At 61.6% G+C, this 56,681-nt stretch carries 53 protein-coding genes and 3 pseudogenes (2 of these 56 running past the window's edge); 28 read left to right on the plus strand and 28 right to left on the minus strand.

The window, feature by feature from the left end; translation table 11 throughout:
- A pseudogene (locus tag ACYQ00_RS02955) lies at positions 1-570 on the plus strand (IS6 family transposase) (it extends 196 nt beyond the left edge of the window).
- A gap of 153 nt (positions 571-723) precedes the next feature.
- Here ACYQ00_RS02955 and ACYQ00_RS02960 read toward each other — a convergent pair.
- The 12 genes from ACYQ00_RS02960 to ACYQ00_RS03015 form a co-directional block, all read right to left on the minus strand.
- Positions 724-2,163 (minus strand): hypothetical protein, encoded by a 1,440-nt coding sequence (locus ACYQ00_RS02960; protein WP_460030691.1) that lies wholly within the window; start codon positions 2,161-2,163, stop codon positions 724-726.
- Between the two features lie 18 nt (positions 2,164-2,181).
- Positions 2,182-2,925, minus strand: a complete 744-nt coding sequence (locus tag ACYQ00_RS02965; RefSeq protein WP_460030692.1) for an outer membrane lipoprotein-sorting protein — start codon at positions 2,923-2,925, stop codon at positions 2,182-2,184.
- 19 nt (positions 2,926-2,944) lie between these two features.
- Complete coding sequence (locus tag ACYQ00_RS02970) at positions 2,945-4,198, minus strand: ABC transporter permease (RefSeq protein WP_460030693.1); 1,254 nt, start codon at positions 4,196-4,198, stop codon at positions 2,945-2,947.
- Entirely contained in the window at positions 4,191-4,901 is a 711-nt protein-coding gene (locus ACYQ00_RS02975) for an ABC transporter ATP-binding protein (RefSeq protein WP_460030694.1), read from the minus strand. The genes ACYQ00_RS02970 and ACYQ00_RS02975 overlap by 8 nt, the downstream gene beginning before the upstream one ends.
- Before the next feature lie 210 nt (positions 4,902-5,111).
- On the minus strand, positions 5,112-5,849 hold the full coding sequence (locus ACYQ00_RS02980) for an ABC transporter permease (protein WP_460030695.1): 738 nt from the start codon (positions 5,847-5,849) through the stop codon (positions 5,112-5,114).
- Entirely contained in the window at positions 5,846-6,820 is a 975-nt protein-coding gene (locus tag ACYQ00_RS02985) for an ABC transporter ATP-binding protein (RefSeq protein ID WP_460030696.1), read from the minus strand. Before ACYQ00_RS02985 ends, ACYQ00_RS02980 begins: the two co-directional genes overlap by 4 nt.
- Positions 6,821-6,888: 68 nt before the next feature.
- On the minus strand, positions 6,889-7,194 hold the full coding sequence (locus tag ACYQ00_RS02990; RefSeq protein ID WP_460030697.1) for an ArsR/SmtB family transcription factor: 306 nt from the start codon (positions 7,192-7,194) through the stop codon (positions 6,889-6,891).
- A gap of 201 nt (positions 7,195-7,395) precedes the next feature.
- Positions 7,396-8,130, minus strand: coding sequence for a 4Fe-4S dicluster domain-containing protein (locus ACYQ00_RS02995; protein ID WP_460030698.1), 735 nt, complete (start codon positions 8,128-8,130; stop codon positions 7,396-7,398).
- A 12-nt stretch (positions 8,131-8,142) separates the two neighbouring features.
- On the minus strand, positions 8,143-11,196 hold the full coding sequence (gene fdnG, locus ACYQ00_RS03000) for a formate dehydrogenase-N subunit alpha (RefSeq protein ID WP_460030699.1): 3,054 nt from the start codon (positions 11,194-11,196) through the stop codon (positions 8,143-8,145).
- 632 nt (positions 11,197-11,828) lie between these two features.
- Complete coding sequence (locus ACYQ00_RS03005; RefSeq protein WP_460030700.1) at positions 11,829-12,413, minus strand: manganese efflux pump MntP; 585 nt, start codon at positions 12,411-12,413, stop codon at positions 11,829-11,831.
- 80 nt (positions 12,414-12,493) lie between these two features.
- The gene (gene mgtE / locus ACYQ00_RS03010; protein ID WP_460030701.1) at positions 12,494-13,873 is read right to left on the minus strand and encodes a magnesium transporter; all 1,380 of its coding nucleotides are present in this window, start codon (positions 13,871-13,873) and stop codon (positions 12,494-12,496) included.
- 323 nt (positions 13,874-14,196) lie between these two features.
- A complete protein-coding gene (locus ACYQ00_RS03015; RefSeq protein WP_460030702.1) occupies positions 14,197-16,182 on the minus strand; it encodes a DUF190 domain-containing protein in 1,986 nt (661 codons plus the stop codon).
- A gap of 217 nt (positions 16,183-16,399) precedes the next feature.
- Between ACYQ00_RS03015 and ACYQ00_RS03020 the strand changes: the two genes are divergently transcribed.
- The 3 genes from ACYQ00_RS03020 to ACYQ00_RS03030 all read left to right on the plus strand — a co-directional run bounded on the left by ACYQ00_RS03020 (position 16,400) and on the right by ACYQ00_RS03030 (position 20,641).
- The gene (locus ACYQ00_RS03020; RefSeq protein WP_460030703.1) at positions 16,400-17,953 is read left to right on the plus strand and encodes an ATP-binding protein; all 1,554 of its coding nucleotides are present in this window, start codon (positions 16,400-16,402) and stop codon (positions 17,951-17,953) included.
- Positions 17,950-19,215 (plus strand): phosphopyruvate hydratase, encoded by a 1,266-nt coding sequence (gene eno / locus ACYQ00_RS03025; protein WP_460030704.1) that lies wholly within the window; start codon positions 17,950-17,952, stop codon positions 19,213-19,215. The genes ACYQ00_RS03020 and eno overlap by 4 nt, the downstream gene beginning before the upstream one ends.
- A gap of 178 nt (positions 19,216-19,393) precedes the next feature.
- Positions 19,394-20,641 carry an MFS transporter gene (locus ACYQ00_RS03030; RefSeq protein WP_460030705.1) on the plus strand — a complete coding sequence of 416 codons (1,248 nt, stop codon included), beginning with the start codon at positions 19,394-19,396 and terminating at the stop codon, positions 20,639-20,641.
- A gap of 57 nt (positions 20,642-20,698) precedes the next feature.
- On the opposite strand, the gene ACYQ00_RS03035 is transcribed toward ACYQ00_RS03030, so the two are convergent.
- The 3 genes from ACYQ00_RS03035 to ACYQ00_RS03045 are packed head-to-tail and all read right to left on the minus strand — an operon-like array spanning position 20,699 to position 21,316.
- Positions 20,699-20,860, minus strand: a complete 162-nt coding sequence (locus tag ACYQ00_RS03035; protein WP_460030706.1) for a bacterioferritin-associated ferredoxin — start codon at positions 20,858-20,860, stop codon at positions 20,699-20,701.
- 17 nt (positions 20,861-20,877) lie between these two features.
- Positions 20,878-21,033, minus strand: a complete 156-nt coding sequence (locus ACYQ00_RS03040) for a hypothetical protein (RefSeq protein WP_460030707.1) — start codon at positions 21,031-21,033, stop codon at positions 20,878-20,880.
- Positions 21,026-21,316 (minus strand): nucleotidyltransferase family protein, encoded by a 291-nt coding sequence (locus tag ACYQ00_RS03045; RefSeq protein ID WP_460030708.1) that lies wholly within the window; start codon positions 21,314-21,316, stop codon positions 21,026-21,028. Before ACYQ00_RS03045 ends, ACYQ00_RS03040 begins: the two co-directional genes overlap by 8 nt.
- Before the next feature lie 32 nt (positions 21,317-21,348).
- Between ACYQ00_RS03045 and ACYQ00_RS03050 the strand changes: the two genes are divergently transcribed.
- Positions 21,349-21,651, plus strand: coding sequence for a hypothetical protein (locus tag ACYQ00_RS03050; protein WP_460030709.1), 303 nt, complete (start codon positions 21,349-21,351; stop codon positions 21,649-21,651).
- 133 nt (positions 21,652-21,784) lie between these two features.
- Here ACYQ00_RS03050 and ACYQ00_RS03055 read toward each other — a convergent pair.
- The 4 genes and pseudogenes from ACYQ00_RS03055 to ACYQ00_RS03070 all read right to left on the minus strand — a co-directional run bounded on the left by ACYQ00_RS03055 (position 21,785) and on the right by ACYQ00_RS03070 (position 24,067).
- Positions 21,785-22,815, minus strand: a pseudogene (locus ACYQ00_RS03055) (PDDEXK nuclease domain-containing protein).
- A pseudogene (locus ACYQ00_RS03060) lies at positions 22,812-23,102 on the minus strand (integration host factor subunit alpha). The pseudogenes ACYQ00_RS03055 and ACYQ00_RS03060 overlap by 4 nt, the downstream one beginning before the upstream one ends.
- A gap of 111 nt (positions 23,103-23,213) precedes the next feature.
- Positions 23,214-23,735 carry a relaxase/mobilization nuclease domain-containing protein gene (locus ACYQ00_RS03065; RefSeq protein ID WP_460030710.1) on the minus strand — a complete coding sequence of 174 codons (522 nt, stop codon included), beginning with the start codon at positions 23,733-23,735 and terminating at the stop codon, positions 23,214-23,216.
- Positions 23,735-24,067 (minus strand): plasmid mobilization protein, encoded by a 333-nt coding sequence (locus ACYQ00_RS03070; protein WP_460030711.1) that lies wholly within the window; start codon positions 24,065-24,067, stop codon positions 23,735-23,737. The genes ACYQ00_RS03065 and ACYQ00_RS03070 overlap by 1 nt, the downstream gene beginning before the upstream one ends.
- 599 nt (positions 24,068-24,666) lie before the next feature.
- Here ACYQ00_RS03070 and ACYQ00_RS03075 point away from each other — a divergent pair.
- The 8 genes from ACYQ00_RS03075 to ACYQ00_RS03110 all read left to right on the plus strand — a co-directional run bounded on the left by ACYQ00_RS03075 (position 24,667) and on the right by ACYQ00_RS03110 (position 28,890).
- On the plus strand, positions 24,667-24,846 hold the full coding sequence (locus ACYQ00_RS03075) for a hypothetical protein (protein WP_460030712.1): 180 nt from the start codon (positions 24,667-24,669) through the stop codon (positions 24,844-24,846).
- Positions 24,846-25,166: a nucleotide-binding protein gene (locus ACYQ00_RS03080; protein WP_460030713.1), complete on the plus strand. Its 321-nt coding sequence runs from the start codon at positions 24,846-24,848 to the stop codon at positions 25,164-25,166. The genes ACYQ00_RS03075 and ACYQ00_RS03080 overlap by 1 nt, the downstream gene beginning before the upstream one ends.
- An 88-nt stretch (positions 25,167-25,254) precedes the next feature.
- A complete protein-coding gene (locus ACYQ00_RS03085) occupies positions 25,255-25,422 on the plus strand; it encodes a TrbC/VirB2 family protein (RefSeq protein ID WP_460030714.1) in 168 nt (55 codons plus the stop codon).
- Positions 25,422-25,706 carry a conjugal transfer protein TrbD gene (gene trbD, locus ACYQ00_RS03090; RefSeq protein ID WP_460030715.1) on the plus strand — a complete coding sequence of 95 codons (285 nt, stop codon included), beginning with the start codon at positions 25,422-25,424 and terminating at the stop codon, positions 25,704-25,706. The genes ACYQ00_RS03085 and trbD overlap by 1 nt, the downstream gene beginning before the upstream one ends.
- A 171-nt stretch (positions 25,707-25,877) precedes the next feature.
- Positions 25,878-26,615 (plus strand): hypothetical protein, encoded by a 738-nt coding sequence (locus tag ACYQ00_RS03095; protein WP_460030716.1) that lies wholly within the window; start codon positions 25,878-25,880, stop codon positions 26,613-26,615.
- Positions 26,608-27,015 carry a hypothetical protein gene (locus ACYQ00_RS03100; protein WP_460030717.1) on the plus strand — a complete coding sequence of 136 codons (408 nt, stop codon included), beginning with the start codon at positions 26,608-26,610 and terminating at the stop codon, positions 27,013-27,015. Before ACYQ00_RS03095 ends, ACYQ00_RS03100 begins: the two co-directional genes overlap by 8 nt.
- 210 nt (positions 27,016-27,225) lie before the next feature.
- Positions 27,226-28,278 (plus strand): IS5 family transposase, encoded by a 1,053-nt coding sequence (locus ACYQ00_RS03105; RefSeq protein WP_460030289.1) that lies wholly within the window; start codon positions 27,226-27,228, stop codon positions 28,276-28,278.
- Positions 28,279-28,500: 222 nt separating this feature from the next.
- Positions 28,501-28,890, plus strand: a complete 390-nt coding sequence (locus ACYQ00_RS03110; RefSeq protein WP_460030718.1) for an RHS repeat domain-containing protein — start codon at positions 28,501-28,503, stop codon at positions 28,888-28,890.
- Between the two features lie 75 nt (positions 28,891-28,965).
- Here ACYQ00_RS03110 and ACYQ00_RS03115 read toward each other — a convergent pair whose 3' ends face one another.
- Entirely contained in the window at positions 28,966-31,026 is a 2,061-nt protein-coding gene (locus ACYQ00_RS03115) for a diguanylate cyclase domain-containing protein (RefSeq protein WP_460030719.1), read from the minus strand.
- 220 nt (positions 31,027-31,246) lie between these two features.
- On the opposite strand from ACYQ00_RS03115, the gene ACYQ00_RS03120 reads away from it, so the two are divergent.
- The 5 genes from ACYQ00_RS03120 to ACYQ00_RS03140 all read left to right on the plus strand — a co-directional run bounded on the left by ACYQ00_RS03120 (position 31,247) and on the right by ACYQ00_RS03140 (position 36,293).
- Positions 31,247-31,873, plus strand: a complete 627-nt coding sequence (locus tag ACYQ00_RS03120) for a sugar O-acetyltransferase (protein WP_460030720.1) — start codon at positions 31,247-31,249, stop codon at positions 31,871-31,873.
- Positions 31,874-32,237: 364 nt separating this feature from the next.
- A complete protein-coding gene (locus ACYQ00_RS03125; RefSeq protein WP_460030721.1) occupies positions 32,238-33,785 on the plus strand; it encodes a methyl-accepting chemotaxis protein in 1,548 nt (515 codons plus the stop codon).
- A 55-nt stretch (positions 33,786-33,840) separates the two neighbouring features.
- Positions 33,841-34,581, plus strand: coding sequence for a glycosyltransferase (locus tag ACYQ00_RS03130; protein ID WP_460030722.1), 741 nt, complete (start codon positions 33,841-33,843; stop codon positions 34,579-34,581).
- A 97-nt stretch (positions 34,582-34,678) separates the two neighbouring features.
- Positions 34,679-35,191, plus strand: coding sequence for a hypothetical protein (locus ACYQ00_RS03135; protein ID WP_460030723.1), 513 nt, complete (start codon positions 34,679-34,681; stop codon positions 35,189-35,191).
- A gap of 217 nt (positions 35,192-35,408) precedes the next feature.
- The gene (locus tag ACYQ00_RS03140) at positions 35,409-36,293 is read left to right on the plus strand and encodes a DsbA family protein (protein ID WP_460030724.1); all 885 of its coding nucleotides are present in this window, start codon (positions 35,409-35,411) and stop codon (positions 36,291-36,293) included.
- 59 nt (positions 36,294-36,352) lie between these two features.
- On the opposite strand, the gene ACYQ00_RS03145 is transcribed toward ACYQ00_RS03140, so the two are convergent.
- The 3 genes from ACYQ00_RS03145 to ACYQ00_RS03155 all read right to left on the minus strand — a co-directional run bounded on the left by ACYQ00_RS03145 (position 36,353) and on the right by ACYQ00_RS03155 (position 37,742).
- Positions 36,353-36,670: a VanZ family protein gene (locus ACYQ00_RS03145; RefSeq protein WP_460030725.1), complete on the minus strand. Its 318-nt coding sequence runs from the start codon at positions 36,668-36,670 to the stop codon at positions 36,353-36,355.
- A gap of 176 nt (positions 36,671-36,846) precedes the next feature.
- Positions 36,847-37,053, minus strand: coding sequence for a hypothetical protein (locus ACYQ00_RS03150; RefSeq protein ID WP_460030726.1), 207 nt, complete (start codon positions 37,051-37,053; stop codon positions 36,847-36,849).
- A 203-nt stretch (positions 37,054-37,256) separates the two neighbouring features.
- Positions 37,257-37,742 carry a periplasmic heavy metal sensor gene (locus ACYQ00_RS03155; RefSeq protein ID WP_460030727.1) on the minus strand — a complete coding sequence of 162 codons (486 nt, stop codon included), beginning with the start codon at positions 37,740-37,742 and terminating at the stop codon, positions 37,257-37,259.
- Between the two features lie 234 nt (positions 37,743-37,976).
- Between ACYQ00_RS03155 and ACYQ00_RS03160 the strand changes: the two genes are divergently transcribed.
- The 8 genes from ACYQ00_RS03160 to phoU all read left to right on the plus strand — a co-directional run bounded on the left by ACYQ00_RS03160 (position 37,977) and on the right by phoU (position 47,826).
- A complete protein-coding gene (locus ACYQ00_RS03160) occupies positions 37,977-39,152 on the plus strand; it encodes a cache domain-containing protein (RefSeq protein ID WP_460030728.1) in 1,176 nt (391 codons plus the stop codon).
- Between the two features lie 52 nt (positions 39,153-39,204).
- Positions 39,205-40,317, plus strand: a complete 1,113-nt coding sequence (ald, locus tag ACYQ00_RS03165) for an alanine dehydrogenase (RefSeq protein ID WP_460030729.1) — start codon at positions 39,205-39,207, stop codon at positions 40,315-40,317.
- 168 nt (positions 40,318-40,485) lie between these two features.
- Positions 40,486-42,030 carry a choice-of-anchor I family protein gene (locus tag ACYQ00_RS03170; protein ID WP_460030730.1) on the plus strand — a complete coding sequence of 515 codons (1,545 nt, stop codon included), beginning with the start codon at positions 40,486-40,488 and terminating at the stop codon, positions 42,028-42,030.
- A gap of 303 nt (positions 42,031-42,333) precedes the next feature.
- Positions 42,334-43,725, plus strand: a complete 1,392-nt coding sequence (gene pstC / locus ACYQ00_RS03175) for a phosphate ABC transporter permease subunit PstC (RefSeq protein WP_460030731.1) — start codon at positions 42,334-42,336, stop codon at positions 43,723-43,725.
- A complete protein-coding gene (gene pstA / locus ACYQ00_RS03180; protein WP_460030732.1) occupies positions 43,718-44,998 on the plus strand; it encodes a phosphate ABC transporter permease PstA in 1,281 nt (426 codons plus the stop codon). The genes pstC and pstA overlap by 8 nt, the downstream gene beginning before the upstream one ends.
- Positions 44,999-45,095: 97 nt before the next feature.
- Positions 45,096-46,148: a PstS family phosphate ABC transporter substrate-binding protein gene (locus ACYQ00_RS03185; RefSeq protein WP_460030733.1), complete on the plus strand. Its 1,053-nt coding sequence runs from the start codon at positions 45,096-45,098 to the stop codon at positions 46,146-46,148.
- 233 nt (positions 46,149-46,381) lie between these two features.
- Positions 46,382-47,128 carry a phosphate ABC transporter ATP-binding protein PstB gene (pstB, locus tag ACYQ00_RS03190; protein ID WP_460031315.1) on the plus strand — a complete coding sequence of 249 codons (747 nt, stop codon included), beginning with the start codon at positions 46,382-46,384 and terminating at the stop codon, positions 47,126-47,128.
- 20 nt (positions 47,129-47,148) lie between these two features.
- The gene (gene phoU, locus ACYQ00_RS03195; RefSeq protein ID WP_460030734.1) at positions 47,149-47,826 is read left to right on the plus strand and encodes a phosphate signaling complex protein PhoU; all 678 of its coding nucleotides are present in this window, start codon (positions 47,149-47,151) and stop codon (positions 47,824-47,826) included.
- Between the two features lie 124 nt (positions 47,827-47,950).
- Here the strand turns inward: phoU and folE2 are convergent, their stop codons facing one another.
- Entirely contained in the window at positions 47,951-48,790 is an 840-nt protein-coding gene (gene folE2, locus ACYQ00_RS03200) for a GTP cyclohydrolase FolE2 (RefSeq protein WP_460030735.1), read from the minus strand.
- Positions 48,791-49,038: 248 nt separating this feature from the next.
- Here folE2 and ACYQ00_RS03205 point away from each other — a divergent pair, with 248 nt between their 5' ends.
- Together ACYQ00_RS03205 and ACYQ00_RS03210 are read left to right on the plus strand one after the other, a co-directional pair.
- Positions 49,039-49,728: a PilZ domain-containing protein gene (locus ACYQ00_RS03205; RefSeq protein ID WP_460030736.1), complete on the plus strand. Its 690-nt coding sequence runs from the start codon at positions 49,039-49,041 to the stop codon at positions 49,726-49,728.
- A gap of 223 nt (positions 49,729-49,951) precedes the next feature.
- On the plus strand, positions 49,952-51,991 hold the full coding sequence (locus ACYQ00_RS03210) for a methyl-accepting chemotaxis protein (RefSeq protein WP_460030737.1): 2,040 nt from the start codon (positions 49,952-49,954) through the stop codon (positions 51,989-51,991).
- 102 nt (positions 51,992-52,093) lie between these two features.
- On the opposite strand, the gene ACYQ00_RS03215 is transcribed toward ACYQ00_RS03210, so the two are convergent.
- From ACYQ00_RS03215 to ACYQ00_RS03230, 4 genes are all read right to left on the minus strand, one after another.
- Complete coding sequence (locus tag ACYQ00_RS03215; RefSeq protein WP_460030738.1) at positions 52,094-52,819, minus strand: N-acyl homoserine lactonase family protein; 726 nt, start codon at positions 52,817-52,819, stop codon at positions 52,094-52,096.
- Between the two features lie 76 nt (positions 52,820-52,895).
- The gene (locus ACYQ00_RS03220) at positions 52,896-53,261 is read right to left on the minus strand and encodes a DsrE family protein (RefSeq protein WP_460030739.1); all 366 of its coding nucleotides are present in this window, start codon (positions 53,259-53,261) and stop codon (positions 52,896-52,898) included.
- A gap of 193 nt (positions 53,262-53,454) precedes the next feature.
- The gene (locus tag ACYQ00_RS03225; RefSeq protein WP_460030740.1) at positions 53,455-55,788 is read right to left on the minus strand and encodes a two-component system sensor histidine kinase NtrB; all 2,334 of its coding nucleotides are present in this window, start codon (positions 55,786-55,788) and stop codon (positions 53,455-53,457) included.
- Positions 55,789-56,681 carry the end of a response regulator gene (locus tag ACYQ00_RS03230; protein ID WP_460030741.1) on the minus strand. The gene runs 1,072 nt beyond the window's last position, so only the last 893 of its 1,965 coding nucleotides appear in the window; its start codon lies beyond the right edge, outside the window; it ends in the stop codon at positions 55,789-55,791.

Consider the following 56,681-nt stretch of genomic DNA (forward strand, 5'->3'; position numbering starts at 1 on the left):
TGAAGGAAGAAAACACAGGCAGTTGGCGGGTGGACGAAACCAACGTCAAAGTGAAGGGCGAGTGGGCCTAGCTCTATCGGGCCGTCGGAAAAGATGGCGCGATCATCGATTTCTATCTCTCCCCAACCCGCAACACACCGGCCGCAAAGCGTTTTCTGGAAAAATCCCTGCGCGCGAGGAAGCCCTGGGGAATGCCGCAGGGCATCAACACCGATAAAAACGGCTGCTATCCAGCGGCCATCAAGGCGCTCAAGGAGGAAGGCGTTCTTGCGTCAGAAACCCTGCATCGGCAGGTCAAGTGCCTGAATAACATTGTTGAAGCCGATCATGGCAAGCTGAAACGGCTGATCAAGCCCACCCTGGGCTTCGAAAGCATGAAAACGGCAGACGCGACGATCAAAGGCTTCGAGGCCATGCGGGCCATAAAAAAAGCAGACCTCCACGTGGCAGTATCAGGACGGCGTCGTAGGAGAGGTGCGCCTTGTGGAGAGGATGTTTGGAGTGGGGAAGCCGGTGCTGGAGGAAATGACCGAACGGTTCAACCACGTGCTGGGGAGCGTGACGGCATAAGCAAAAAGCAATAAAACAAGCGGGGAATAGTCTGCAGAAAATTTTTGCAACAGAGCCCTCTGATCAAGGACTTGATGCGAGAGTACGGCCTCTCAAAGGCGACGAGTTCCAGATAGCTTTGGGAAATGGCAGGCCCCCGGAGATTCATCCAAATCAGAAACTGTACGTCAGCCGCACTTCCCCGCGCAGGGCGTTCATTTTTTCGCCGTATTCGCTTCCCGACGTGCCCACGGGGATGAATAACCGGGGGCGGAACTCCAGGTTTTCCGTGATCTTGTAGGAGAGTTCGGGGTTGATGGTGAAGCTGCCGTCGCCCAGGTTGGCGATGACGGTCAGGCTGGGCGTGAGGTAGAGGATGCCCAGGGGTTCCAGTTGGGACACCCGGCCGTAGAGGTACTCCTGCCCCGCGCCGGAGCCATTGTAGCGGCTCGACACGGCCGAGGCCTGCTTCAGCAGGCTGGTGCGGCTGGCGGACTGGCTCTGGGCGGTCGCGGATTTTTTGGCCTGCGTCGTGCCCTCGTTGTCTGCGGCCAGGGCCTCATACACGCCCTGGTTCACGAGGTGGAAATAGTCCTGCATCTCGCTGGGCGAGTAGCCCTCGCCGTTGTGGTAGTATTCAAGGATGAAGGTCGTGTCCGAGGAGGTCAGGTAGCGCAGGCCGAGCAGCGCGCTCCAGGCGTTGTACCGGGTGGTGCGGATGGCTCCGGATGCGTTGACAAGCGTTTTCTCATAGCCAATCCGCAGGGACGTCTCGCCATGAATGGCCAGATTCTCCAGGATGTTGGCGGCAAAGTCCGCGCCAAGCCGGGTATCGTAGCCATTGCCGGCCAGGGCCAGCAGGTCCACGTCCACATCATACAGCAGCATATAGATTTTTCCCCCGAAAAGCAGGGCGTCCGTGTCGGAAAGCGCCGCATTGATGTGCTCGCCCACCGGCAGCACCACGGGGGTGAAGGCCAGGGTGGCCAGGGGGCCGGGCCGGCTGAAAATGAGATCGGCCGTTGCCAGGACGTAGCCTTCCCGGCTCTGGTCCGGATCTTCCACGTCCTTGGGCCGGCTGGCGAAGCTGACCGGGTTCCAGGCGTATCCCTTGCCCCACTTCAGGACCTTTTTGCCGGCCTCCACCGTCACCGATTCCGTCGGGCGCCAGGTCAGAAACCCTTCTTCGAGCAGGATGGTCCCTTCCCAGTGGTCGTTGTCCTCGAACAGGGAGGCGGAGGGGTCATCGTAGGTCGAATCCGTGAGCGGCAGCTGACTCCAGGCCATATCCAGCCTGGGTCGGGCGTAGGCGCCGAGCTTCTCGAATTGCAGCGAGAATTCCGGCTTGATTCTGACGAGCAGTTCCCCGGCCGTGTCCTCCTGGGGATCTTTTGTAAACCGCTGTTTGTAGGCGGCAGAATCCTTGTCCAGCGACCGGCCGCTCATGCGCAACTCCACCTGCCCCCAGATCTCAAGGGGGCTTTTCTCCACCGCAGGAATCTCAAATTCCGTGTCATAGGGCTGCGCCTCCTGGGCCAGGCAGGGACGCGCGAGGACACCAGGCAGGGCCAGCAGGCACAACAACATGGCCAGGCGGAGAAGGCGGGAGGGCATGCGTGCTCCGGGGAGGGGTTATCGTCTCAGGAGGTCGACCCGCGGCAGGTTGTTCAAGGTGAAGACCTCGTCCGCGAATTCCCGGGCCTGGACTTTTGCGAAAATCATGATCGAGCGATAGCCCTTGTACAACGGGCTGTCGGTTTCGATCACGGCCGGACGCACGAGGCCTTCGCCAAAGTCCTTGGTATTCTTGAAGTACAATGTCTTGATAAGCATCCCCGAGGCCGCGATGCATTTGACTTCCTGCGGCGTCTGGAGTGCCTTGTCCACGCGCATCTCCAGCCGGTCATAGGCCACGGCGTCGGTTCTGGCCTTGAGCTTGAGCAGATACGCCTCGCCCTGTTCCTCCAGAGATTCCGCGCGGTATTCCGTGGCGTAGTCCAGCCGGAGGATGTCGGCATTGTTGAAAACCCCGCCCGTGACGGACTGCAGGCTGGTGATGCGCACCGGCTTGCCCACATTGGGAATGTGCAGCCACATGTTGTCCCCCAGCCGCAGCGTGGCGCGTCCCTTGTCGCTGGAAGGCTCCAGGAACACGGAGGCCACCATGTCTTCCCCTTTCTTGACCATATAAAGGGTGTATTCCCGCTTGCTGCCATCCGGCTCGACGTTGATGATTTTGCGGTAGGATTCATAGCTGACCGGGGTCAACTTGCGGTCGATCTGCTGCAGCAGCGTGTCAGGGTCCAGGGCGATGGCAGAGGCGCTCCAGCAAAGCAGCACCGCAAGGGCCAGGGATGCGGTTCGAATGACGATCATAGATCTTGCCTCCAGTGGATTACACATGGCCCAGTGCGTCCACCGGTTCCATGCGGCTGGCCTTCCAGGCCGGTTGCAGGGCGGCGAGGGCCGAAACCGCGAGCACAATGCCCGCCAGGAGCAGCAGTTCCGAGCCGTTGATTTCCGGACGCAAGAGCAGCCCCTCCATGTGCGAGAAGGAGAAGCGGATGTGCGCCGCCTTGATCCCCAGCAGGCCCGCCACGCCCAGGGCCAGTCCCGCCAGGGTGCCCAGCAGGCCCAGCAGCACGCCCTCGGCCACGAACAGGCCCAGAATGGTCGCGGGCGGGGTGCCCATGGCCGCAATGGTGCCGATCTCCCGCACCCGCTCGAAGACCGACATGAGCATGACGTTGAGCACGCTGATGAGCACGATGGCCATCATGACCAGTTTGACCATGATGAGCATCAGATCGATCATGTTGGCAATGTTCGCGAAGGGGGAAAGCTTGGCCCAGGGGTGCACTTCGAAGAGCGGCTTGCCCTGCGGGGTGGTCATCCCGCCCAGTCCGGCCTCAAGTCCCTTGGTCACCGCGGCCAGCTTGCCGAAGGAGGCGGCCCGGACCACTATTTCCGTGACCTCGCCCGGATTGGTGCGCAACAGCCGTCTGGCGTCCTCGATGTGCATGTAGGCATCCTTGCCGCTTGGCCCGGCGACGTCCTCCACCAGCCCGGCAATGAGAAACTCCATGCCATTGACCGAACCCTCCCGGTTGGTGGCCACCAGCACGATGGAATCCCCCTGCGTGAGGCCCAGGCTCTGGGCGATGCGCAACGGCACCAGCACCTGTCCCGGCGCGAGCAACGGCGCCCCTGGCCCGGGTGCGCCCGTGGTCACGCGGCTGGCCAGGCCCGTGCAGACCATCCCTTCCCGTACAGGGTCAATGGCCGTCACGCGCACATTGGTGCTTTCCATAAAGTTGCTCAGCAGGGCGCCGAACTTCAGGCGCGGGGAGAACGCCTCCACGCCCGGCGTCTGCTCCAGTGCGGCCGCCACCGTCTCATATTCACCCGCCTGCAGATTCAGATTCAAGGGCATGGTGTCGATGGAGGAGACGTAGCCCTTGCGATGGATCTGCAAATGGCCGAGGGTCGAATCCGTGATGATGCCGATCATCATGTTCTTGAAGGAGCCGGCCAGGCCGGAAAAGAGCACCACCATGCACACGCCCAGCACAATGAGCAGGGTGGTCAGCAGGGTTCGGCGCTTGTACCGCGTGAGATTGCGCAGGGCGATGCGGAAGATGCTAGGCATGGTTGCGGCCTCCTGCATGTGGCGTGGACTGTCCCGTCAGGCGACCATCTTCCAGCGTGTGGATCACGTCGGCATACTCCACGATGCGTGGATCGTGCGTGGAAAAGACAAAGGTGGTGCCGAAGCTGTCGCGCATCTGGCGCATCAGGGTAATGATTTTGTGCGCGGTCTGGTGATCCAGATTGGCAGTCGGTTCATCGGCCAGCACCACATCGGGATTGGTGATCAGCGCCCGCGCCACGGCCACGCGCTGCTTCTGCCCCCCGGAGATCTGGTCCGGCCGCTTGTCCTTGAATTCGGCCATGCCCACGGCTTCCAGCACCCGTTGCACCCGGGCGCGGCGTTCTGCGCCCGGGGTCTTGCAGATCATTTCCAGCGGGTAGCCAACATTCTCGGCCACGGTGAGCACGGGAATGAGGTTGAAGGCCTGGAAGATGAACCCCAGGTGCTTGCCGCGAAAGGCCGCCGCGGCTCCCCTGTCCAGGGTGTCCGTCCGCGTGCCGGCCACGTGCACCGTGCCCGAGGAGGGCTTGTCCATGCAGCCTATGATATTCAGCAGCGTGGTTTTCCCACTGCCCGAGGGGCCCACGAAGGTGACCAGGGTGCCCTGGGCTATGGACACCGTGACTTCTCGCAGGGCCGGCGACTCCACCTGTCCCTGTCGGTATGTTTTTGAAACCGCCTTCAGCGCAATGATAGGCATGCATGCACTCCTGTAATGGCCTGGGTGACGACAACAGGCAAAGCAAAAACCGGTCCGCGGGGCAATCTGCCCCCAAAGGCAAGGGAAATGGCCCACTGCGCCTTTCCGACCATGACGGTGGGTGTACAGTTGTCAAACACCTCCCGGCGATGCGGTGTATGGAAAATAGGCATCACCCCTGGCGGTGTACAGTTTGTTTACGGCTCCGCCTCAGAGAATCCATTTGCGCCGGATGTTCCAGAGGCTTGCCAGGAACAGGGCCAGGCAGAAGCCGGCCAGGATGGGCACATCCAGCAGATAGGGCAGCGTGTTTCCGCCATGCACCGCACCGTGCAGCACATCCGCACCATAGGTCAGGGGCAGCAGATACGAGACGGGCTTGAGGTAGAACGGCAGGTTTTCGAGGGGAAAGAACAGCCCGCACAGAAAGACCATGGGAAAGCGGAAGAAGTTGGAAAAGGTCTGGGCCTCGAAGACCTCGTTCACGGCCACGGCGATGAACAGCCCCATGAAGGTGGAGGCCATGGCGATGAGCAGCACCGTCAGGAGGAACAGGCCCCAGGCAATGTGCGAGACATCCGCCAGAAACATGGCCAGCACCACCGGCACAAAAGCGTTGGCCATGCCGAAGAGGATGGCCCCCGAGGTCTTGGCCAGCATCAGCAGCTCGAAGGGCAGCGGCGCCAGCAGCAGGCGCTCGAAGGAGCGGTTCTTCTTCTCGAAGGTCACCGTCACCGCCAGCATGGAGGTGGTGCCGAACAGAATGGAAAGCGCCACCACGCCGGGCAGCAGGGTCATGATATCCTTGGGGCTCTGGCCGGTCTTGATGAAGAACATGCCCGTCCAGGCCAGCGGGAAAATGAGTCCCCAGCTGATGTTGGGCGGCTTCATGTAGTAGGTGCGCATGTCCTTGCAGAGGATGTTCCAGAATGCGATCCAGCGGTTCATGCCTTGCCTCCTTTGGGCTCCTGCTCGCCGGCCAGGGCCCTGGCCTCCAGGCCGGTAATTCTGACGAACACCTCTTCCAGCGACGGCAGCTGCCGGCGCGCCTCCAGCACCTCGATGTGGTGCTCTTCGAGAAAGCGGACCAGCGGCGCCACGGCAATGGGCATGGCCGCCTCCAGCCGCAACTGCCCGACATCCTGCAGGGTGCAGTCAAGGGCCGGAAAGGCCGCACCCAGCGCCGGCAGGAGTTCCGGCGGGAATGTGGCGCAGGCGATGCGCAGCACGTGCCGGTCCTGCACCGGCCGCAGCAGGGCGGCCAGGGTGTCGATGCGCACCACGCGCCCGGCCACAAGGAAGGCGATGCGGTCGCACAGGCGCTCCGCCTCTTCGATGTAGTGCGTGGTCAGGAAGATGGTGGCGCCCCCCTGGCGCATCGTGGCGATAAGCTGGCGGATGTGGCGGGCGCTGGCCACGTCGATGCCGGTGGAGGGCTCGTCCAGAAACAGGATTCGCGGCTCGTGCATGATGGCCGCGGCCAGGGTCAGCTTGCGCTTCATCCCCTTGGAATAGCCCCCGAACTTTCTCCAGGCGGCTTTTTCCAGGCCGAAAGCGGCAAGCAGCTCGCGGGCCCTTGCCTCGCGGCGGATCTTGCGCATGCCGTACAAGGCCCCGCAAAAACAGAGGTTTTCAAATCCGGTCAGCTCCGGATACAGATTGCTTTCGTCCGGGGCCACGCCGATACGCGCCTGCGCGCCCCGGGGGTTGCGGATGCAGTCCACACCATCCAGACGGATGCTTCCGGCGTCCGGGCGGGCCAGGCCGGTAAGCATGTTGATGGTGGTCGTCTTGCCGGCGCCGTTGGGTCCCAGAAAGCCGAAAATCTCGCCCTGCCGGACGGCAAAGGAGACCCCCGCCACGGCCTGGACGTCTCCGAATCGTTTGTGCAAGCCTTCCACAACAATGACCTCGGTCATGCGCGCCTCCCGGAATGGTCTGAAATTAAGTACCTGCGCGAACGCTTAAATATTACCGCCAAAAAAAATCAGCGCCCGCCCTCCAGCAGCGCGCGCGCCGTGTCTGCCCACTGCCGCAGAGTGGCCTCGTTGACCCGGTAATGCACGTGCAACCCGCTCTTGGTGGGCGTCACCACGCCGGCATCCCGCAGCACGCGCAGGTGCTGCGAGACCGCGGCCGGCGTGATGCCCAGGGCCCCGGCCAGGGCGTTGACGCAATACATGCGCTGCCGGAGCAGGGCGATAATGCGCACCCGCGCCCCCACGGACAGCACCTTAAATATGCGGGCCTGCCGCTCCGCCGCGGCGGTTGCCGAATAACTCTCTAAGTCCATGCGCAGATACTTAGCCAGACAGCCGGCGGTTGTCCAGCCTTTTGGGAACGCTCCCGGCAGCATTTTTCTTATGAAAAAGGACATTGCGAGAGGGGAAACCTTTTGCAGAAGGTTTTCCCCCGAGCACTCCTGTAAAAACCACCAGACAAGCCGTGCTGCCGGCATGCCGGCAGCACGTGTTGAGGCGTCACAAACCTTCAGCTACCCGAACAGCCGGCCCAGGGGCGTGCCCACCTTGGCAAAGAGCCCGCGGCGGGAGAGGCCCGGTCGGACGGTATCCGCATCGGCCACGGCCTTGGCGTGGTAGGTTTTGGGATCGTATTCGTACAGGAAGATCACGTTTACGTCGTCGGGGTCGCCCAGGGTGGCTTCAGGGCGACGTTTCTTCACTTCCTCCAGGCGTTTTTTGGCCAGGGCCAGCATTTCTTCCCGCTCGCCGAAGTTCATGGTCCCCGTGGGGCAGGAGAGTACGCAGGCCGGCTTGAGGCCGTTGGAAATGCGATCGAAACACATGTCGCACTTGCCGAACTTGCCGCTTTTCTCGTCCTTGCGGGGGATGTCGTAGGGGCAGGATTCGCGCACGTCCTTCCAGTCCTTGAGGGCGCTGGCCTTTTCCGGATCAAAGACCACGGCGCCCGTGGCCTCGTCCTGAGTGATGGCCCCGGTTTCCTCCATGTCCGCGGTGAACATGCAGGGTGGGGTGACGCAGTGGCGGCACTGGTCCGGCATGAAGAGCCAGCGCGGGCCCCCGCCAGGGGTTTCGGCCTCGGTCATGCGCACGAGCTTGTAGGTCACGGCGGAGAGATCCGCCGGGTTCTGGTGCGAGCCGAGGTTGCGCGTGGGCTCCACAGGATGATTCTTCCATTGCTTGCAGGCCACCTGACAGCCGCGGCAGGCCGTGCACTTGCTGGTATCGATAAACAGGGCTTTTGGCATGATCTCTTCCCCTTAGGCCTTCTTGACGTTGACCATGAAGGCCTTGGTTTCCGGAATGCCGGTGTTGGCGTCGCCCACGGACGGCGTCAGCAGGTTGGCGGACTCGCCGCCGTCCTTGGGCCAGACCCAGCCGTAATGCCAGGGAATGGCCACCAGATGCATTTCCGTGCCCATGATCTTCATGGGTTTGATGCGGTTGGTAACGATGGCGATGGCCCACAGGCTGCCGCGCAGGTTTTCCAGAATGACCTTGTCCCCGTTGTTGATGCCGCGGAGTTTGGCGAATTCGTGGCTCATTTCGCAGAAGATCTGCGGTTCGGCTTCCAGGAGCCAGGGCGTCCAGCGGGTCATGAGACCGGTTTGCCAGTGCTCGGTGACGCGGATGGACGTGCAGATCACGGGATAGCGCGGGTCGCAGACGCTGCGCTTTTTCTCCTCGCCGGCAAAGATGAGGGCGGCGGGGTTGTTCAGGCGCTTGGAGAGCGGATGCGAGGCCACGGGGCATTCCATGGGCTCGTAGTGCTCGGGGAAGGGACCGTCGTTGAGGCCGGGGCCAAACAGCGCGCCCAGGCCGTCCTTCTGCATGATGAAGGGATGCTTGGCGCCAGGGTCGCCGCCGCCGTCCACCACGTCAATGAGCCACTTCTTGTTCTCGGCGTCCCAGGCCAGCACAGGCTTTTCCGGCTGCCAGGGCCTGCCCTGGGCGTCCACCGAGGCGCGGTTGTAGATGACGCGGCGGTTGAGGGGCCAGGCCCAGGTCCAGTTGGGGAACAGGCCCACCTTGGCCTGCTCGGGGGTCTGCTCCTTGGAGCGCCGCGCGGCCTTGTTGCCCTTGGTCTTGTCCGAATCGGTGTAGGAGCCGCAATAGACCCAGGTGCCGGAGCAGGTGGAGCCGTCGTCCTTGAGGTTGGCGAAGGAGGCCACCTGGGTGCCGGCCTTGTAGACCACCTCGGAGCCGTCAGCCGCCTTGCCGGTGACGTCCTTGAGGTAGTAGCCGTTGATGAGCCGGGCGACCTTGTGGGCATCGAAGGCGTGGCCGTCGCCCCAGTCGTCCACATTGGCTTCCAGGATGGGAGCAGGGAACGCGCCCTTGTCCTTCTTGTACAGTTCGCGGATTTTCAGGAACAGTTCATAGATGATGTCGCCGTCTGGCTTGCAGTCGCCCAGGGGCCTGGGACCGCCGTAGCGCCACTGCATCCAACGGCCGGAGTTGGTGATGGAGCCTTCCTTCTCCACGGACACGGCGGCCGGCAGGAAGAAGACCTCGGTCTTGATCTTCTTGGGATCCATGCCCGGACCCTTCCAGAAGGAGCCGGTTTCGTTGTCGAAGAGGTTGACGTTGACCATCCAGTCCAGCTTGGAGAGGGCCTCGCGCGTTTTGTTGGAGTTTGCGCCGCTGGCGGCGGGGTTCATGCCCCAGGCGAAGAAGCCCTTGAACTGGCCCTTGAGCATCTGGTCAAAGAGCACCAGCCAGGAGGCGTCCTGTCCGTCGTCCAGCTTGGGCAACCAGTCGTAGGCCGTGGCCACCTCGGCGTTCTTGTACATGGCCTTGATCAGGCTGGCCATGTATTTTGGCTGGTGTTGCTTCCAGTTGACGCTTTTTGGGTCGTTGCTCTTGGGGGTGATCAGGGCCTTGTACTCATCCCATGTCTTGTTGGAAGCACGAGGGGTGGGCAGATAGCCGGGCAGAATGTGGTACAACAGCCCCTGGTCCGTGGAACCCTGGACGTTGGATTCGCCGCGCAGGGCGTTCACGCCGCCGCCGGCCACGCCCATGTTGCCCAGCAACAGCTGAATCATGCACATGGTGCGGATGTTCTGCACGCCCACGGTGTGTTGGGTCCAACCCATGGCGTACAGGATGGTGCCGGATTTCTCCCTGGCCCCGGTCTTGGTGAACTCCTTGTACACGGCCTCCAGCTTGTCCACGGGGGTGCCGGTGACGTCGGAGACGGTCTTCAGGTCGTAGCGACCATAATGTTTCTTGAGCAGCTGGAAGACGCACCGGGGATTCTGCAGCGTCATGTCCCGCCTGGGCACGCCGTTTTCGTCCAGCTCAAAGGCCCACTTGGACTTGTCATACTTGCGGGCGGCCTCGTCAAAGCCGGAGAACAGGCCGTCCTTGAAGTCAAAGTCCTTGGCCACCACAAATGAAGCGTTGGTGTATTCAAGCACGTATTCCTGGAAATGCAGTTTGTTTTCCAGGATATACTTGATCATGCCACCCAGGAAGGCGATGTCCGTGCCTGAGCGCAGGGGGGCGTAGATGTCCGCCTTGGTAGAGGTACGGGTGAAGCGGGGGTCCACATGGATAAGGGAGGCCCCGTTGTCCATGGCCCTGGTGACCCACTTGAAGCACACGGGATGCGTCTCGGCGGAGTTGCCGCCCATGATCAGCACGCAGTCGCTGTTCTTGATGTCAATGTAATGGTTGGTCATGGCCCCGCGGCCGAAGGACTCGGCCAGGGCCGGCACCGTGGAGCTGTGGCAGATGCGGGCCTGATGCTCAATGAAGGTCAGGCCCAGGCTGCGCAGGAAGGCCTGGTAGACCCAGCATTCCTCGTTGTCCAGGGCGGCGGACCCCACGGAAGCCAGGCCCTCGCAGCGGTTGACCACCTGGCCCTTGGCGTTCTTCTCCTTGAAGGAGGCATCCCGCACGGCCTTGACGCGCTTGGCGATTTCCGTGATGGCCCAGTCCCAGGATTTTTCCTGCCACTGGTCGCTGTTGGGGGCGCGGTAGAGTACCTTTTGCATGCGGCGGTCGTTTTCCGCCAGCTGGAAGAGGCTCGCGCCCTTGGCGCACAGGGCGCCTTCATTGATGGGGTGGTCGGGATCGCCTTCGATGTTCACGGCGCGACCGGTCTTTTCGTCCGTGGACACGATGAGTCCGCAGCCCACGGAACAGTAGCAGCACACGGACGTGCTCTGCTTGCGGTCGGCAGTCTTGAGGGCGATTTTCTGGCCCTGGGCCATGACCGGCTTCAGGTCGAAGCCGAGTCCGCCGAATGCGCTCACCGCGCCCGTGGCGGCGGCAAGGCGCAGGAAGTCTCGTCTGAGGATGGTCATCCGCGTCTCCTTGGTCCAGATGCAGGCCCACGCCCGCAGCTGCCAGGGAAACGCCCGGCGCACGCGCCGGCCTCAGTCAGCGTCGCGGCGGTCGGAGGGTGATGTGTGTCCCGACCGGTACCACGCGGCGCGCAACTGCCATCCCGGACGCGCACTGCCCAGGCTCCCGGTGGTGGCGGAGCGTGAACCACTGAGGTGCAGCACGCAAAGCGTCATGCCGATACACGGCATGCAACGACTCCGATCAAAGCATCGGCGTCAAACGGCGGATGGGGCGTCAGGTGCGCTTGGTCATGCGATTCCCTCCCTTTGATGTGTTTTGAATAACATCTCATGCCCGATGGCGAAGAAATGGCAAGGCAACAGCGGGACGCTCCAACATGGTGTGGCACTGGGAGAGATCAATCCCGCCGCGTGGCCACGGTGCGGCCCGCGGGATCGTTGATCGAGAAAACAAATGGATTACATAGAGGAACGGAATGCATCCTGCGCCAGACTGCAACTATGCTGAATAAAGCATAAATTGATCACGGAACTGCAGCGGGGCTGGCGCGGAGAAAAGCGGGCCGGAAGATGCGCCCCCTGTCGCAAGGTTTGGCACCATCCCAGGGCTGCACGGGCGCATCGCGTTATTACAACAAAGAAATGGCCCCATGATCCTGCAGGATCTTGATCCCTATGCCGATGAGCACCAGTCCGCCGGCCAGCTCGGCATAGTTTCCAACCAGTTGGAAGCGCTTGAAGGAATGCCCCAGATGCACGCCGAACGCCGTCAACGCCAGGCAGACAAGGCCAATGACCACGGCAGGGAAGGCGATAGGCTCGCCCAGCAATGAAAAGGAAAGGCCCACGGCCATGGCGTCCAGGCTCGTGGCAATGGCCAGCAGCAGCAATTGCATGCCCCGGGTGGGGTCTTTGGGATCGCACGCGCCTTCCTCGTCCCCGCCAAAGAAGCATTCATAGATCATCTTGCCGCCCACAAAGGCCAGCATGGCGAATGCCACCCAGTGGTCAAACGCCTCGATATATTCCTTGAACGACAAGCCCAGCAGCCAGCCCAGGACCGGCATGAGGGCCTGGAACACCCCGAAAGCGACCGCCATGCGCGCGGTCTGGGCCAGGGAAGGCCGGTCAAGGCATGCGCCCGTGGCCAGGGCCACGGCAAAGGCATCCATGGCCAACGCCAAAGCGATGGAAACAATAGCGAGGAATTCCAAAAGGTTCTCCTTTCTGCTCGGAGCCGATATGGCGCGCCCCGGTAATCGTGTCGCCGGGACGCGCCATGTGCAGATTGCCGTCAAATGCCAAGCAGCAGCTTGGCCGTGGTGAAGTACAGCAGCAGGCCGGTGATGTCGACAACGGTGGTCAGGGCCGGGCTGGCCACCACGGCGGGGTCCATCTTCAGTTTGGACGCACCCAACGGCAACACGGCGCCAATGAGGGTGGCCGTGACCACCTGCAAAGCCAGGGCGATGGCGATGGCTGCGCCAACGGTTCCCAGGGCATAGCCCGGCGGCAGTTCCGTGCCTTGGGACAAAAACAGCACCTTGCCCCAGGACAACAGCCCCAGAATCAGGGCCAGCAGCACGGAAATCTGCAATTCCTTGAAGAGCACCCGCCAGGCGTCCCGCGGGGTAATTTCACCCAAGGCCAAGGCCCGGACCACCACCGTGGCGGACTGGCTGCCGGTGTTGCCGCCTGTATCTGCCACCATGGGCATGTACAGGGCCAGAATGAGCAGCTGCATGAGGGAATCTTCAAAACTGTGGATGATCATGCCCGAGACAAGCCCCAGCGCCGCCAGGCCCACAATCCAGGTTGCCCGGTTTTTGAAATGCACCCAGGAAGAAGTCTTCAGGTAGGCCCCGGCCTGGTGCGAGCCGCGAATGGCCATCAGTTTTTCCACATCTTCCTGATGCTCCTGGGTGATGACGTCCAGGGCATCGTCGTGGGTGATGATGCCCACCAGGGCGTCGCCGCCGTTGACTACGGGCAGGGCGATGAGGTCGTATTTCTGGATGATGCGGGCTGCGGCCTCCTGGTCATCCTCCACACGAGCAAAGAGCACCTCACGGTGCATGAACTGCTCAATGGAGGCTTCCGGCCGGGCCAGGATCAAATCTTTGAGGGAGACGAACCCAATGAGCCGACGCGCGTCGTCCAGTACGTAGGCATAGTAGATGATTTCCTTTTTGGGAGCCTCCAGACGAAGCTGGGCCAGGGCCTGGCCGGCGGTCATGTTGGCGCGCAAGGCCACGTAGTCCGAGGTCATCACCGCGCCGGCGCTGCCCTTGGGGTAGGCGGTCAGGCGGCGGATGTCTTCCCGTTCAGCCAGGGCCAGCGCAGGGAAGACGGCCTGGCGCTGTTCTTCCGTCAGGTTGCGGAACAGGGCGGCCCGGTCGTCGGGGGACATGGCTGTGAGCAGGGTGGCGGTGTCCTGCCGGGTCAGGCTCATGATGAAGGCGGCCTGGACCTCCTCGGGCAGGTGGCTGGCGATTTCCGCCTGCAAGGCTGGGGGGGCGTGCCGGATGACCTGCCAAATCTCCGCGGGGGACAATGCAGCAAGGCACTCAGCCACTGCGCCGGGATGTTCGGCGCGGCAGACTCCCCGCAATGCTTCAACGTCATTGCGGGCGATCAGATCTTGAATGTTGGAAATGAGGATGGATTCTTTCATGTCGTTCGCCTCCCATGGGGGCCTGCGGCAACGCCGACAGGCCGGAAGCGAACGACGCCGGCACGCATCAACGCATGCGGACGCTCGTCACGACAACCCGCCGGTCGACCACGAACAGGCCAGCCCAGGCTTGTGGAGTAGAGATGCAAAATCCCCGACACAATCGGGGTCGACTACTGCCGTCGCAACTGCCCACAACGTCTCCTTGGTTGATGGTATGCCGTGTTCGTGCAAACTCTCGGTTCGTCGCACGAAACGCCTGCTCCCCTATGCCTCTTTGTCCTGGCCTGCAACCACCAGGGCGAGGCCATTCGCAAAAAATCTCACGCCTTCTCGTCGGAATCCTGCAGCGCCTCGGGCGTGGCGTCCAGCACCTGCAGGTGCTGCTGCGTGCCGAGGTCCCAATGCTCCATATGTTTGTAGACAATGACTTTTCCCTGCAACAATTCCCCGTGCATGCGGCAGAAGCGTTCCAGCTGGTCCCGGTGGGCGATGAGTTCCACGCACAGGTTCAGGCGCTCGTTGGGCACCTCCGAGGCGTCGGACTGGATGAGGCCGTTGCCGCTGTAGCCGTAGCGGGTGTGATGGGCCACGGCGTTGAGGATGCCATCGGCCTTGGCGGCGTCGATGAGCTCCTGATACAGCGGCTTGGAGAACAGGCGCTTGAACGGATGCGCCTCGCGCCTGTCCGAGGGCGTCAGGAAGATGCGCAGCTGGCCGATCTCCCGGCCCGAGACGTTGTAACACCGGGGGATGGCGGCCTCCTCGCGGCTGGAGGGCAGACCGCGACGCTGCTTGCGCTGGGCGGTCGTCTGCCCGGCAAAGGCCTTGCCCGTGGCCACCCGACTGCGTCGCCACAGTCTGCGCAATGCATGGCGCGGATTGCGCGGCGTTCCCACGATGGTAAACATGCGCGAGGCCCCCGCTCCCATGGAAGGGTGCATGCTGCGTGCCGTGCGCAGGGACGCTTCAGGCGGCAACTCCGGCCAGCTGCACTTTGGCGCGCCGATGCGTTGCGACAGGTAGATGCCCGAATGGCCGCTGATCAGATAGGAAAAAAAGCAGGCCACGGCCAGATAGACCACGAATCCCGAAGACAACAGTCCAGGCTGCCCCCCGAACAGTTCGATGCCCATGACGATGCAGGCCAGGGGCGTGTTGGTGGCCCCGGCGAACAGGGCCACAAAGCCCAGCCCCGCGAAGAGCCCCACCGGCGCGTCCAGCAGCACGCCCATGGTGTTGCCCAGGGCCGCGCCGATGAAGAACAGCGGCGTCACCTCCCCGCCCTTGAAGCCGCTGCTCAGGGTCACGGTGGTAAACAGCGTCTTCCACCACCAGCTCCACGGTTCCGCGCCGCCCTCCTTGAAGGTGGAAAGGATGGACACCTGCCCGGGATGATTCGGATCCGCCGTCACGCCCAGGCCCAGGTAGTCCGGGCCGATCCAGTACGCCAGGGCGATGACCAGCGCGCCCCCCACCGCCGGCCGGGCCAGACGCCAGGGAATCACCTTCTTGAAGATCGTCCCCAGCCCGTGGGCCAGCTCGGCAAAGACCACGCTGCCCAGACCAAAGGCCACGGCGGCCACGGCCACCTTGCCCAGCATCAGCCAGCTGAGCTGCGTCGTCCCGGCGGCAATGCCGGCCTGTCCCACGTTGCCGATGAAGTAGTGCGTATGGTGAATGCCCAGGGCCGTGGTGGTCCAGTCACCGGCCACGCTGGCAATGAGGCAGGGGATGATGGCCTGGAAGTTCACCAGCCCGATGGCCAGCACCTCCACGGCAAAAATGGCCCCGGTCAGGGGCGTGCCGAACACCGCGCCAAACCCCGCGGCAATGCCGGCCATGAGGATGATGCGCGTATCGTCCTGGCTCAGGTGGAGCAGGCGCCCCAGGCCGCTGGCTAGGCTCCCGCCCATCTGCACCGCCGTGCCCTCGCGGCCGGCCGAGCCGCCGAACAGGTGCGTGACCACGGTCCCCACCAGCACCAGCGGGGCCATGCGCCGCGGCACGCCGCCGCCGGGTTCGTGGATTTGGTCGATGATGAGATTGTTGCCGCCTTCCGACGTCTTGCCGATCCGGTCGTACATGGCGCAAATGCCCACGCCGGCCAGGGGCAGCAGAAACAGCAGCCAGGGAATGCCATCCTCCATGTCCGTGGCCCAGCGGGCGCTGGTGGCCAGGTCCAGGACCCACAGAAACAGGGCCACCGCAGCCCCCGCCGCAGCCCCCACGGGAATGGCCAGCGCCATCCATTTGAGGGCGTACCGACCCAGCAGGGCCTGCTCGCGTGGATTCCAACGAAATGGCATGTTCCCTCCTTGGCTGCACAACCCAACGTGATTGCCGCGCGGCAAAACGGGGGAACTCTACGCCCCATCCCCGGCCGGCACAAGGCCGCATGGGGCCTGCCGGCAACGCGTCTTGACGCCCTGGGGCCGCATTTTCCCCTTTCCCCAGGGGAGCAGGAGGCGTATCGAATGGAGGGAAATGCTCCATATCCCCAACAACAAAAGAGGGGAGCCGATCATGCCCGTCATGTCATCCCCGGAGGATACCCTGTTAGAGCTGGCCTTTGTCGTCGAGGCGAACGAAACAGCGGCCGCACAGGCCCTGCGGCACGCCCGCCTTCTTCCCGGGTTCACCCTGGAGGGGACGCGGTGCCGCGTGCTGCTGCCCCTGGTCGAGGCCGGCATCTATCGTGATGTCCTCCTCGACATCTGGGACGCGCTGGCCCGGCAGCCCGGCGCGTCCCTGCATCTTGGCCCGATTTCCCTGGACGCGTCGGGCCTGAGGCAGCTGTTCACCATCCTGGACTGCGCCGCTGCCTGCGACACGGCCGAGGACGAACGCGCCTACTGCGAAGCCGGCCATGTGGGCTGGAACTGGGGGTGTCGGTATCTGCGCCATGTGCCGCCGGTGGCCGCTGCGGAACCCGCGCCGGGGCCAGAACCGGCAGCCGGCCCGCCTCCCCAGGCCTTGCCCGACCCCTTGCCCGACCCCTTGCCCGAGCGGTTGCGCGAGGTCGCCACGGCGCGGCTGCTCCATCTGTGCCGGCATTTTCAGTGGCCACGCGTGGAGCGCCTAGCCCAGGACTACCGCGCCGCGGAACCGGCCCCGCATACGGCCCGCGTCCTGGACGCCTTCAGCCTGGCCCCCTTGCGCCCGGGTGAAAGGCATGGCGATGCCGCAGCCCCTGCGCAGCCGGAGCGCCTCATCCGCAAAACCACTTACGCCGAGGTGGGCGGTCTGGATGCGGTGGTGCGGGAACTCCGGGAAATCATCGAGCTGCCCCTGCGACATCCCGAGATCCTCACACGCCTGGGCATCCCGCATCATCGCGGCGTGTTGCTGCATGGCCCGCCAGGATGCGGCAAGACCCTGCTGGCCAGGGCCCTGGCCCATGAGTCCGGGGCGGCCTTTCTTCCCGTCAGCGGCCCGGAACTCATCACCAAATGGCACGGCGAGTCCGAGGAGCGCTTGCGCGCCCTGTTTGCCGAGGCGCAGGAACGGCAGCCAAGCATCGTCTTCTTTGACGAGATCGACGCCATCGCCCAATCCCGTTCCGCCAATGAGAACCTGCGCCTGGACGCCCGGTTTACGGCGCAGTTGCTGACCATCATGGACGGCGTGCACGAGCTGGGGCAGGTCTTTGTCCTGGCGGCCACCAACAGGGCCGATCTCCTGGACCCCGCCCTGCTGCGGCCTGGCCGGTTTGATCGCATCGTGGCCATCCCGCCGCCCGACGAGGCCGGCCGGCTCCAGATCCTGCGCATCCACGCCGCCCCGCTGCCCCTGCATCCGGAGGTGCAACTGGAGGGTATTGCCCGTCGCCTGGCAGGCCCAAATGGCATGCCCACCATGACTGGCGCAGACATCGCCTGCCTGGTGCGCGAGGCCGGCTACGCCGCTTTTCGGCGTACTTTTTCCCTGGAAGAGGTGCTGCGCGAGAAAACCGCCCTGTCTGAAGACGCATTGCAGACCCTGCAAGTCACTGTCGAGGATTTTGAAACGGCCTTGCGCAAGGTTCAAACCCGCGAATCATTGCAAGCGGATCTCGAAACAAAAGGAGAGACTCCATGAATCGGTCCATCCAACACATCCGCGCCATGGAAATACTGGATTCCAGAGGCAATCCCACGGTCCGGGTGTTCGTGGAACTGCAGAACGGCGCCGTGGCCCAGGCCTCCGTGCCCTCCGGGGCCTCCACCGGCGAGAACGAGGCCGTGGAGCTGCGCGACGGCGACCCCAAGCGCTATGGCGGCCTGGGCGTGCGCAAGGCCGTGGCCAACGTCGAAACGGTCATCGCCCCGGCCCTCGCGGGCAAGGACGTGACCCGCCAGAAGGAAATCGACCAGATCATGCTGGAGCTGGACGGCACCACCAACAAGTCGAACCTGGGAGCCAACGCCATCCTGGGCGTGTCCATGGCCTGCGCCCGCGCCGCGGCCGCCTCCACCGGCAGGCCCCTGTACGCCTATCTCGGCGGGACTGGCGCAGTCCGCGTGCCCGTGCCCATGATGAACGTCCTCAACGGTGGCAAACATGCTGACAACAGCGTGGACTTTCAGGAATTCATGATCGCCCCCATCGGCGCGCCCTGCTTTGCCGAAGCCCTGCGCTACGGTTCCGAGACCTTTCACGCCCTGAAAAAAATCCTCAAAAAAAAGGGCCTGACCACCTCCGTGGGCGACGAGGGCGGTTTTGCCCCGAATCTGGAGAGCAACGAGGCGGCCTGCGAAATCATCCTGGAAGCCATCGAGGCCGCGGGTTACGTGCCCGGAAAGGATGTGGCCCTGGCCCTGGACCCTGCGGCCACCTCCTTTGCCGAAAACGGGGCCTACAACCTGAGCAAATCCGGCCAGGGCGTGAAAACCAGCGCGGAAATGGTCGCCCTGTGGCGCGCCTGGGTGGAGAAATACCCCATCGTGCTCCTGGAGGACGGGCTGGAGGAAAATGACTGGGCCGGTTTCGCCGCCCTCACCGCCGCCCTGGGCGACCGCATCCAGATTGTCGGGGACGACATCTACGTGACCAATACACGCTTCATCCAGCGGGGCATCCAGGAAAAAGCCAGCAATGCCGTATTGATCAAACTCAACCAGATCGGCACCGTCACCGAAACCATGGAAGCGGTGCAGCTCTGCCGCAAGGCCGGGTGGAGCTTCCTCATGTCGCATCGGTCCGGGGAGACTGAAGATTCCTTCCTGGCAGATTTCGCCGTGGCCATGGACGGCGGGCAAATCAAGTCCGGCTCTGTCTGCCGGAGCGAGCGGCTTTGCAAGTACAACAGATTCCTGGAAATCGAAAAAGAGCTTGGCCGGGCGGCCCTGTTCGGTCGCTGAGTCGATTCGGCCAAGGTTTCACCAGACATGTTGCCGTCAGTGGAGAGGAGGGAAATTCCTTTCCGCTGATGGCATGTGATGCCCTGCTGGACACCTGCGCCCAGCGGGTGTTTGAGGCGCAAGCCGAAAACGTTAGATGAACCACGGCGCAACCCACTTCAAGAACGCGAGCATGGTAATGGAATCCGTTTCAGAATCAGGCTGTTGGCTCAACCGCACCGTCACGGGCGCGGGGATTACCAGTGCGTTGGGAGACTTCTGCTACGAGACCACCACGGTGATTCTGCCGGGCTTTCTGGCCGTGCTGGGCATCCCCGCCGTGGTGCTGGGGGTGGTCGAGGGCATTGCCGACGCCGTGGCCAGCTTCACCAAGATGGCCTCGGGGTTCATTGCGGACAGGCTCGGCCATCGCAAGCTGCTGGTGGTCCTGGGCTACGGGCTCACTCCCGTTGGTCAGGCCTGCATCGCCATGGCCGCCGGCTGGCCCCTGTTGCTGCTGGGGCGAGTGGTCTCCTGGTTCGGCAAAGGCCTGCGTGGGCCCCTGCGCGACGCCATCGTGGTGCAGGCCGTGACCCCTGAAACCCGCGGCCGGGCCTTCGGCTTCCATCGCGCGGCGGATACCATCGGCGCGGTGGCCGGGCCGCTCCTGGGCGTGGCCCTGCTGGGCTGGGCGCAGGGCTGGACGTGGGAAAACGCCGCGGGGCCGTTCCGCCTGGTGCTCTGGCTGTCCGTGATTCCGGGAGCCCTCGCCGTGCTGGCGTTTCTGTTACTGGTCAAGGATCCCGGGCATTCCCCCAATCCGGGCCTGCGATTCATGGACTGCCTGCGCTGCCTGCCCGTGCGGTTCAAGCGCTACCTCGGGGCGGTGGGCATTTTTGGCATGGGCGACTTCTCGCACAGCCTGCTGATCCTGGCGGCCACGGCGCTGCTCACGCCGTCCGTGGGCGTGGTGCAGGCCGCCCAGACGGCGGGGCTGCTCTACGTCTGGCGCAATGTCGTCCAGGTGGCGGCCTCGTACCCCGTGGGGCTGGCGGCGGATCGCCTGGGGCACCTGCCCGTGCTGCTGGCCGGCTACGTCCTCGGCGCGATCACGGCGGCCCTGGCCGCAGCGGCCTTCCTGTTCAACCTCCACAGCCTCTCGCTGCTTGGGCTGCTGTTCTGCATCGCCGGCCTGTACGTCGCCGTGCAGGAGGCGCTGGAATCAACGGTCACCGCCGAAATGGTCGATCCCGAGACCCTGGCCACGAGCTATGGAGCCCTGGGCACGGTGAACGGCGTGGCCAAGTTCGTCTCCAGCAGCGTGGTGGGCCTGATCTGGACGGCGCTTTCACCGGTCCTGGGCTTCGGCCTCGCCGCCCTGCTCATGGCCTGGGGCATCTGGCGGCTGTACCGTTTGGACGGGCTGGATAGGCTGGACGGGCAATGACCGCAAGGCGAGATGCAATCGCATGGCGTCAACCACCTGGCTGACCTCGGGCAGGCATCAGCGCCCCCTGGGATTGGTCTCGGCGCAGCGGCAACCGCCACGGCGCTTCTCGGCCACAATCCGCTCCATAATGGTGGACCGGCCGTACTGTTGCAGATCCTCTTCAATGTCCTGCCGGCGGTAGCCGAAGCAGTGACAGATCAATGCGTTCGTGTGCATGCACCCTCCGGCATGGCTTAATAATGATTGAAGCTCTGCAAAAACGAGGTGATGGACATCGTCCGCCGGTACAAAATTGCCAGGCGCGACGTCATTCGCAGAAAGGTCAATTTAGCGAGGCCGATCATGTCATCCAGGTAGAAGCGCCATTCGCGCTGGCTGGCATCAGACATGGGCCTGTTCCTGTTCTATATAGGGGCGAAGCTCCGGCCGCAGAGCCTTTTCTGTGACCAGATCGACCGGACAGCCAAACAGGTCCTCCAGGTAAAACTGCACGCCGAAATAGCGCGTGGAGGTGGCCGGGCCGTCAAAGGCGACCAGCACATCCACATCGCTGCCGCTGGTCGCCGTATCGCGGGCGGTGGAGCCGAACAAGGCCAGCCAAGTGACGCCGAAGCGGGCCTGCAGATCCGGCTTGCAGCGGCGCAGCAGGTCAAGAGCTCGTTGTTTATTCAATGTGCAACCTCCAAGGGCAGTGCATATTCTGTGTGAGAGCACTCCCGTACCTGCTGAGCGCACTGGGGCTGTTGCTGGCATTGGCCTGGCTGCGCCGGTGGGAAGAATTCTGCCTGGCGCTTCCGTTGCTGTTATTACCATTGTTCTCCGGTTCACTGCGGCATCCGCTCTGGTCCCTGCCGCGCTTTACGGTGGTCATCCTCCCCTTTTACGGCGTGCTCGGCTGGCTATGCGCCCGGCACGCGGCGTTTGGCGGCCTCCTCCTGGCCGGCATGGCGACCCTCAACGGCATGCTCATGGTCTGTTGGGTGACGGGCAGAAGGCTGATACTGTGATCCGACTCATGCGACGGGGCCAGGAAGATGCAGGGCCACTCCCCGATACCCCAAGGGGAGACGCCCCAGGGGCGCTCCAGAAAAGAGGGAGGCCCACATTCCCGTCACCAGAGTGCAGGCAGCCTGAGCAGGTTCATTCGATCCCCTCGAGCAGCCGGCCTATTTCCTGGGGGGAGGGCAGCTGGCCCTTGAGGTCGTCGGGCAGCTGCTTGAGTATGCGATACGTGGCCACACCAATGGGCTTGCGCGCGTCGCGCAGGGCATACTCCACCACGGTCCGGCTCTTTTCCTTGCAAAGGATGATGCCGATGGACGGGTTTCACCCTCCTCGCGGACCAGGTCGTCCAATGCGGCCAGATAAAACTGCATCTTCCCCACGAATTCCGGCTGGAACTCGCCGATCTTGAGTTCGATCGCCACCAGACAGCGCAGCCGCCGGTGAAAAAGCAGCAGGTCGATAAACTACCCCCTGCCATCTACCTCCAGGCGGAACTGGCTCCCCAGAAAGGCGAACATGCCGCCCATGGCCTGCAAAAATTCCTCGATGCGGGCGATCAAGGCCTTCTCCAATTCGCGTTCGCTGTGCGCTTCGCCAAGCTCCAGAAAGTCGAACATGTACTCGTCTTTCACAGCGAGGCTGGCCTGATCGCACAACTGGGCCGTCAACGTCTGGTCGAAGTTGGTCTGGCCCAGCAGGGACTTTTCGTAGCTCTGATTGGCGATCTGATGAATGAGAACGTTTTTTGACCAGCCAAACTTCCGGGTCATGCGGAGGTAGAACTCCCGTTCCAGCGAGTCCTTGCAGCGTTCGAGAATGACCAGGTTATGGCTCCAGCCGATTTCTCGCACCAGTGGCGCGAGTTTTTCCAGGCCGGCGTAGGCTTCGAACAACGCCTTCATCCGCCAGAGATTGGAGGCGGAAAAACCGCTCACACCGGGGAACTCGGCCTGCAGGTCCGCGGCCAGTTGCTCCACCACGGCCTTACCCCACCCTGCCGCATGCTGCCGCTCCACAATCACCCGGCCGATTTCCCAGTACAGGCTGACCAGCGCTGTATTGACCGCCCGAAGAGCCGTAAGCTGCGCGGCGCGGACGCGGGACTTCACCTCCGCCAGCAGCGGGGCGTACTCGTTGGAAAGCTGGAGGGGGAGGGGCTCGCTCACGGATTCAGCTCCCCCCGAAATTTCTTCGACAGCCTGAAAACAACTGCATGGCGTGGGAGTAACGTGATTGTCTCGCCGGTCTGGGGATTGCGCCCGGGGCGGGCCTCCTTGGCGTAGGCCTCGAACTTCCCGAAGCCGCTGATGAGCAGGACGTGGTCCTACTGGATGGCGCGTTTCATGAGCTCGATCATGGAATCAACAATGGTCTTGACCTCGGACCGCGGACGGTTGGTCTTCTCGTAGATGGCGTCGACGATGTCGGCCTTGGTCAACGTCTTGTCGCTCATAAACTTGCTCCTTGGCAGATCAGCGCTCGACGCCCTGCCCCTGCTCCTTAGCCTGGCTCTGGGCCTTTTTCCAACATTGCCCTTGAGCCATCTCCCGGAACGCCGCCCAGGTCAAGAAGGGCTTCTCTTTCCGGAACTGATCACGTTGCATGCTCGTCCGCTCGTAGAAGCGCTGTTTGACCTCGCGCTCGTTCTGCCTCGCCCGATGCAGCAAGGCCGTGCGGTCGCGGCGGGAGACGGGCATCTGGGCGATATCCTGGCGGGTCTTGCGCCAGTAGTCCGCGATGGCTGCGACCTCGGCCTGGGCGGCATGGCGCAATGACTCCAGCCCAGGGCGGCGGCGAAGGTCTGCTCGATTTCCTTGAAGATCTCCGGCGTCAGCTTGTCGTTGTCTTCCGGGCGGAAGCTGACGATGAGGTGGTAGGTTTTCTCCTTCTGCGACCGCAGGTTCATGTCCTGGGTGGCCACGATCTCGTGAATGCCCCACTCGTAATCGTCGCCGGCCCAGCAGCCTTCGGTCCAGCAGAACAGGACCTTGTCCTGCTCCGGATGCGGGCCGGCACCGGCGATGTAATTAGCAAGGCGGCGGTAATTGTCATTGCCCGGCTTGCACTGGATGCGACGGCTGATCATCAGGCGATCCTGCCCACGGCAGCGCGGAGTTCGCGCTGCCGGGCTTCGATTTCCCGCAGCAGGCGGCGGACCTGGGACGTCAGCTCAGGCGCCGGTCGGTTCTCGTTGCCCAGCCACAGCTTGAACAGCCCGCCCAGCCGGCCGAGATCGGCATTGATCCGCGACAGCTCCCGCACGACCTGCTGATGATCCCGGGCCGGCAGCGGCTGACCCAGGCAGACCCGGCGGGCAAAGGCCGAGACGGTCAGGCCATGGCGCTCGGCCTGGTCGATGACCTGCCGGTACTCCTCGGAGCTGAGATAGACCTTCATGGCCGGCTTCTTCGAGGGCATCCACTCGTTCCTTGCTGGCGTGTTTCCGCGTTGAGCCCGAAGGGCGAATAAGCCAGTTCGCATCGTGAAGGAGACCACCCCAAAGGTGGGCCTACTTCACCTGTCCTGCCTTTCGACGTTGCTGCACCATACGCAATCGTATTGAATTTTTCCATGCGCTTTTAGCATAATTGATCACTTTTTGTTATGATCTATCTTGCTTCAGCATAACTCCGCATGTTCTGCCATGATTCACTACGATTCAGTATAATTTGGTATAATTCAGTTCAAATTACGTCGTTATCACTCCCTTAACAGTCTGAATAAGAGTGATTTTACAGAAAAATTGCTTGCCCAAAAGATTTTCCTTCGACTATAGGCCCCGACAAGCACATAGCGTGCTCTGCCCATGGCCCGGTCCCGATCACTCTGCTGCGCCGTTTCGCCAGACGCTGGGAGGAGAGACGCCATGTCCGAACAGAAACGCATTGCCCGTTTCACTGGACGCATTGAATTCATCGCCTGCAAGGACGACATTCTGGAGTTGCACCTTCCCTGCATGGGGCGGCTTCGATAACAAGCGCATCCAGGCGACGCTCTTGGCAAAATGGCGAATCACCATGTCGTATGGCACCTTTTACAGCTACATGCGCCAGCTCATTGAAGACGGCCACGCCCAGGAACACGCCATCCGCGCCCACGACCGTGGCCGCCGCCCCACGCAGGGAACGCCAGGGGGCCGTTCCGATGCCGGCGGATTCTCCATCAATCCACGCCCGACCAAGGAAGAGTTGTTCTGATGCCCACCACCCACTTCATCCTCCAGGGCAAGGGCGGCGTGGGAAAATCCCTCGTGGCCTCGCTGTTGGCCCAGTACCTGCGCCACAAGGAGCAGGCCGTGCGCTGCTTTGACACGGATCCCATCAACGCCACGCTGGCCGGCTACGCCGACCTGCACGTTGACCCCATTGAGATCATGCAGGGCAGCGACATCGACCCGCGGCGATTTGACGGGCTCATGGACCGGCTGCTGCACCTCCCGAAGGGGCGCACAAGGACGCTATTTCTGGTGTTGTGCATGCTCGCCGTGCCTGCCGTGGCCTGGGTCCCCTGCTTCTGAGAGGGGCGGCATCGACGAATTCTCGGACCCGCTGGAAAAGGTGGTCAACACCGTGACCGGGCCGCCCGTTCCATGAACTGGCAAGTGGGTGAGCATCGTGGCCATGGGCCTGTGCGGCATCATGTACATCTTCAACAAGGACGACCTCACGGGCGGCTTCAAGCTGTTGCTGGGCGTAGTCTTCGGGATCTCCTTCATCGCCTTCGCCAGCAGCATCGTCAACTCGGTCTTCTCCTTCTCGGGCGCGGTGATCTGATGCAGACGCCGCGCACTCTCCCGGTGCACCAGTCCCTGCACCGCCACCAGCACGTCATGGGCGCGGAACGCGAACTGTTGCTCACCTCCGCCCTGGTCGCCATCCTGGTGGGCGTGGGCGGGTTGAGTCTGCTCTCGGGCGTCACGGCGGTGGTTTTCTGGCTGGTCGCCGTGGCTCTCCTGCGCCGCATGGCCAAGGCAGACCCGATCATGAGCAGGGTCTATCTCCGGCACGTCCGCCAGCAGGCATACTACCCGGCCCGTGCTGGGATCTGGAGACGCTGATGCTGCGGCTGCGCGACTACCGATCCCATGCCAAGGGCCTGCCGGACCTGCTGCCCTATGCGGCCCTTGTCGCGCCATAGTCGAGCCTATCCGGAATTCCTTCCCACTTGGAATAGCTCGCCATGTTTGGGAGTGTTTGCTGATCAGGAATCTTTCCTAAGGAGCACAGGCATGGCGGCGCAAGAGTTCGGCCCCCCAATGTTGACAGAGTATGAGCGAGAGTTCTATAAAAATAATCCGTTCGCAGTGTGGCAATGGAAGGCAAGCCTCGGCGCCTGCGTGGCCTGCACGGCGCGGGATGGCCGCAAGTATACCCTCGGGGACATCCCCGGCCGGCCGCACCCGAACTGCAAGTGCCAGCTGCGACTCGTCGCGGGTTCCGCCGAGAGTGCAACGCAGGCCACCGGGCCGACGCCATTGGAGGACTTGTGGTATCCGGAAGTAGATACCACCATTTTTGCGGATTGCACTATGGTGTCGGTGGGAGAGGTCGCCAATGCGGTGCAACTACGATGTAATATTGTAACGCATTGCATTCCACACACACGCCGCGATGCAGAGTCCTTCAATGGAGCTTTGCACAGAGGTGTTTATCAAGTATTTCTTTATGGCCCTGGACTATCAGCAAGCCCTGTGAGTGTGGTACGATTTCTTGCATCATTCGAGATTCAGGGTGATTACCGTAAATACAAAACACCATTGCACGCAATGGAGGGGTGGGCCAATGTGGCTTCTGCCGGATTTGCGCGAGGAGCGGGATTCAGCTTTAGCAGGTTGGAATTGGGAGACACAATGAGCATCTCACTTGACTATCAAGCCGGATATGACTTCAGCGTTGGTTGGTATGGTGGAGGGTATGGACGTATTGTCTCATATTCCTCATCGCAATGCGGAGTGTTCCGTGACTAAAAAACAGATTTATCATGGCATTGCGTGGTGCACATTCATTCCTTGGCCATTTGCAGTGATGTTTTCAACGCCATGGGGTTTTATTTTACTTGCAACATGTGCCATGTCGTTTGGCTTGTTGTTGGTGCACTCCGAACACTATGCGGATGCATCCGGGCTAGCGCGCTTATCCTATAAATGCACTTCCTTTTTCTCAACAGGTTTCTGGCAAACTCCGCACGTCGTCCATGGTTGGCTTGTGGTGGGCATTGGAATGTTCCTGCTCACTAGCGCGTGTATAGACCACTTCTTTCAGCGCTTCGGCTTTGATTTGCCCCTGGCCATCGCGGCGGTGGCGGCCATTGCCTGGGTGGGAGTGGTGTATCGATTGTTGGAGTGGGGCTTGACGCTGGAGAGTTGAGGTGCGCTTCGGATCTCATTCCGACCCTGACCTATCTCTTCCACAGTCCCAATATTTTAATTGCTACCCTAAGAGAAAGTCAGGCCGTGCCCTTTTTACCACCTCCGAAACGCGTCGGATGATTTCGAGACCTCTGCACGGCCACCGCATATTTTCTCTTCAAATCCAGCATGATATCTGCTATTCTTCCTTCACCCCAAGGAGGATAACATGGCAGAGCGCAGCCCCAAGGCCCCGTTGCTTGGCGATTACTTCATGGCCCGGCGCAAGACCAAGCGCACCTTCCTGGACGACATTGACGCCCTCATCGACTGGCGGCCTATCCGTTCGTTTTTGAACAAGAAACTTACCCGCAAGGCCGACGCCGTGGGCAACCCCGCCTACCCGGCCCTGGCCATGTTCAAGATTCTGCTCCTGCAACGGTGGTACAATCTCAGCGACCCGGCCACCGAGCAGGCCCTCTACGACCGCCTCTCCTTCATCCGCTTCGTTGGTCTGTCCTTCGAGGGTGACGTCCCCGACGAAACCACCATCTGCCGATTTCGCAACGGCCTGATCAAGTTGAATATTCTCGATAAGCTTCTGGATCGCCTCAACGAGCAGCTCGAAGCCAAGGGCCTGCTCGTGCGTGAGGGGACCGTGGTCGACGCCTCGGTGGTCGAATCTGCCCGCCGCCCGCGCAAAATCATCGACATCCTGCCCGAGGATCGCGCGGAGGAGGCCGAACAGCAACCTGCATCCCCTGCGAAATCAGACTGTTCGGTCAAGGTCAGCTTTTCAGACGATGCCGACGCGGCCTGGCTCAAGAAGGGGCGTCGCTGTCATTACGGCTACAAAATCCACGCCGCCACCGATGCTCGCGACGGCTTCTTCCTCGGCGGCCACGCCACCTCGGCCAACCGGTCAGACATGCGCGAGTTCGAAACGCTGCTCGATGAAATCCATGTTATTCCAGGGACCTATGTCTATGGCGACAAGGGGTATTCCAGCGGCGCCAACCGCGACGCGCTGCTGGCCCGCGGCCTCAAGGACGCCACCATGGACAAGGCCACCCGCCACGCGCCGCTCACGGCCTATGAACGATTGCGCAACCGGCTCATCAGCAGCGTGCGCTGCGGCGTGGAGCGGGTGTTCGGGACCTGGAAACGCGGCTACGGCCTGGCCCGGGCGCGCTATCTGGGCCTGAAAAAGGTCTGCGCCGAGCTGTATCTGGTGGGGATGGCCTTCAATTTGAAGAAAGCCGTGCGGTTGATGGGCACTTGAGGGGCTGGTGCGTCCAAAATTTGGAAGGAATGATGAAAATGAGGGAAAAATGATGAAAGCGATGACAGATTAGACCAAAATCAGAGGCCAAGAGGGCCATTTCCTCGGCGAAGAGTCGTTCGGGTGGTGTTGTGCAGAGGTCTCATTTCAACGATGCGCTCGGCATTGCTTGAATTTTCAATGAATAATCACATTAGAGTTGTTGCTCATTTATAAAAATATATGGTGCAGGCCGGCGAGCTGTTCTACTTCGTCTACGACCAAGTCGGCAGCCTCCGGGCGGTGACTGATACAAATGGGCATGTCATCAAGAACGTCCTGTATGACTCGTTCGGGCGGGTGATCAGCGACAGCAATCCTGAACTGAAGGTGCCGTTTGGTTTTGCCGGCGGACTGCAGGATAGCGATACGGGACTGGTGCGCTTTGGGTACCGGGACTATGATCCGAAAGTGGGGAGGTGGACAGCTAGGGACCCGATCGGGTTTAAGGGGGGGGAGGAGGACAACTACGCGGGCAACTCGCCAGTTACTTCTTTTCCGGGGAGTATGTCCTTGCATCATCTTGCACCCACACACCATTGCCGGCAACATGGAAAACGGGCTCGGGAGTAGCCAAGCAGATGCGCCTAAGTGGACGCGCGAAGCATACTTCCTGCGGCAGTTGCCTCGCCCTGACACTGTTCTGCATTATGCATCCTTGGCCACAAAATGATAGCAGGCTATATCATCCCGAAACATGTGCAGCATGACAAGATCATGTACTATATATTGCAACAAATCCACAGTCGGAATTGGCTGATTTGAGTGTTCATGAATCAGTGATTTGCATCGTTTCAGCAGGCGGTCATGTTCTGCAATATGCCCATCAAGATTTTGATAGCCGACTTCGTTGAGAATTACTTCTTCATTTTTGAAGTGCTGTTCAACATGCTGCAAGAGATTTTCGATGCGTTGTGTCAACACTGCAGGATCCTGATCTGAAAAAGCATGCTTCAAGATATCGTTGGTAAGAGCGAGCAAATACATATGCTGCTCGTCAATACACCTGTTTCCTGACGAGTACTTATCATTCCAGGATATTTGTAGTGATACCTTGTTGGCGTGTTCTTCCACGGCATATGGAAGATCTGTCATATCTCTGAATGCAATACGGTTGCGACCCTCATTCTTTGCACGGTACAACAATGCATCTGCGTATTTTACCACATCACTTGGCTTCGTCTCAGAGTCGCATGAAAGGGAAACAAGTCCTATACTCACGGAAACAAACTGAGAAACCGATGACTTATCATGCGTGATGGAAAGTCCCTCAATGGCCTTGCGTATGCTTTCGGCCACGCTCACCGCGCCAATCAAATCGGTTTCCGGCAGGAGGCAGACGAACTCCTCGCCACCATATCTTGCCGCAAGATCTGTGGGGCGCTTGAGGCACTGTGCCATGGCGAACGCCACGCGTTGCAGGCAGGCATCCCCGGCCACGTGTCCATATGCATCGTTGAAATTTTTAAAGTAATCGATGTCGAGCAGGATAAGCGAGAGCGTGGCGTGATTGCGCGCATGCCGGCTGCATTCATTTGCCAGCACCATATCGAAGTGGCGCCGGTTTGAAATCTTAGTCAGACCATCCTCATTGGTCATTGCCTCCAGTTTCTTGTTGGATTCCTCCAACGCAATTTCCATGAGCTTTCTTTCGGTAATGTCTTCATGGGCAACCACAACATGCTTTGGACCATCACCAGGAAACAGAGTGACCCTACCCACAAACCATCGCAGCGCACTTCTCGAGTGGCAAGCGTATTCCATGGAATACATCGGCTGTTTTCCTGACAATACCGTTTTAATGCCTTCTGCAAAATTGAATGCATCTTCGACGCATTCTACAGAGGAAGATCCATCACATACTGTCAAATAGTTGGTACCTTCAAAAGAGATACTTGCCGGCATGCCATTAGAGGCTGCAAAATCTCTCCAGGCTTTATTGACGAGGACAATATCTCCATGTTCATTTAACAGTGCGATATTTGCCGACAACCCATCCAGGGTAGATTCAAGAAAGAGCTTCGAAGTCTCCAGCTTTGTTGAAAGACTTTGGTTGACAAGAACAATGAGCCCAAAGGTCCAGAGGGTGCTGGTAATCATGAGCATCAGATAGGAAACAATCAAAGGCACCGGCTTGGCAAACAGATCGGCATGGAGACCGGACAAGGAATCTGAAAAGGAAAAAATCAGAAGCCATATCATGTTGAACCCGAACAGGAACCGCAAAAACTTCGAGGCCGTGTTGCAAACTCCAACGCGTGCCTGACAAAGCGCTCCGATGGACAACAGCGAGAGCACGGCAAGCGACAGGGAGATCACAATCCTCCTGCTTGATACAGCAGGATCGACTATTGTATAATACAGGATAAGACCAAGTGCCAGAATATTGAGGGCCGCGATGCTCCAACCACGCGGCTTCTTGTTCTCAAAGCGATAAATCCCAATGCAAATGAATGACGTTCCAACAACAAACGACATGTTGTATAACACAACAATACTACCCTGCAAAAACTCTATTTCACGCAGAAAGTTCAACAAAAAACCAACAGACATGCTGGCACTGCCAAGTGTCCACCACTGCAGGCCTTTTTCAGAACGATTTATTATGTATTGAATAAAAAACGCCACACACTGCAGGCAGCTGAGCAGCCCAAAACACAGCGCAAGTGTTTTGACGTCCAGGGCGTTCACGCTAAAAAAACCCATCATTTTGATCCTTGGGTGTGAACATGCACGACTGACAACTCATTGCCCTGCGCACTCAGAAAAGTCCTTGTTACCCTTGAACCACATTTCTGGAAGGTGCTCAACTGTTTCTTATTACAGTGCATAACTATATCACATGTCCTCATGTCCCCTTTCAGGTCAGCCCAGGCGAAGGGCATGGAGGGACGCAAGCCGTGGCTCCATAAAGACGCAGAAGCCACCGGTGGCCCTGCAAATGGTGCGTATTCGTTTGTCCTGGCCACGTCGGCCCTTCTCCGCTATTTTCCCTCCCATGCGCACCGAACATCAGAAGATGCTTGCCGGCGAAATGTACGACGCCATGGATCCCGAGCTGGTAACGGCACGGGAACGGGCGCGGGATTTGTGTTTGGCCCTCAACAGCTCGCGTGAGGGCGAGCAGGAGGTTCGACGGCGCATTCTGGTTGAATTGCTTGGGAAAGGCGGTGAGACGGTCCTTCTGCAGCCACCTTTTTTTTGCGACTACGGCGCCAACATCGAGCTGGGAGAGCGGGTATTCTTCAATTTCAACTGCGTGGTGCTGGACGTGTGCCCGGTGCGTATTGGGAGCTTCACACTATTTGGCCCAGCCGTACAGATTTACACGCCATTGCATCCCATGAACGCCCTGCAGCGACGCCAGAAGGAGTATGGCAAGCCCGTGGAGATCGGCTCAGACGTCTGGGTCGGCGGTGGCGCCATCATCCTGCCGGGCGTCCGGATTGGCGACCAGGCCGTGATCGGTGCGGGCAGCGTCGTCACACGGGATATTCCTGCAGGTGTTTTTGCCGCGGGCAATCCTTGCCGGGCAATCCGCGACATCGAAGCATAACCGCACGCGGCTATTTATCATCAAGGGCCTGCAGTATCCGCTTGTTGCCCACACGCGCCACTGCTCGCCGCTGACAGCACCCCATCAAGGCTTTGGCGAAGGAGTTTGCCTTCCGTAGGGCACCCTTGCCAATCTCAGGTCAAAGCCCCCCGATATATATACATTGTCCGCAACTCGCTGTATACTTTGGCTTCACGGAGGGCACGTTTCCAACGCCGCATCCCTGGCACGCTGCTGTGTTTGGGGAGAGGCGCAAGAGGATCATGTAGCGCTCTGCACCGGCATTCAAGTTTTAGCGCGTGGGGGAATCGCGATGCAGACATCAACTGTTCAGGGCAGACTACTCTCGGGAACTGTATTCATCTTGCTGGCACTTTGCGCAGTGGTGGCCGCCAGTTGCTACGGGATGATTGAGAACGCCACGCCAACGGCCGTTGCAGTCATCCTGGGGCTCCTGGTTGGCGGGGGCACCTGTCTGGTCCTGACGTACCTGCAGTGCCTGGCGCCGTTGCAAGGTGTCCTGACTCGGGTCCGGGCAATTGCGGATGGGAAAAACGCCCCTCCGCCGATTGAAGGCCCAGGCGCCCTGGCCGCACTGCATGAGGCGCTCACAACCATCGCCGCAATGAGCAACCATGACAAAGGGCTGAATCAGGGCATCCTGCACGGACTGCCCATGCCCTATCTCCTGGTGGACACGCAGGAACGGGCAACACATCTCAATCAGGCCTGTCTGGACATGTTGCAAATCGATGGCCCCATCGAGCGCTGCCTGGGCAAAACACTGGCCGAGGTGTTCTACAACGATCCGACCCGCAAAACTGCCGTGGGACAAAGCATCCGGGATGGCAAGGTCTTTCGCAATCTTGAGGTCACTATTCGCGGACACAAGGGCGGCGAGCGTCATGTATTGGCCAACGTCTTTCCTGTGTATGATCTGGCCAGGCAATGCATTGGAGGGCTCTGTATTTACATCGACATGACCGCCCTCAAAGAAGCGGAAGCGCTTTGCAAACGCAGCCACGACAATATCGCTGCAGCGGCAAAGAATCTTGAAGGCGTGGTGGATATCCTTTCCCCCACTTCAGATGCATTATCCTTGCAGATAAAGCAATCGAGCCATGGTGCGGAACACCAGTCGGAGCGTGTCAGCGAGACCGCCACGGCCATGGAAGAAATGAACGCCACCGTGCTGGAAGTGGCCCGCAACGCCTCCCAGGCCGCAGAAACCGCGGACAAGGCCAGGCACAAGGCCCAGGATGGCGCAGGGGTGGTCACCCGCGTGGTCCAAGGCATGGGCGAGGTGCAGCATGCAGCCCTGGCGCTCAAAACGGACATGACCGCACTGGGGAATCAGGCCGAGGGTATTGGCCAGGTATTGAATGTGATTTCAGATATTGCCGATCAGACCAACCTGCTGGCCCTGAATGCGGCCATTGAGGCCGCCCGGGCAGGCGATGCCGGGCGCGGCTTTGCCGTGGTGGCCGATGAAGTCCGCAAGCTTGCGGAAAAAACCATGTCCGCCACCAAGGAAGTGGGCGCTGCCATCCTGGGCATTCAGGATGGTGCGCGGCTGAACATCCAGCATGTGGACCAGGCCGTCTCCAAAATCGATATCGCGACCAACCTGGCCAACGAGTCCGGTGGCGCACTGCATGAGATCGTCTCTCTGGTGGAACTGACCACAGATCAGGTCCGCTCCATTGCCACCGCCAGCGAGGAGCAGTCTGCCGCCAGCGAAGAAATCAACAAGAGTATTGAGGAGATCAGCCGCATTTCCTCCGATACTTCGGGCGCCATGCACCACGCCAGCAAGGCGGTGGGCGAACTGGCGCACCAGGCGCATGTGCTCAAGAAACTTATCGATGACATGCAGAAACAGGACGAAGCCATTGGCAGTGCGCGTGGATAGCCCCGCAGCGTGCGAAGAACTGGCGCCTGTCTCGCCCTCACAGTCCAGGAATACCATGTTTTTCAAGCATATTATCATCACGCGCTTCAACGTGCACATCACGCCAACACCCTTTGCGCCACGCCTGGGCGACACCTGGCTCGCGGAACGGTTCCGCATGTTTCACGCCTTCTGCTGGCCCTCCATACGCGCCCAGACCAATCAGGATTTTGTCTGGCTGGTCCTTTTTGATGAACAGACCCCACCGCAATACAGGCGACTGATCAGCACCTTTTCCTCGTACCGGAATTTTACGCCGCTGTTCTGCGGGGAATACGCCTCCATTATGCCTCAGCTTCGTGCGCAGATTGCCCGCATACATCCTGAAACGGAATACATCCTGACGACCAGACTGGACAATGACGACGCGCTGGCAAACAACTTTGTGGCTGTACTTCATCGCATTGTTGACTCGTTGCTGACGCAGCAGCCCGCCCCGGATATCCCGCTGTACATCAATTTTCCTCATGGCATTCAGTACTGCAAGGGGAAGGTGTATTATTTCTCTGACGTAACCAATGCATTTGTCAGCTTGCTGGAACGCAACGACCCCTTGCGGACTGTCTTTTGGGTGGATCATCCCGCCATTTACGACAAGGCCCCCGTGGCGCAGGTCGAAACACCGCCCATTTTTCTACAACACGTACACGACATCAATGTTTACAATTACATACGCGGGCCGCAGGCGGACGACAACACCCTGCTGGCCAATTTCACCATCTCGCCGCCCCCCACAGAGCCCACTGTGCAGGGATGATGGCCGTGCCCGGCCGCATTGACCGCCGCTGCCTTGCCGTGCCACATTCCATGACCACTCTTTCCATTCACCGCTGCCGTCCCAAGGGAGTCCTCTTGTGAAACACCTGTTGCTGAGCATGGTCATTGTCCTCGCGTGCGTTGGTCTGGCCCAGGCAAAGAGTTTCAATTGCGATGATCCGCCATTCGGGGATGACATCCGGGAGTTCGACGCGGCAGATCGATTCATCAAGTACATGGAGAAGGAGGGCATCTCGTATTACAATTATGCTGGCACCTGCGCCATTGAGCAGCAACGCAGGGTGAACCCGGCCATTGCCTATGGCTTTGTAGACAACAAGCTGTACACCAGAATCATCACCATCTCCAACAACGCCGACGCCAATGCCACGCCAGAGCTCATCGCCCGGAATGTCACCACCCAGTTTGGTGTAACGCCCAAAGAATACACCGAAGGCGACTGGAAGATCCTCAGCTGGGACCTGCCCGAGAAAAAGCTCAAGTTCAAACTGAAATTCAACCTGAAAACCAACATGTCCAAATCTGCATATTATTTTACGCCGTTGAAGCCACTGCAGAATGAGGATGCCCTGGTGGAAGTGACCGAATAAGGCACCGTACTGCCCGCCGGCGGCGTGCTGCCCCTGAAGCCAGATCCCTTTACCGGGCGAGGTCCGGCGTGCATTAATTTTGTTTCATTTCCCCGTGAGGGGTGCAGCAAGACTTGTGTTGCCTCATCTGTAACTGTAGTGAATGCGGTGTCGCTGGGAAAAGAATCCCGTTTGCAACCATTCAGCCTGCCCGTGCCAGCCCGCCTGTGGAGATCGCATGCGCCGTCTGCTTCTGCTCGTTCTGACCTGTGTGTTGTTGTTGCCCACTGCCTGCGAATCGCCTTCCGGTCCGGGCAATGCTGCCTCCCAGGAAGATGCAGCCGCCAGGGATAGCTTCAAGCAGTGGCTCAGAACCGCTCTCAAGGAAGATCCCTCCCTCATCCTGGAGGTGCTTTCCGAGCATAATGAAGAACTGCTGCATATTGTCGAGGCCGGGTTGCGTGTGTCTCAGGAAAAGGCACTCAAGGCCCAGCGCCTCTCCCAGCTGAAGCAGGGCAACCTGCCGGTGATTGACGATGCCCGGCCCTCCTTTGGCCCGGCCAATGCCACCCTCACCGTGGTGGAATTCTCCGATTTTCAATGCCCCTATTGCAGTCAGGCTGCCAGGACGCTGGAGTTGCTGCAGAAAAAATATGCCGACTCCATGCGCGTATATTTCAAGCACATGCCGCTTTCCTCGCACCAGCATGCCCAGGCAGCGGCCGCCGTGTTTGAGGCTGCTTCCATGCAGGACGAGGCCAAGGCCTGGGAACTGTACCACCGGTTCTTCCAGGGGCAGGATCAGATCAAGGATGGAGGCGTGGATTGGCTGATGGCCCAGGCGCAGGAGGTGGGACTGGACCTGGACCGCCTCAAGCGTGACGCCGGCAGCACGCAGGTGCTTGGCCGCATCAAGGAAGATCTCCAGGAAGCCCAGCGGTTTGGGCTACAGGGCACGCCGTCTTTCGTCATCAACGGCGTCACTGCCAGTGGGGCCATGAGCCTGGAAGAATTCATCGAGATTGTGGAATTCGTCCGGACCAACGATCCCCGCCTGAATCCTGAGGCCGCAAATGCCACGGCCACCGGCATTGCCTCGGGCACAAACGCCACAGCCCAGTAAGACACTGCACCCGTACACGCCAAACGCGCCCGGATGGAGGTTCCATCCGGGCGCGTTTTTTATCCGTCCTGTTGCTTCGCGTGGCGGCGCCGTCGCAGCTTCAGCACCACGCCGGGCAATGCGCCTGCCAGGCATCCCAGGCAGTTGGAGGCCATGTCTTCCAGGGCAAAGGCCCGGGTGGGGATGAACAGTTGCGCCAGTTCAGTGGAGACCCCCAGCAACAGCAACAGCGCCAACGCCAGGCCGAGATCCACCCAGGAGGGGAACTGCCGGGGCACCGCTGCGGCCAGGAGGGCAAAGGTGGCAAAATGCAGGGCTTCATCCAGCATGATGCCCCAGAACAGCGTCACCTGATACGGAAACTGCCACGGCGCCAAGGAAATCGCCGCGTACAACAGTACCCCCGTCACCCACAATGCAAAAAATGCCCGCCATTTTGGAGGACAATTTGTCTCGACCCTGCCTGTGGGCGCGTCCGGGCGGTCCCTTCCGGCCTGCGCTCCCGCTTCGGGCTCAGGCCCAATGCGGTGCGGACCGGGGGCCCCGTGTTTGTTCACGCCGTCGGGTCCTCATCAGACTCGGCATCGCGTTGTTTTCGAGCCAGGGAGGCCGCCTCTTCCCGTTTTCTGGCTCGGCGGGCAAGCGTCAGGCCGGCAAAGAAGCCACCAAGCATCCCCCAGGCTGCACCGCGGCCCATATCCACAAAGCCCAGCAAGGCCGCAAACACCCCCAGCGACCCGCCAATCAGAATTCCCCGCACAAGATAATTGCTTCCCATTGCGTTCCCGTTGTTCTCATGCTGCAGTGTCGAACCGGCGCAATGCGGTACTGATGCGCCGGCATGAAATTTCTCATGCCCGGTGCATACTGTCAATTGACGACCCATCCCCTGCGCAATGCACAACAAACGCCCGGCTGGCAGGGAACCAGCCGGGCGCGCAGACAGGAGGGGCAACAACCGGATTACATGCGGCCCATACGGGGACGATCTGGCAGGGGCACGCCCGTGACCTTGAAGAACTCCTTGCGCATGGCCACGTCGGCGCGGAACTTGTCTGCCTGCAAGCCATTGATTTCTTCCACCAGCTTTTTGATGGCTTCATCACTGGTGCCGGGTGTGGCAAGCAGGGCGTTCAGCTCATGGCGCCGGGATTGAATGCGCTCATTGAGGGGGTACATGGCCGTGCGGTGCTCCATCAGGATGGTTTTGGCCGACTCCCGGACTTCCGGGGGCAGCAGCCGCTCCAGACGATCCAGCAAGGCCCCGGGATGCTGCTCGCCGGGCATGGGGGCCATCATTTCAGGGTCACCATGCCCGCCAGGGCCACCACCGGGACCACCACCGGGGCCATCCGGCCCGCCTTGGCGGGGGGGCTGGGCAAAGGCAGAAGCCGAGAGTGCCAGAACACAAAGCAGGGAAAGCATTGCGGAGCCAATCAACCGTTTCATACTGCGTCTCCTCGTGAAGCGTGAGTGTGCATGTTGCCGACGGTATGGAAAAGCAGCATGCGTGCCAACGCCCCTTCTAATGCATTTTCAGTACCTTACAAATAATTACATTCTTTTCATGCGGTGTATGGTGCAAAGAGTTGCGCCATATGTGCAGGGTGATGCAATTGTCACCGTGCACCTTGCCATGGTAAGAACCGCGCAGCATCTCATCATCTCCGGCCAGGACCAGCCATGCCTCTGCCAGCCACTCCGCCCCCTGCCCCACCACCCCGGCATGCTGATTGTCCTGCGGCCGCTTCCCCGGAACGGATTCCTGTGGTGGAGCTGTGGCTGGCGTGGGTGCGCCGCCTCCCTGCCGGCCTTTTCCTGACAGTCCTGCTGATGCTGCTGGCAGGCATGCTGTTTTTTGCCGATTCCCGTACTGCCCGGTTGCAACGGGCCCATGCTGAAGATGTTCTGACCCTGACGAGCCAGGAACTGCAGCAGATCTATTTCCGGATTCTCAGCGAGCGCCGTCTGCTGCTGCAGCAGGAGCGGTTGCGCCTGGAGCAGACCGCGGGCATGGCCCGGCGGCTGGTGGAATATGCCCTGCAAGATGCCCTGCGCCAGGGCCTGCCCCCGCGCGAAACCAAGGATCTGGCCGGCCCCCTGGCTCTGACGCTGATAGATCATGTGTTCCTGGAACCGGGCCTGCTCTGCTTTGTGTATGATGATCGCATCACTGCCCTGACATATCCCGAGCTGGCCCTGCGAGGGTTGGATCTGTCTCCCTACCGTGACCGCAAAGGCCGCTCGCTGCTGCGGACCCTGCGCAACGAGGCCCGGCAGTGGGGCAGCACCAGCGCCGTGTTTGACTGGAAAGCCAGAGGCGCCGCACGCATGACACTGCACCTGGGCGTGGCGCGGCACCTGCCGATGTTCGACTGGACCCTGGCCGTCTTTCTGGATGCTGAAGGTCTGCAACGCCGGGAGCGTGACCTGCGCGGTCAGGCGGCCACTGCGCTCCTGGCCAAGCTGGCCCAGACGCAGGACGCACGCCAGGCCGTCTTTTGCTTGTTGGACAATCGCGGCCGACTGCTGGGCGCGCCTGTTACCGGGCTGGAAGCGTCGCCGCCCCTGGTGCGCGCCTCCCTGAATGCGAGCATGTTGGCCAATGCGGAAGTGCAGTCCCGCCTGCTGGTGGCCGCCCTGAGCGGAGAGCCGGCGGTGCTGGAGGAGTTGCCAGGAGACCCCGGCCCGGTGACTGTGGCCGGAGTGCAGCATGCGGCGCTGGGCTGGACGGTGGTCCGTCTGGAACCGGTGCACACGCCAGCCTCGCGCTGGTTCTGGGTTCCCTGCGCCTTGGGCGCACTCTGTTTTTTCTTTGCGTCGAGACGGTCTTTACAGCAGAGCAAGGATGCGTCATGAGAGGCCCGCGTTGGTTCGGCAATCAATTTTATCTGCCCAGGAGGCACGTTCCATGATCGTTGGCATTCCCAAGGAAATCAAAACGATGGAAAATCGCGTCGCCATGACGCCCGGCGCAGTCGGCGCCATGGTCCGCAACGGGCACACTGTTCTGGTGGAACAGGGCGCCGGCGTGGGCAGCGGACTCAGCGACGAGGAGTATCTCGCCGCCGGTGCCAGGATGGTCAGCGCTGCCGAGGCCTGGGGCGCGGAGATGGTCATCAAAGTCAAGGAACCCATCGCCTCCGAATACCAGTATCTCCGCGACGGCCTGCTGCTCTTCACCTACCTGCATCTGGCCGCCGATCGCCCCCTGACCGAAGCCCTCCTGACCAGCAAAACCACCGGCGTGGCCTATGAAACCGTGCAATTGGCCAACGGCGCCCTGCCCCTGCTGGTGCCCATGAGCGAAGTGGCCGGCCGCATGGCCCCGCAGGTGGGCGCGCAGTGCCTGGAAAAGCCCCACGGCGGCCGCGGCATGCTCCTGGGTGGCGTGCCCGGCGTGGAACCGGCCGAAGTGGTCATCCTGGGCGGCGGCGTGGTCGGCGTCAATGCCACCAAGATTGCCGTGGGCATGGGCGCGCGCGTGACCGTGCTGGACGTGAACCACAGCCGCCTGCAGTACCTGGATGACATCTTCAACAGCCGCGTGGTGACCCTCATGTCCCACGAAGCCAACGTCCGCGCCGCCCTGTGCAAGGCCGACTTGGTCATCGGCGCTGTGCTTATCCCCGGTGCCAAGGCCCCCCGTCTGGTCACCCGGGAGATGCTGCCTTGCATGAAGCCCGGCGCGGTCATTGTGGACGTGGCCGTGGACCAGGGCGGCTGTGTGGAAACCATCAAGGCCACCACGCATGCCGATCCCACCTATGTGGTGGATAACGTGGTGCATTACGGCGTGGCCAACATGCCCGGCGCAGTGCCCCGCACCTCCACCTTTGCCCTGGTGAACCAGACCCTGCCCTACGCCCTGGCCCTGGCCAACAAGGGCAGCAAGGCCCTGGCCGACGACGCCTCCCTGGCCCGTGGCCTGAACACCTGGCAGGGCCAGCTGACCTGCGCCGGCGTGGCCGAAGCCTTCGACCTGGCCTGCACCCCGCTGACCAGCGCAGTGTCCGCCATGTAGCACCGCCGCGCCTCAGCCGTGCCTCTCCAGCCCCTTTTCCGACCAATGTCGGGGAGGGGCTGGCGTCTTTCTGCCGTCAAAACGTCGCAAAGCTGTCACCTTGTACCGGCGGCTTCATGGCATGAAATGCCATCCATCCCCTGCGCATCAGTATCAAGGAGTCCGTGCATGCGACCTTTTGCCCGTCGCCTGGCTATTGGCCTGGCCCTCATGATCGGTACGGCAGCTCCGGCCGCCGCCGCATCCCCTGCCCTGGAAAAGATTGGCGGCCTCAAACTCGGCGGGGAAACCGCCGCGGAAATCTGCAGCTATGATCCGCAATCCAAGCTGCTCTTTGTGGTCAATGCCGGCGCTGCAGCCATTGAAGTGGTTGACCTGGCCACCCCCGCCGCCCCGTCCAAAAAATCCGAAATCTCCCTCAAGGAGTTCGGCGGTGGCATCAACAGCGTGGCCGTGAAAAACGGGCTGGTGGCCGTGGCCGTGGAAGCCGATCCCAAGCAGGAACCCGGCAAGATCGTGTTCATGGATCGCGACGGCAAGGTGCTGAAGACCTTTGATGTGGGCGCGCTGCCGGACATGGTCACCTTCACGCCGGACGGCAAGTACGTCCTGGCCGCCTGCGAAGGCGAACCCAACAAGGACTACAGCGTGGACCCCGAGGGCAGCGTGGCTGTGGTCAACCTGACCAAGGGCGTGGACGCCGCCACCTGCACCATGGCCTACTTCCATGCCTTCAACAGCCAAAAGACCCAGCTGCAGGCCAAGGGCGTGCGCATCTCCCACCCCAAGGCCACGGTTTCCCAGGATATTGAGCCGGAATACATCGCCGTGGCGCCGGATTCCAAAACCGCCTATGTGACCCTTCAGGAAAACAACGCCATCGCCGTGGTGGATGTGGCCAAGGCCCAGATCACCAAAATTTTCCCCCTCGGCCTGAAGGACTGGTCCAAGACCGGTGGTCTGGACGCCAGCGACAAGGACAAGAAAATCAACATCAAGCCCTGGCCTGTCTTCGGCATGTACATGCCCGACTCCATCGTTGCTTTTACCGCCAACGGCAAGCTCTATCTGGCCACGGCCAACGAGGGCGACTCCCGGGACTACGATGGCTACTCCGACGAAGCCCGCCTTGGGAAAGTCTATCTGAATGACCGCATCTACCGCGACGCCACCTGGCTGCGCCGCGACAAGCAGCTGGGCCGCCTGAAGGTGGTCAGGGACATGCTGGACACCGACGACGATGGCCTGGCCGACCGCATTGTGGCCTACGGCGCCCGTTCCTTCAGCATCTGGGACGCCGCCACCGGCGCGCTTGTTTTTGACAGCGGGGACATGATCGAACGCATCATCGCCCAGGAAGTGCCGGACTTCTTCAATGCGGAGGAGAAATTCGACGACCGCAGCGACGACAAAGGCCCCGAGCCGGAAGGGCTGGCTGTGGGCGTGGTCAACGGCAAGACCTATGTGTATGTCGGCCTGGAGCGCCAGGGCGGCCTGATGACCTTTGACGTGACCACCCCGGCCAAGGCCAGCTACGTGGGCTATGTGAACAGCCGCGACTACAAGGCCGACCAGAAAACCGAGGCCGCCGGGGATATCGCCCCCGAAGGCGTGATCTTCATCTCCGCCAAGGACAGCCCCACCGGCAAACCCCTGGTGGTGACGGCCAATGAGGTCAGCGGCACCGTGGCCGTGTTTGCCGTGACAGAGTAGCCTTGCGCGCATTGTGACAATTTGATGAACGGGCCGGCCATTGTGTCGGCCCGTTCCTTTTTTCACGTGCTGGAGGGTGCTGCAGCCTGCAACAGCCAGGCTCGCAAGCCCGCATTGTCATCATATTGTCACACAACCGTTGCCGAACCGTGACCTTCCGTCACCTTGTCATCTTTCTCGTTTGCTAGACCGTGTAAGTGCGTCACGTATGGCGGGATGCGCTTTCGGCACCACTGACCGGAGGCACCTCGGCAACCTGAACCTTCCGGGACCTCCTGAAGCGCGCGAGCGATCGAGCTGTCCATGATTCCAGCGTATGTCATCTTGTTGTTGCTGCTGGCCCTGAGCGCCGCGGCCTATACCTTTGGCCGCAACAGGGCCTTTGCCGTGGCCGGCGGGCCCAAGGGTCTGCCGTCCCTGCATTCCCGCCCGGCGTATTACGGCGCGTTCGCAGCCTTGTGGTGCTTTGTGCCTGCCATCCTCCTGTTCGGGGTCTGGCAGTTCAGCGAATCGCGCATTCTCACCGGACTGGTCACGTCGCATCTGCCAGCCGAGGTCCAGGCCCTGCCGGCCGATCAGCTGGGACTGGTCATCAATGACGTCAAGAATCTGGTGAGCGGGAACATCCTCAGCGGGGAGCCTTCGCCGGAAATCCGCAAGGCAGCCGAAGAATTTATCCGCCTGCGCATGTATTCCCGCGTCTGCCTGCTGAGCCTGTGTCTGGTGCTGGCCTTGGGCGGAATGGGGCTGGCCCGCAGGAGCGTCACCCCGCAGCTGCGCGCCCGCAACCAGGTGGAGCGTCTGGTCAAATGGCTGCTCATTGCCTGCTCCCTGCTGGCCATTGTCACCACGGTTGGCATCATCCTTTCCGTGCTGTTCGAAGCCATCCGCTTCTTCAAAATCATACCCCTGGGTGAATTTCTGTTCGGGCTGGACTGGAGCCCGCAGATGGCCATCCGGGCGGATCAGGTGGGCGGCTCCGGCAGCTTTGGCGCCATCCCGGTGTTCGTGGGCACGGCGCTCATTTCTCTGATTTCCATGCTGGTGGCTGTGCCCATCGGGCTGATGGCCGCCATTTACATGTCGGAATACGCCTCCCGTAAATTCCGCGCCGTGGCCAAGCCGCTCATGGAAATCCTGGCCGGCATTCCCACGGTGGTCTACGGCTTCTTCGCCGCCCTCGTGGTAGCCCCGTTCATCCGGGACATGGGCGCCACGGTCGGCCTGTCCGTCTCGTCGGAAAGCGCCCTGGCTGCCGGGCTGGTCATGGGCATCATGATCATCCCCTTTGTCTCCTCGCTTTCGGACGACGTCATCAACGCCGTGCCCCAGAGCCTGCGCGATGGCGCCCTGGCCCTGGGCTCCACGCCCTCGGAAACAGTCAAGAGGGTCGTTCTGCCCGCGGCACTGCCCGGCATTGTCGGCTCGGTGCTGCTGGCCATGTCCCGCGCCATCGGGGAGACGATGATCGTGGTCATGGCTGCAGGCCTCTCCGCCAACCTGACCGTCAATCCCTTTGAAACCGTGACCACGGTGACGGTGCAGATCGTCACCCTGCTCATCGGCGACCAGGAATTCGACAGCCCCAAGACCCTGGCGGCCTTTGCCCTGGGCCTGGTGCTCTTCCTGGTGACGCTCTGCCTGAACATCTTCGCCCTGCATGTGGTTCGCAAGTACCGGGAACAGTATGAATAACTCCGCCCCCAGCCCGTCGCGCCCCATCGACATCGTCAACGCCGGCCTGGCCAAGCGCTACGCCGCCGAAAAGCGATTCCGGTTCTACGGACGTCTGGCCATCTTCGCCAGCCTGTTTTTCCTGGGGCTGCTGTTCGTCACCATCGTGTCCGACGGGTACCCGGCCTTCACCCAGACGTACATCAGGCTGGATGTGCCTCTGGATCCGGCGGAAATCAATCGCGACGACCTGAACGCGGCCAACTACCCACTCTTTGTCAAGAAAGCCATCCGCAGCTACTTTCCGGAAGTGACCGCCCGCAGCGAGATCCGGGATATCGACAATTTCCTGAGCAACAACGCCCCGTTTTCGCTTGAAAAGATGATCTTTGCGGACCCCTCCCTCATTGGCAAGACCGTGACCCTCTGGGTGCTTGCTGATGATGACGTGGACCAGCTGGTCAAGGGCCACATCAACCGCGATGTGCCCGAGATCGAACGCCGCATGAGCGACAAGCAGATCGCCTGGGTGGATTCTCTGATCAAGCGCGGCGTGGTGGAACGAAAGTTCAACACCGTGTTCCTGACCACGGGCGATTCCCGCGAACCCGAACAGGCCGGCATCTGGGGCGCGGTGATGGGCTCCTTCTACTCCCTGCTCATCACCCTGGTGCTCTCCTTTCCCATCGGCATCGCCGCGGCGGTGTACCTGGAAGAATTCGCCCCCAAGAACAAATGGACCGATCTCATCGAGGTCAACATCAACAACCTCGCTGCCGTGCCCTCCATTGTCTTCGGTCTGCTGGGGCTGGCGGTGTTCCTGAACTTCTTCGGCCTGCCGCGCTCTGCCCCGCTGGTGGGCGGTCTGGTGCTCACGCTGATGACCCTTCCCGTGATCATCATCGCCTCCCGCGCGGCGCTCAAGAGCGTGCCGCCGTCCATACGGGAAGCGGCGCTGGGCATTGGCTCCTCGCAGTTGCAGTGCGTGGTCAACCATGTGCTGCCCCTGGCGCTGCCGGGCATGCTCACCGGGGCCATCATCGGCATGGCCCGGGCCCTGGGCGAGACAGCCCCCCTGCTGATGATCGGCATGGTGGCCTTCATCGTGGACGTGCCCCAGGGCATCACCGATGCGGCCACGGCCCTGCCGGTGCAGATTTACCTGTGGTCTGATTCCCCGGAACGTGGCTTCCGGGAAAAGACCAGCGCCGCCATCATGGTGCTTCTGGTGTTCCTGCTGGCCATGAACGCCCTGGCCGTGGTGCTGCGCAAGAAATTCGAACGTCGTTGGTAAGGGCCGGCGGGACCGGCAATCCAGCCGGCCCCTGGCATTGTCATACCGCGGCACGCAAACCCGCGCGTGTTCCGCAATGTTCCTTCAGGAGGACAACATGTTGAAAGGTCTCACCGTCGCAGCGGCCGCCCTGCTGATGGCCACCAGCGTGAACTTTGCTCACGCCCAGGCCGCCAGGGACACCATCAAGATCGTGGGTTCCTCCACGGTGTATCCCTTCTCCACCGTGGTTGCCGAAACCTTCGGCAAGAGCGGTAAGTTCAAGACGCCCACCATCGAATCCACCGGCACTGGCGGCGGTATGAAGCTGTTCTGCGCCGGCGTGGGCGTGGGCCATCCTGACATCACCAACGCCTCCCGCCGCATGAAGAAGTCCGAGTGCGAAGATTGCACCAAGAACGGCGTCAAGGACGTGGTGGAAATCAAGATCGGCTACGACGGCATCGTCCTGGCCAACTCCAAGAAGGCTCCCCTCTTCAAGCTTTCCACCGTGGATCTGTACCGCGCCATGGCCAAGGAAGTGGAAGTGGACGGCAAGATGGTTGCCAACCCCTACAAGACCTGGAAAGAAGTCAACGCTGCCCTGCCTGCCGCCAAAATCGAAGTGCTCGGCCCGCCTCCTACGTCCGGCACCCGCGATGCCTTCATCGAACTGGTGATGGAAGTTGGCGCCAAGTCTTCCGAATTCCTCAAGAATCTTGAAAAGGAAGACAGCAAGAAGTGGAAGGGCTACGTGCACACCATCCGTGAAGACGGCGCCTACATCGATGCCGGCGAAAACGACAACCTGATCGTCCAGAAGCTGGAAGCCAACCCCAACGCCCTGGGCATCTTCGGCTACTCCTTCCTGGACCAGAACGCCGACAAGATCCAGGGTTCCGAAGTGGGCGGCGTGGCTCCCACCTTTGAGAACATCGCCTCCGGCAAGTACACCGTCTCCCGCCCCCTGTACTTCTACGTGAAAAAGGCCCATGCTGGCGTCATCCCCGGCATTGCCGAGTATCTGGCTGAATTCACCAGCGAGAAGGCCTGGGGCCAGGACGGTTATCTGGCTGCCAAGGGCATGATCCCCATGCCCGACGCTGAACGCAAGGAATTCTCCGCCGCCGCCAAGGGCATGACCGCTCTTGACTGTGGCGCCCTGAAGTAAGCACACTCTCTACCGCAGGCGGGCCGGCAACCGTCGGCCCGCCTGTGTCTTGCCGCAACCCTCTTTTCTTTTTCCCTTTCAGGAAGACGAACAGGAACACTGCCATGGACGAGCGCACCCCCGACGCATCCTCCGCCACGGCCAAGACCGTCCCCGCCCGCGAGAAAGGCCCCAAACGCGTCCCCCGCGAAGAACGCCAGACCGTCGGGACTGCGACCGTCCCCGAGCCCCGCATGCATTGCGTGGACGTCAACGTATATTACGGCGACAAACATGCCATCCATGATGTCTCGATGGATATAGGCAACAACGAGGTCATCGCCATGATCGGCCCCTCGGGCTGCGGGAAGTCCACCTTCCTGCGCTGCCTGAACCGCATGAATGACACCATCGACTGTTGCCGTGTGACCGGACTTATCGAACTGGACGGCCGCAACATCTACGATCCCAAGGTGGACGTGGTGCCCCTGCGCGCCCAGGTGGGCATGGTTTTTCAAAAGCCCAATCCCTTTCCGAAATCCATTTATGAAAACATCGCCTATGGTCCCCGCATCCACGGCCTGGTGAACACCAAGGCCGAGATGGACGAGGTGGTGGAAACCTCCCTCAAGCGGGCCGGCCTGTGGAATGAAGTCAAGGACCGGCTGGACCAGCCCGGCACCGGCCTTTCTGGCGGCCAGCAGCAGCGGCTGTGTATTGCGAGGACCATCGCCGTCAGCCCGGAAGTGATTCTGATGGACGAACCCTGCTCCGCGCTGGATCCCATCGCCACCTCTGTGATAGAAGATTTGATTGACGAACTGCGCGAACAATTCGCCATCGCCATTGTCACCCATTCCATGCAGCAGGCCTCGCGCGTGTCCCAGCGCACTGCCTATTTTCATTTGGGCGACCTCATCGAAATCGGCCCCACGGAGCAGATTTTCACCAATCCGCTCCATGAACTGACCCACGACTACATCACCGGCCGCTTCGGCTAGGCCGTCTGCGAGGCATATCCATGACCGCAAAGGAAAAACCGCATATCGTCCGTTCCTTTGACGAAGAACTGGAGAGCATGAACTCCCTGCTGGTGACCATGGGGGAAAAGGCGCTCCTGCAGCTGGAAAAAGCAATTGCCGCCCTGCGTGCCCGCGATGTGGAGCTTGCCAACACAGTGCTGCGCGGCGACGATCTGGTGGATTCCATGCATGCCCAGGTCAACACCCTGACCATCGGCCTGCTGGCTACCCGCCAGCCCGTGGCCACGGACCTGCGGCACGTGGTGGCGTCGCTCAAGATGGCCACGGACCTGGAACGCGTTGCGGACTATGCCGCCAGCGTGGCCGGCTGCGCCCTGGCCCTTCCGGCCGCGCCCTCCGGGCATGTGATGGAGAAGATCGAGCAGCTGGCCCAGGTGGTCGAAAAGCTCCTGACCGACGCCGTGGCTGCCCTGAGCCAGGAAAGCGAAGAAGCGGCCGTGGCGGTCTGGCATGCCGACGATGCCGTGGACGCCGCCTATCTGGCCCTGATGCAGACCCTGCACGAGGACATTGCCGCGCACCCCGAGAGCCTGGCCGTGAACTCACAGCTGCTCTTCGTGGCCCGGTCCCTGGAGCGCCTGGCCGATCACGTCACCAACGTGGCCGGACACCTGATCTATTCCATCACTGGCAAGATTTACAAAGGCGAGAACTGATTTTCCGTCCCACGATGAGCGACTGCAGCGGGGAGCCCCCTTTTGATCGGGTTTCCCCGCTTTTTTTGCGAGTGCTGCAGGGGAACGAAGGCTTGCCACTCCGGAAGCGCGGCAGCGTATCTGCTCAGAGTTCCCGTGCCTCCCGCTTCCAGGCGATGCGGGCAAAGGCATTGTGATTGTGGATGGATTCCAGGGTTTCGGCATGGACTCGAAATTCCAGTACCCGCTCGTCAGCCATGAGCGCTGCCGCCGTGTGGCGGGCCATGTCCTCCACAAACACGGGGTTCTCGTACATGCGCATGGTCACCACGCGCTCGTCGGGTCGCTTGAGCAGCGGATACACCGGGGAGGACGCCGCCGCCTCGGCCAGGGCAATGCATTCCTCGATGGCCGGAGCCTCCCAGCCGCCGTCCGCATCGCGCCGGGGGACGATCTCCATGCGGATGCGGCCGCGCTGGTTGTGCGCGCCATAGTCGCTGATGGCCTTGCTGCAGGGGCACAGGGCCGCCACCGGAGCCTCCACAGTCAGGGTGAACTGCCGGCCCGTTTCCATGGCGGAGAGGGCGTACACGCAGTTGTAATCCATCAGGGCTGTTGCGCCGGTATGCGGGGCGGGGCGTTCCAGAAAGAAGGGGAAGGCCATTTCCAGCCCGGCCTGCCGGGCCTGCAGCCGCCGACGCAGGTCATCCAGCAGGATGGCCAGACGCTGGGGGGTGAAAACATGCCGCCGGGCGGACTCCAGGGCCTCCACAAAACGGCTCATGTGCGAGCCTTTGGCGTCATGGGCCAGACTGGCGGAGAGGGTCAGACTGGCTGTGACCTGCTGGGCGCCACGGCTGGCGTCGGCCACAAGCACGGGCAGCCGGAGCCCGCACACGCCCACAGCATCAATAAAAATCGGCCAGGGCGCGGCCTGGCTCTGGGTGTCTTCCAGCAACAGCGACGATACAGGCGGGGGATTCACTCAACGCTCCACGGGCAAAAGGTCAGCACGGCCACACACCAGCGGCCGGCTGCCATGAGCACCGTATCAGCAACCGCACAGGGAGGCAAAGAAAACTCCACTCCCTTTTTCCCGCCCCCAGGTTCATGCCCCAGGATTCCTGCGCGGCGGCTGCCAGGCCCTTGCTTCGGAGCACCTGCAGCGGCGGTATTTTTGATTGCCAACGGCAGTATTGTATAATATATATATGAATTACAGGAGGAACCCCCATGCGCATGCATTGCCCTGAATGCGGAGAATTCCTGGCTGTGGGTGCGGTGTATCCACGGTCAGCATTCCTATGCCATCGGTGCGGGCATCGCATTCTGCCGCCCCAGCCCAATGCAGCGCTTTTCTCCTGTTCCAGCTGCGGCCTCAAGCGCCGCCTGCCGACCAAACACGCAGGCGTGCTGGCCCGGTGCTCCCGGTGCAACACGGTAAACCGGGTGGATTCCCTGTACCTGGCGCCGGCAACGCCCCCTGCGCCCGGCCCCGCCCAGCTCCTCCCACAGCAAGAACACGGCCCCGAGCGCCGCGCCGCCACCCGGCATACCCTGCCGGACATCAGCGCCTACCTCGGCCTGCTGGCAGGCGTGGCCGACGTGCGCAACATCAGCGAAACCGGCGCCGGCCTGGCCATCGCCGCGCCGGAACGCGAGTTTCACGTCGGGGAACGCCTGTATGCCGATCTGCTCTTCCAGCAGCAAATCGCCCTGGAGCACCTGCCGCTTGTGGTGGTGCGCAACAACCCTACCCTGCTGGGCTGCCGGTTCGACCTCTCCAGCCCAATCCTGCAGCGCCAGATGCGGGAATTGATCCAGCGCGGGCTTATGGTGGAGCAATACCAGCGCAGCCACGTGAAAGTGCTCTTTGAAAAGCCAGAGGGCCGCCTCCAGCTGCGCGAGCACGACCTGTACTGAGCACCACCTCCCTGTTTTGCAGCGCGAGGCTAACCCCATCCCGACACTGCGTGACATTCCCTATTCATCCGGTCTGATACATATCTTCTCCATTGCTTTTATCGGCTGATTTTGTATGAAATCAACCTTAAGGCATGCGTGGCGGTCTGGCTTGCCCCCGCACCCAAGGGTGCGCCCGGTTGCATCCACCTGTATTGCCTGCATCCCCTGTAGAGGAGTGATCATGTCCAGGAGCATCAGAACCACGCTGCTCATTCTCCTTGGGAGCCTCGTGCTCGTTGTCCAAGGCGTCCTTGTATATTTCGTTTCAACCACGACGTATTCGAAAAGCCTTGCCGATGCCCAGGGGCAGCTGGAACAGGTGGCCTCGGCCCTGTCCAGGTCGGCCAGTGATTTCGGCGTGTATCAGATGCAATTTGTGCAGGGAGTTGCCCGCTTGCCAGAACTGCGCGAACTGCTGCTCGGACAGGGGGATGAACAACATGCCGCCGACATGTTGGCCGGCTTGTCCATGGCCTCTGACGCCGTGAACACCCTGTACCTGTTCAATGCCCAGGGCACACAGGTAGTGACCATGGCCAAGGGCAAGGCTGCAAAACTCAGCGCCCTGGCCGACCGGGAATACATCCAGGCGGCCCTGGCGGGCCAGCCCGGCTACAGTTCCGCTCCCACCAAAAGCATTGCCACGGGCAAGCTCATTGTCAGTGTGACGGCTCCCATTTTTGACGATGCCGGCAAATCTGTTGGCGGTGTCGGGATGTCCTACGTCCTGGACGGGCTCATCAAGGAGTATGTCGAGGGGGTGCGCATCGGCAACACGGGCCATCCGTTCATTCTCTCCCCCAAGGGCGTCATGGTGGCCCACCCAAACGCGGAGCTGTTGCTCAAGGATGTTTCCCAGGAGCCTGGCATGGCGGCCATTCTGGCTTCCCCGCAAGGCCGCACCGAATACACCTCCGAGGGGACGGTACGCCAGGCCGTCTGGACCAGGGTGCCCACCTGGAACTGGGTGCTCGCGTTTGCCATGGATATGGATGAGATCGAAGCAGCGGCCATTTCCCAGCGCAATTTTCTGCTGGTGCTGGGCGGCGTGGCCGTGCTGGCGCTGATTGTCGTGGCCCTTCTGGCGCTGGACGTGATTGTCGTCAAGCCGCTCAAGCAGTTGGAACGCTTTGCCGCAGCCGTGGCCGGCGGCCAGTTGAATGCCACCCTTCCCCTGGTGCGACGTAATGAAATCGGCAAGTTGGGTGATAGCCTGCGCAGCATGGTGCAAAGCCTCAAGGACAAAATCCAGGACGCCGATGACAAGCAGCGCCAGGCCCAGGCGGAATCCGAACGCGCCGCCGCGGCCACCCGCGAGGCCGAGGCGGCCCGCACCGCTGCCGAGCGGGCCAGGGTGGAAGGCATGCTCCAGGCGGCCGGCCAGCTGGAGAGCATTGTGGAGATTGTCACCACAGCCTCCGAGGAGCTGGCAGCGCAGATCGAGCAATCCAGCCAGGGAGCACAGGACCAGAGCCGCCGCGTGACCGAAACCGCCACGGCCATGGAGGAAATGACCGCCACCGTGCTGGAAGTGGCCCGCAGCGCCTCCGAAGCCGCAGATTCCGCAGACAAGGCCAAGGGCCGGGCGGAGGGCGGGGCTACCGTGGTGGATCAGGTCATCCACGGCATCAAGGACGCCCAGACCCAGGCCCTGAGCCTCAAGGCGGACATGACCGCCCTGGGCAAGCAGGCGGAAAGCATCGGGCAGATTCTGAATGTCATTTCGGATATTGCCGACCAGACCAACCTGCTGGCCCTGAACGCGGCCATCGAGGCAGCCCGCGCCGGGGATGCTGGCCGCGGCTTTGCTGTGGTGGCCGACGAGGTCCGCAAGCTGGCCGAGAAAACCATGACCGCCACCAAGGAAGTGGGCAGCGCCATCCGTGATATCCAGAATGGCACGCGCAAGAACGTGGATAATGTGGAACGCGCCGTGGCGTCCATCGACTCTGCCACCAGTCTGGCCGGGCAGTCCGGCGAAGCGCTGGGGTCCATCGTCAACCTCGTGGAAACCACCTCTGAGCAGGTCCGGTCCATCGCCACTGCCGCGGAAGAGCAGTCCGCCACCAGCGAGCAGATCAACCGTTCCATCGAAGCCATCAATCAGATTTCGCAGGAAACCTCCGACGCCATGCAGCAATCCGCCAACGCCGTGACCGAGCTGGCCGACCAGGCCCTCAAGCTCAAGCGCGTGGTGGAACGGCTCAAAGACGCACGCTGACGCCGCATGCGCGCCCCCACACGCCCCGGATCTCGCTGGACCGTCAGAGGACTGGGGCGTGTGGGGGCGCGCCCGGAATCGGGCCTGGGTGCGGGCCTGGGCTCAGGCCCGGCCCCGGGAGGCCACGGTCAGATCGTGCAGGGGATACAGTTCCGCGCCGGCCTGACGCATGGCTTTCAGGGTCTGCACGGCGTCGTAGGCCACGCAGGCGTCGTAATGTACGCCAGGGCAGACGGCCGGGCCGGCCTCGGGGAAGTTCTCCTGGTTGCAGCACATGCCGGTGATGACGGCCGGACCCTCGTCCGTCTCCACCACCACGGTCTGGCTGCCGGGGGTGTGGCCAGGGGTGAGCAGAACCTTCAGACCAGGTAGAATTTCCGCATCACCTGCCAGCTCCACCAGGTCCACATCTTCAATGTACGTGGAATCATAACGGTAATCCACGGGATGCGGATTTCGGCAGGCCTCGGCCTCACGTTTCTGCACGAAAATCCTGGCGTTTGGGAAGAGCAGGTTGTTGCCGCAGTGATCATCGTGCAGATGGGTGTTGATCACCGCCCAGACGTCCTCGGGTGCCACGCCGGCCCCGGCCAGGGCGTCTTCCATGAGCCGGGCCGTAAGCCCGGTATCATCCATGAACTCCGGGGGGGGAACAAAGTCCTCCAGGCCGGTATCCACCAGGATGATTCGGCCTTCGCCTCCCTTTTCCTTCAACAAGAACGACCACATGGGCAACCAGATACGCTTGCCGTAGCCGCGCTGCCAGGTCATGATCCCCTGATCCACATTGCGCACCCCCACCAGGAGGGGCGTGATGGAAAACGACATGTTCGCAGCTCCTTCTCGCAGCTCTTTCTCCGCTGAAGACTGTAGCGCCACGCGCTCGTCTCAGGCAGGGCTTTGCTTAGAATGAAAACACCCTGGACTCTTCCGCCAGATCCAGCATGGCGGCGTCGCTCATCAGGGAGAGCCCCCTGGGCAGAGCCGTCCGGGCGCCCAGGCGCTGGCGGGCGCTTTTCACATCCAGATGAATGGCGGCATTGGCCGTGCGCAGGAACTGCAGATGCTGGCAGAGGGAATCCGGGGCCAGCTCCGGCAGTTTGTCCGGCTGGGAACTGATGAAGCGCTGGGCCAGGAGCACGGCTTCGTCCATCAGGAACAACCGGACCTCATGCCCCTTGAGCACGGCCAGGCGGGCCAGCCGCAGGCAGCGTTCCACGCGGCCGCCGTCTTCGGGCCCCCGGGCCAGGACGAACAGATACTTGCTCATAAGACGTCTCCCTGAGTGGATTAGTGTTGCGTCCTCTAGCATGATCCATACAGAATAGACGCAACACTGGGCCGCAGGCACAGCGGCCCCGGAGCAGCATGCTCCGTGAATCAGCCAGAATCCGCGCATTTCGGCTGACGATCTTCCACGAAATCCGATGGCATTCTTATCCCCTTGTTTCGTGGACATCACACTAGTCGCGGGTCACGGGCAGGCGGATGTGAAAGCTCGCACCGCCGGCGTCGTTGGTGGACACGTGGATCTGCCCGCCATGGTCCTGGATGATGCCATAACTGATGGACAATCCCAGGCCCGTGCCCTTGCCCACCTGTTTGGTGGTGAAGAAGGGTTCGAAGATGCGCGCCGCGATGGCCGGAGGCACGCCGCCGCCGGTATCGGAGATGCGCAGGGTCACATATTCGGAATTATGGATGGTTTTCACGGTGATGCGGCGTTGGATCCGGTCCTTGTGGCCGGCTTTTTCCAGCCGTTCGGCATGTTCTTCAATGGCGTCGCGGGCGTTGAGCAGAAAGTTGATGAACACCTGCTCCATGCGGTTGGGCTCGCAGCGGACCAGGGGCAGCTTGTCGTCCAGTTCCCAGACCAGTTCGATGTTGCGCAGGGCCAGCTGCTGGCCGAAGAAATCAAAGGCCTTTCTGAGCACGGCGTTCAGGTCCACGGGCTCCAGCTGCAGCTCGGCCTTGCGGCCGAACTCGCGCATGTGGTTGATGATGCGCGTGGCGCGTTCAATCTGTTCCGTGGCCAGGCCGGTCATGCGGGTCAGCAGGACCTGATCCGGCTGCTCGCCACGGGAAAGACGGCGGCGGACCAGATCCATGCTGGTCTGGATGACCGACAAGGGCTGGTTGATCTCATGGGCCACGCCCGTGGCCATCTCGCCCAGGGTGGCCATCTTGGAAGCCTGAATGAGCTGTTGCTCGGTTTCCAGGCGGGTGGTGATGTCGCTGGCCGTGGCCAGGAGCACGGTGCGGTCGAAATACTCCGACCGCGAAACGCTGATGCTGACAAAAAATTCCCGGCCGTCCCTGGCCCGCTGCCGGACCTGATCCAGCCCCCGGCCGGAGAGGATGGCCCCGGCCAGCTGGGCGCGGTCCTCCTCGCCGGCAAAAAGCTCCAGAAAAGGCATGCCGGCCAGCTCATGTTTCTCGTGGCCATAGAGCAGCACGGCCCCGCGGTTGCAATCCAGAATGGTCAGCTCCGCCGGGTCCGAGGGGTCGAGCACAAAGACGGCACTCGGAATATTATTGAAAATATCCACATATTTGCGCTCGGAACGCTTCAGCTCCCGCTCCAGCTCCTTGCGCTCGGTGATGTCCAGGCACATCTCCATGGCCGCCACAATCTGGCCGTCCGTATCGTAAATCGGTGCGGTGTGGACGATCCAATGGGCCTTGGAGCCGTCCTTGTAGCAACCGCTTTCCTCGGTGGTGATGCAACGCCCGGTCTCGAAGGTCTTTTCCACCGGGCAGTCGGGGCATTTTTCCGTGCGGTTTTTGTAGGCCTTGAAGCAGAACTCCCCCTTGGCCGCGGAAAAACGCTCCTGGAAGGTCCGGTTAAAGCGCAACAGGCGGTAATCCCGGTCCTGCACGGTAACGAGGCAGGGCACGCCCTCGAAAAGATCCTGGTACAGGTTGCGCTGGCGCGCGAGCTCGCAGTTTTTGGCCACCAGATCCCCGCCCATGGAGCGGATGGCCGTGGCCAGATGGCCGATTTCATCTTCCTGGGTGGGCGGCGGGGTGGTCAGCGGCTCGCCCCGGGCCAGCACGGCAGCGTCCTCCAGCATGCGTTGGACAGGCCGTTTGATGAGCACCACCACCAGCAGAAACAGCGCCCCGGCGCAGAGCAGAAAAAGGATGACCGCCAGCCAGACCGTCTGAACCATGCTTTCATCCACCAGCGCCTGACTGTCCCGGGTGGAAAAGGAAATATCCAGCACGCCGAGGATTGTGTCGTCCTCGCTGTGAAAGTGACAGCCGGCCGGGTCGGAGCAGCCGGGCTCATTGAGGATGGGGCTGGCCAGGCGCAGCACCCGCTCGCCCTCCACCACATCCTCGCTGTACAGCCGTTGCTCCAGGGTGGGCGTGAGCAGGGCCGGGGTGAACCGGTGGCAGGTCTGGCACAGGGGTTCAGCCATGGAGAAGCGCGCCCCGACCTCGCGGGCATCCGCCGAGAACATGACCTGCCGCTGCTTGTTGAAAATACGGATGCCGCGGATCTCCGGCAGGGTGCCGCAGTTCTCCACAATGGCCCGGATATCCTGGCGGGAGTTGAGCATCATGGCGTAGTGCAAGCCCAGCTGCACGGTGCTGGCCACGCGGTCCGCGCTGTTGATGAGGCTCTGGCGGGCAAAGGTCTGCTGATGGCGGATGTGGTAAAAACTCCAGACCAGGATGCAGACGAACAGAATGCAGACAATGGGAATGGCCAGCTTGAGCGTCAGCCGGCAGCGGGCATGGGCCGCGGCACGACGCGCCAGCTCCAGCAGCAGCAAGATGGCGCGGCGCATCTAGGCCCCCTCCCCTGCCGCCTCTCCCCGGGGCAGGGTCACGACAATGCGCGTGCCGCGGTCCGGCTCGCTCTCCACGACAATGCGCCCGCCGTGCTGGCTGACGATCTGGTTGGAAATGAACAGCCCCAGCCCCGTGCCGCGGGATCCCTTGGAGGAGAAAAAGAGGGTGAACATTCTCTCCCGGGTGTGCTGGTCCATGCCCACGCCGTCGTCCTGCACTTCGATGACCAGCCGGGCCGCATCCCCCTGCACGCGCAGGCGGACGATCTTTTCCGCCGGATCCACCCGCTGCAGATGCGCGGCTTCGGCGCAGGCGTCCACGGCGTTTTCCAGAAAGTTCACCAGGGCGGAATGCATGGCGGTTTCGTCCAGGCAGATTGTCCCCAGCTCCGCGCCGGCTTCCAGGGCAAACTGCACGCCCCGGGCCGCGGCCTTGGGTTCGACGACGCCAGCCAGATCGCGGGCAAAGGCGGCCACGTCCACCTCGCTGCGTTCGGGCTCGCGGCTCTTGGCGTAGTACAGAATATCCAGGACCATCTTGCGGATGCGGGAAATCTTGTCCCGGACGATGCCCCAGCCCTCGCGCACCTTGGCGTCATCCGCCTTGCGCAGGCCGGCTTCGACCTTGTACACGCCGCCGTCCAGGGAGGTGAGCAGCCCTTTGACGCCATGGGACATGGAGCCGAGCATCAGCCCCAAAGAGGCCAGATGATCCTGTAGCTGGCGGATCTGGGTGATATCCGTGGCGATTTCCATCACCAGGCCGATCTCTCCGGCCTCGTTGCGCACGGGGGCGGTCTGCACCAACACGTGCCGCTGCTCGCCGTTGCGGGTCAGGACCACGGTTTCGCTCTCATGCGAACGCCCGTCCTCAAAGGTCTCGGCCACGG

The organism is Megalodesulfovibrio paquesii (genome assembly GCF_054653055.1).

Excerpts from the sequence above, each read along its gene's own strand:
- ACYQ00_RS02960 (WP_460030691.1), bottom strand. The coding sequence starts at position 2,163 with ATGCCCTCCCGCCTTCTCCGCCTGGCCATGTTGTTGTGCCTGCTGGCC.
- ACYQ00_RS02965 (WP_460030692.1), bottom strand. The coding sequence starts at position 2,925 with ATGATCGTCATTCGAACCGCATCCCTGGCCCTTGCGGTGCTGCTTTGC.
- ACYQ00_RS02970 (WP_460030693.1), bottom strand. The coding sequence starts at position 4,198 with ATGCCTAGCATCTTCCGCATCGCCCTGCGCAATCTCACGCGGTACAAG.
- ACYQ00_RS02975 (WP_460030694.1), bottom strand. The coding sequence starts at position 4,901 with ATGCCTATCATTGCGCTGAAGGCGGTTTCAAAAACATACCGACAGGGA.
- ACYQ00_RS02980 (WP_460030695.1), bottom strand. The coding sequence starts at position 5,849 with ATGAACCGCTGGATCGCATTCTGGAACATCCTCTGCAAGGACATGCGC.
- ACYQ00_RS02985 (WP_460030696.1), bottom strand. The coding sequence starts at position 6,820 with ATGACCGAGGTCATTGTTGTGGAAGGCTTGCACAAACGATTCGGAGAC.
- ACYQ00_RS02990 (WP_460030697.1), bottom strand. The coding sequence starts at position 7,194 with ATGGACTTAGAGAGTTATTCGGCAACCGCCGCGGCGGAGCGGCAGGCC.
- ACYQ00_RS02995 (WP_460030698.1), bottom strand. The coding sequence starts at position 8,130 with ATGCCAAAAGCCCTGTTTATCGATACCAGCAAGTGCACGGCCTGCCGC.
- fdnG (WP_460030699.1), bottom strand. The coding sequence starts at position 11,196 with ATGACCATCCTCAGACGAGACTTCCTGCGCCTTGCCGCCGCCACGGGC.
- mgtE (WP_460030701.1), bottom strand. The coding sequence starts at position 13,873 with ATGAAAGAATCCATCCTCATTTCCAACATTCAAGATCTGATCGCCCGC.
- ACYQ00_RS03015 (WP_460030702.1), bottom strand. The coding sequence starts at position 16,182 with ATGCCATTTCGTTGGAATCCACGCGAGCAGGCCCTGCTGGGTCGGTAC.
- ACYQ00_RS03020 (WP_460030703.1), top strand. The coding sequence starts at position 16,400 with ATGCCCGTCATGTCATCCCCGGAGGATACCCTGTTAGAGCTGGCCTTT.
- eno (WP_460030704.1), top strand. The coding sequence starts at position 17,950 with ATGAATCGGTCCATCCAACACATCCGCGCCATGGAAATACTGGATTCC.
- ACYQ00_RS03030 (WP_460030705.1), top strand. The coding sequence starts at position 19,394 with ATGGAATCCGTTTCAGAATCAGGCTGTTGGCTCAACCGCACCGTCACG.
- ACYQ00_RS03035 (WP_460030706.1), bottom strand. The coding sequence starts at position 20,860 with ATGCACACGAACGCATTGATCTGTCACTGCTTCGGCTACCGCCGGCAG.
- ACYQ00_RS03040 (WP_460030707.1), bottom strand. The coding sequence starts at position 21,033 with ATGTCTGATGCCAGCCAGCGCGAATGGCGCTTCTACCTGGATGACATG.
- ACYQ00_RS03065 (WP_460030710.1), bottom strand. The coding sequence starts at position 23,735 with ATGATCAGCCGTCGCATCCAGTGCAAGCCGGGCAATGACAATTACCGC.
- ACYQ00_RS03070 (WP_460030711.1), bottom strand. The coding sequence starts at position 24,067 with ATGCCCTCGAAGAAGCCGGCCATGAAGGTCTATCTCAGCTCCGAGGAG.
- ACYQ00_RS03075 (WP_460030712.1), top strand. The coding sequence starts at position 24,667 with ATGTCGTATGGCACCTTTTACAGCTACATGCGCCAGCTCATTGAAGAC.
- ACYQ00_RS03080 (WP_460030713.1), top strand. The coding sequence starts at position 24,846 with ATGCCCACCACCCACTTCATCCTCCAGGGCAAGGGCGGCGTGGGAAAA.
- trbD (WP_460030715.1), top strand. The coding sequence starts at position 25,422 with ATGCAGACGCCGCGCACTCTCCCGGTGCACCAGTCCCTGCACCGCCAC.
- ACYQ00_RS03095 (WP_460030716.1), top strand. The coding sequence starts at position 25,878 with ATGGCGGCGCAAGAGTTCGGCCCCCCAATGTTGACAGAGTATGAGCGA.
- ACYQ00_RS03105 (WP_460030289.1), top strand. The coding sequence starts at position 27,226 with ATGGCAGAGCGCAGCCCCAAGGCCCCGTTGCTTGGCGATTACTTCATG.
- ACYQ00_RS03110 (WP_460030718.1), top strand. The coding sequence starts at position 28,501 with ATGGTGCAGGCCGGCGAGCTGTTCTACTTCGTCTACGACCAAGTCGGC.
- ACYQ00_RS03115 (WP_460030719.1), bottom strand. The coding sequence starts at position 31,026 with ATGATGGGTTTTTTTAGCGTGAACGCCCTGGACGTCAAAACACTTGCG.
- ACYQ00_RS03130 (WP_460030722.1), top strand. The coding sequence starts at position 33,841 with ATGTTTTTCAAGCATATTATCATCACGCGCTTCAACGTGCACATCACG.
- ACYQ00_RS03140 (WP_460030724.1), top strand. The coding sequence starts at position 35,409 with ATGCGCCGTCTGCTTCTGCTCGTTCTGACCTGTGTGTTGTTGTTGCCC.
- ACYQ00_RS03155 (WP_460030727.1), bottom strand. The coding sequence starts at position 37,742 with ATGAAACGGTTGATTGGCTCCGCAATGCTTTCCCTGCTTTGTGTTCTG.
- ACYQ00_RS03160 (WP_460030728.1), top strand. The coding sequence starts at position 37,977 with ATGCCTCTGCCAGCCACTCCGCCCCCTGCCCCACCACCCCGGCATGCT.
- ald (WP_460030729.1), top strand. The coding sequence starts at position 39,205 with ATGATCGTTGGCATTCCCAAGGAAATCAAAACGATGGAAAATCGCGTC.
- ACYQ00_RS03170 (WP_460030730.1), top strand. The coding sequence starts at position 40,486 with ATGCGACCTTTTGCCCGTCGCCTGGCTATTGGCCTGGCCCTCATGATC.
- pstC (WP_460030731.1), top strand. The coding sequence starts at position 42,334 with ATGATTCCAGCGTATGTCATCTTGTTGTTGCTGCTGGCCCTGAGCGCC.
- pstA (WP_460030732.1), top strand. The coding sequence starts at position 43,718 with ATGAATAACTCCGCCCCCAGCCCGTCGCGCCCCATCGACATCGTCAAC.
- ACYQ00_RS03185 (WP_460030733.1), top strand. The coding sequence starts at position 45,096 with ATGTTGAAAGGTCTCACCGTCGCAGCGGCCGCCCTGCTGATGGCCACC.
- pstB (WP_460031315.1), top strand. The coding sequence starts at position 46,382 with ATGCATTGCGTGGACGTCAACGTATATTACGGCGACAAACATGCCATC.
- phoU (WP_460030734.1), top strand. The coding sequence starts at position 47,149 with ATGACCGCAAAGGAAAAACCGCATATCGTCCGTTCCTTTGACGAAGAA.
- ACYQ00_RS03205 (WP_460030736.1), top strand. The coding sequence starts at position 49,039 with ATGCGCATGCATTGCCCTGAATGCGGAGAATTCCTGGCTGTGGGTGCG.
- ACYQ00_RS03210 (WP_460030737.1), top strand. The coding sequence starts at position 49,952 with ATGTCCAGGAGCATCAGAACCACGCTGCTCATTCTCCTTGGGAGCCTC.
- ACYQ00_RS03215 (WP_460030738.1), bottom strand. The coding sequence starts at position 52,819 with ATGTCGTTTTCCATCACGCCCCTCCTGGTGGGGGTGCGCAATGTGGAT.
- ACYQ00_RS03220 (WP_460030739.1), bottom strand. The coding sequence starts at position 53,261 with ATGAGCAAGTATCTGTTCGTCCTGGCCCGGGGGCCCGAAGACGGCGGC.
- ACYQ00_RS03225 (WP_460030740.1), bottom strand. The coding sequence starts at position 55,788 with ATGCGCCGCGCCATCTTGCTGCTGCTGGAGCTGGCGCGTCGTGCCGCG.